The sequence below is a fragment of the Flavobacterium fluvii genome, from assembly GCF_900129545.1.
Classification (GTDB): Bacteria; Bacteroidota; Bacteroidia; order Flavobacteriales; family Flavobacteriaceae; genus Flavobacterium; species Flavobacterium fluvii.
In genome coordinates this window covers 1-57,671 of sequence record NZ_FQWB01000004.1, presented here as the reverse complement: position 1 = coordinate 57,671, position 57,671 = coordinate 1, and the positions used below count along the sequence as shown (strand labels likewise).

Sequence of the window (57,671 nt, the reverse complement as noted above, 5' to 3'; positions counted from 1 at the left end):
AGCGTGAAGGAAGGTCACGACATATCACATTTATTAAAAGATACTTTAAGAGCAGCAATACCTGAACTAGGTCACGTTTTAATTCATATTGAACCGACGAATTATTAGAATTTACTCCAAAATATTCAAGATTTTAAGTCCAAAAACGACTCCGTTTTCTTGTACCCCGTTTTGGAAAGAATGAACATAATCAAAACGAAATACCTTTAGTTTTCCAAAACCTAGGTTGTCCAGGCCAACTGTAACTTCTGTATATGGTTTTGTCTCAGGAACGGCAAGAGCATGAAATCCTAAAACCAAAGTAGAATTCAATTTGTTCAACAATGGAATTTTATTCATAATATAGCCTTTGTCGTTGTGCTCCAAATGGGCTTCGAAATACGAATCATTTGTGCTGTTGGAATAATAAGGCAGTAAGTTGAAAACGTTCAAATAACGGTCGGTGGTTCCAATGTGTGTCCTGTTTCCGTTGAAATGTTTGTAATCCACAAACGAGATGTTTTCGCCGTGAATGAAAGTTCCCGCTTTTAGGTTTATTCCCAATGTTCCCTTGTTTCCGGCATTAAAATCATACCTGATTTGACTTGTGATTAATTGGAATTGGTATTTGTTTTCATTGGAAGCAAAAGCATTTTCGTAGCCAAAATATAGTGTTGGATAGTCGTAGTTTCTGATATTTAATTTTCCGTCAGGTCTTGAAATGTATTTGGTTCCAAAATTTACTCTGGCAAGAACGGAAGCTTTTGTGAGGTGATGTTCCTCGAATGCCGGAGTCAAATTATCGTCGGGCAACAGCGGATTGTTGGAACTGTAAATGTCGTCGCTTTTGACAAAAACATGGTCTGTGGTATTGAACAAAGGTTTTCGTTGTTGGTATTCCAATTTTCCTTTCAGATTAAAATTATTGCCCAAGTCTTGAGCGTAAGTTGCGCCTGCAAATTCCTTGTTGTACAATTTCATGTAATTGTCAACAAAAAACAAGGAACTCACGGAGTTTATGAATTTTGTAATGGGTTCTTCTGGATTGAATTGGTTTACTTTGCTGCCTCCAGAAACTGTGAGTGTTGCATAATTTTGATTATTGAATCGATGGTAATAATTGGCCGTAAGGCGCAATCTATAATCCGAAAATCCATAATTGAACTTGGTGCTTATAGAAGTCGATTTTCCTTTTTCTTCTTCGGCTGCCCAATCCCGGAAAGAAAATCCAGAATCCAGGTTCCAGCCCTGAACCGTGTTGAAACTCAAAGAGGATAAATTGAGTAAACCATCGTAGTTGAACGATTTCTTTTGGCTGCTGTTTTTCCAATGATAGCCCGTTATTGGGCTAAGAATTTTGAATTTATTATTTTTTTTGTCAATTGAATCTAAATAAGTTTTGGAATTTCGAACTTTATGTACGCTGTCTTTTTTTACATAATCAGTGCTTTCTTCGAGAGTGAGAGGTATGGGTCTGTTTTTGTTCCAAAAAGTGGTGTCTTTTTTATTGGAATTGTCTTCAAAACTTACGATTTCATTGGTAAAAGTTTTTTTGGCAAACGCTTTTTCGAATTCGTAATTACTGTAAACATAAGAGAATTTACCGTTGAATTTTATTCCAAAAATACCGGCGGAAAATTCAAGACTTTGAGTGTTTTTTGCCCAAATCTTGTTGTTTTTGTTGTAGTTGAAATTTTGTTTTATCTTCATTACATCCACATATTCTTGGTGCATTCGATAACCTTTGATGTCTAAATCTACCGCATAAATTGCCCAAGAATCTTCGACGATATAAATGTATCCTTCAAAAACAGGTTCGGCATCCCGTTTTGCAATGACTTTTATTTTGTTGATCATCAAATTGTTGTCGTCCTGAAAAGTTCCTTCTAATTTATATTTGTAATAGTTGAAAGCATTGTCGGCAATGGGCGAAATCATTTTGCTGTTGAAATCCAAAGTGTTTTCATAAAAATCATAAATTGTTGAACGGGCAGTATTGTAGCTGAAGCCTTTGTTGTCTCCACTTATTTTGGAAGCAATAATTCGTTCTTTTAAATTGTCGGGTTTTTCAAAAATAATTTTCGAAACGGTTTCCGATAAATAAATAATTCCGGTTCCCGTTGAGTCAACCGCGCCGTCTAAATCGCCAATTTTTTGTCCCAATATTTTTTTGGGTAAATCTTTGACTTTAAAAATGCCTCGGGAATAGAAGTCGGCTTTGAAACGAGCCGTTTTTTCGGAGTTTTCTTTTTTGTTGGCAATGGCCTGCCTGATTACGGCATTGGCAGGATTGTCTTTGGAGTTGATTACAACTTCGGAAAGTGACAGGTTTTCTTCAACCAATTTTATATTTTGGATGAACGGGAATTTGTCAATTGAGACGGTTATTTTCTGGGTTTTGAATCCCAAATATTGAAAAACAATGGTGTGTTTTCCCGTTTTTTTGATGTTCAATTCATAATTTCCATGTTCGTTTGAGGAAGTCCCGTTATAGGTGTTTTCTTCTAAAATTGTTACAAGCGAAAGCGGAATTCCTTTGTTGTCAGTGATAGTTCCCCTAATTTGTGCAAAGGAGAAAAATGAAACTAAAAGAGACAAGAGCAAGTAGAATTTTTTCATACCGTAATTTTTTCCTACAAATATACAAGTAGGAATAAAATACAATCATAAAATTTTGTTATTTTAATGAAATGCTAAATGTCTGTAAATAATTGAGGAATTACAAAAAAGACAGGATGGCCAATTCATAGCTTTTCATTCCGAAACCAAGAATCACTCCTTTGGCATTGCCTGAAATATAGGATTGATGACGAAAGCTTTCTCTCGAAAAAGTATTAGAAATATGGACTTCAATCACGGGAGTTGTTATGGATTTTATGGCATCGCCAATGCCTATCGAGGTATGGGTGTAAGCACCGGCATTCAGGATAATGCCGTCATAAGAAAAACCAAATTCCTGGATTTTGCCAATCAATTCGCCTTCGATATTGCTTTGGTAATACGTAAATTCCACGTTTGGAAACTTGCTTTTCAAGATTTCCAGATAATCTTCAAAAGTTTGGGAACCATAAATTTCTGGTTCGCGTTTTCCTAATAAGTTGAGGTTTGGTCCGTTGATAATGCAAATTTTCATACGAAGATAATATTTGTTATTTTTTATTGGAATATGCAATTCGCATACGTAATTGATATTTGAATGACATCTCTGAAATGCTCATTTCATAAATCATATTTTGGTAAAAATAAAAAAACCGTTCCAATTACGAACGGTTTTGATTCACTTATATTTTTAATTTTGTTAAAACATAAGACCTGCCGAAAATTGAAGCACCGAGTTTTTTGTTTCTGCTGTTGTTGATACTTCCGTCAATCCTAAAACATATCGTCCTTGTAAAAAGATGTTTTTGGTAATTTTAAAACTCAATCCGGCATCAACTGCAAAATCAAATGTGTTTGAATTGTTGACATCAAAATCATTCTTTTCACTTAATAAAAATGAAGCTTGAGGTCCCAATTCCAGACTAAATGATTTGCTTAAATATATTTTAGCCAATACAGGTATGGCAATATATCCCAACTCATTTTTAAATTCTTGGCCAGCTCTATCATAACTCGCACCTTGAGTAGTGTACAATAACTCTGGCTGTATTGCAAATTTGTCCATAAGTTTAATTTCTGCAATCAATCCAGCGTGATAGCTTGTTATCGCGTCTGATTGTATTTCAGAGCCTGTAAAATTTGCGTAATTTAATCCAACTTTTGCACCAATTTGCAATAGCTGTGCTTGGGTGTTGAAAGACAGGACAAATAGTAAAGCGGTAATTAAAAATGTTTTATTCCTCATTTTTTTTAAGTTTTATAGATTAGGGTCTTATTCTAAAACTCCTTAAATGTTTAATTATTGTGTTTTTCTTGACAACCGATATTGTTTTGATTAATATTCAGTACAATTGTGTTTTTGATAATTAAAGCGTATGTAAATAGTTAATAATTTATTATTATCTCATTTTGTTATTAATTTTGTTGATAACTATAAATTTGTGACCAAAACCACTTTAGTTTTAATGCCTAATTTCGAGGTATTATAAATCAAAAACTAAACAAACATGAAAAAGATTCTTTTATCAGTAGTAGCAATTTTCGCATTTGGTTTTGCTAATGCACAAGAAGTTGCAAACAATGGTTTCTCTAAAGGAAATAAATTTGTAGAAGGTAGTTTCAGCTTTCGTTCAGGCGATGTTGAAGATAGCTGGTCATTTACACCAAAAATGGGAATAATGTTAGACGACAAATGGGCTGTTGGGGGATTTTTGGCTCTTGCAGGTCAAGACAATGGAACTGTTGAGAATAATACATTCGGCATTGGTGCTTTCGCTCGTTATTATTTCTTGTCATTGGGAGCAAGCAAAAGCTTTAATGCTTATGGTGAACTTGGTTTAGGATATTCTTCTATATCAACTCAGGTAAATAATGGCAACAAGAATACCAATAGTGCAATGAATGCCAATATCGATTTGGGAATGAATTATTTCTTCACTCCTCATTGGGCTGCCACCTTTGAATTGGCAAACATCTTGAGTTACAACAATGTGAATCCGGAATCTGGTTCAAATTCAAGTGATTTAAATGTAAACGTAAACTTGTTCAACAACATTTTTGCTCAACCACAGTTCGGGTTATTGTACAGATGGTAATCTGATTTTGGTTGGATTTTATAAAACCACGTCGTATGGCGTGGTTTTTTTATGTTCCAATGTAATTTTCCCAATACTTTTTAATACCATGTAATGTAGCTTTTTTATATGTAATTAAATTAGTTTGGTTTTTTTTTAGTATGAAAAATTGTTTACTTTTATACATTATTAAAAATAAACAACAAATGATGAAAAAATATATTTTATCGGCAATTGCCATTTTTACAATTGGTTTTGTAAGTGCACAGAATGCAAAGTTTGGAGTTAAAGGAGGCGGTGTTTTTGCATCGTCAAAAATTATGATAGGTGATTCTGATACTGGTTTTTATGTGGGTGGTTTTTCTGATGTTGCTGTTTCGGAAAAGTTCCATGTTCAGCCTGAAGTATTGTATGTGTATATTAAAGAATTAAGCCAAATTCAAGTGCCTATACTTGCTAAAGTTCCAGTTGTTGAGAATTTTAGTTTACTGGCAGGTCCAAATTTTGGATTTATTTTGAATACAGATTCCTACGTTAAGTCGTTTAATTTTGGTTTAGATTTTGGAGCGTCTGTTGATGTTAGCGAAGATTTTTCTTTGGATTTAAAATACAACTTGGGATTGACCGACTTGAATAAAGCTGGTAATAGTGATTCTTCTTTCAAAATTAACGCACTTTTATTTGGGCTTGGATACAAATTCTAATTTCTTTAGAATATAAAATTGTAAACCTTCCACAAAATGGGAGGTTTTTTTATGTCCAAAAATAGCGTTACTTTGCTTTCATGAATTGGAAAACGGATATCAAAAGTTATCAGTCTTATTTGAGGATCGAAAGAGGTTTGTCGAAAAACACCATCGATAATTATTCTTTTGACATCGAACGATTGTGTCTTTTTTTGGAAGAAAATGCCATTGCTGTTTCTCCAGTAAAAATAAGCGAAGAAATCATCCAACAATTTATTTATAGCGTTTCCAAAGAAGTGAATCCTCGCTCGCAGGCCAGAATAATTTCGGGATTAAAAAGTTTTTTCAGCTATTTAATCTTCGAAGACTACCGTCAAGACAATCCAATGGAATTGATTGAAACTCCTAAAACGGGCCGGAAACTTCCAGATACTTTGTCGGTGGAAGAAATAGACGCCTTGATTGCTGCCATAGATTTAAGTACCAACGAAGGTGAAAGAAACAGGGCGATGCTGGAAACGCTTTATGGTTGTGGACTTCGGGTTTCGGAATTGGTTTCCCTGAAAATTTCTGATTTATTTTTTGAAGAAGGTTTTATTAAAATTACTGGAAAAGGAAATAAGCAACGTTTTGTTCCCATTGGGAAATTGACCCAAAAATACATTCAAATTTACAAGGATGAAATGCGGACGCATCTGAACATAAAAAAAGGACACGAAGATACTTTGTTTTTGAATAGGAGGGGAAGCCAGTTGACAAGAGCGATGGTTTTTACGATAATCAAAGATTTGGCGACCAAAATAAATTTAAACAAAAGCATCAGTCCGCACACTTTGCGTCATTCTTTTGCCACGCATCTTCTGGAAAATGGTGCCGATTTGCGTTCCATTCAGTTAATGCTTGGTCACGAATCAATTACCACAACGGAAATTTATGTGCATTTGGACAGGAGGTTTTTGACCGAAGTGATTAATGCTTTCCATCCTAGAAAATAGTTGGCAGGTTTCAGTTAGCAGATGTCAAAAAAAAAAATGACTTGCTTTTCAACGAGTCATTTTTTTAAAATTATTTCTGTAATGAATTTATGCGGCATCTGAAATCTGCCACCTGCTATCTGAAATCTATTTCGCAATATTTACCGCTCTAGTTTCTCTAATAACTGTAACTTTCACCTGACCTGGATAAGTCATTTCGGTTTGTATTTTTTGTGAAATTTCAAAAGATAAAGTCGCTGCGTTTTCGTCAGAAACTTTTTCGCTTTCCACGATTACTCGAAGTTCTCTACCAGCTTGAATAGCGTATGCATTTTTCACGCCGCTGAATCCGTAAGCCACTTCTTCCAAATCTTTCAATCGTTGTATGTAAGAGTCTAAAACTTGTCTTCTTGCGCCTGGTCTAGCTCCTGATATTGCGTCACAAACCTGGATGATTGGCGACAACAATGATTTCATTTCTATTTCGTCGTGGTGCGCTCCAATGGCGTTGCAAACTTCTTCTTTTTCACCATATTTCTCTGCCCATTGCATTCCCAATAAAGCGTGAGGTAAATCACTTTCGGCGTCTGGAACTTTACCAATATCGTGCAATAAACCAGCTCTTTTGGCTAGTTTTACGTTCAATCCTAATTCGGCTGCCATAATTCCACAAAGCTTGGAAACTTCGCGAGAGTGTTGCAACAAGTTTTGTCCGTAAGAAGAACGATATTTCATTCTACCTACCACTTTTATCAACTCAGGGTGCAATCCGTGGATGCCTAAATCGATTACGGTACGTTTCCCGACTTCGATAATTTCGTCGTCGATTTGTTTGGTAGTTTTGGCAACCACTTCTTCAATACGGGCTGGGTGGATTCGTCCGTCAGTTACCAATTTGTGCAAAGCCAAACGTGCAATTTCTCTACGAACTGGGTCAAAACAGGAAAGTATGATGGCTTCCGGCGTATCGTCCACGATGATTTCTACTCCTGTTGCAGCTTCAATGGCTCTAATGTTTCTTCCTTCACGACCAATGATTCTACCTTTTACGTCATCGGATTCGATGTTGAATACAGAAACGCAGTTTTCTACCGCTTCTTCCGTTCCAACTCTCTGAATAGTGTTGATGATGATTTTTTTGGCTTCTTGTTGGGCTGTTAATTTAGCTTCCTCAATAGTGTCTTGGATGTGTGACATTGCCTCGGTTTTGGCTTCCGCTTTCAAGCCTTCAATCAATTGATTTTTGGCGTCTTCCGTGGATAAACCGGCAATAACTTCTAGTTGTTGCAAATGGCTTTTGTGAAGCTTGTCAACTTCAATTTGTTTCTTGTCTAAAGTCTCGATTTTAGAATTGTATTCCAATGTTTTTGCTTCATAATCATCGTTTACTTTCTTGGCTTTCGACAATTCATTTGAAACTTGGGATTCTTTGTCACGAATTCTTTTTTCAACTTCTGCCATCTTTTGATCGCGAGATAGGATTACTTGTTCGTGTTCTGATTTCAATTCGATAAACTTCTCTTTTGCTTGAAGAATTTTGTCTTTTTTGATGTTTTCGGCTTCAAGATTTGCATCTTTTAATATTGATGACGCTTCTTTTTTTGCGTTTTTGATCAAATTGGAAATATTGCTTTTCTCTATTACTTTAGCGATGACAAAACCACCAGCAATACCTACAATTCCAGAAATAATTATTGTTAAAATGTCCATAGTTTATTAAAATTTATATATAAAAAAAGCCTACATTAGATTGCTTGTATAAACTCTGAAATACAAGTTTTGAGCTAACTCGCTGTTCAAGCTTCCAAACTGAATTGGCTTGCTATAGTAACGATGATTTGCTCATTCTAAATTGTTAGTGTTGAGTTTACCAAATATGAACTAATGTAGGCAGTATCTTAGTTGTTGTAAAGAACGTGTTTATTTATCGAGATATTGATCTAAAACGGCATTGATTTTTTTAATTCTTTCAATAGTTTCGTCACCATTTATGGCGTTGTCAATTTGTTTTTGTTCTACTTGCGAGGCAAATTGCAAGGCACACATGGCCAATACATCTTGTTTGTCGCGAACGGCATAATTTTCTTCAAATTGCTTTATCATCACGTCAATTTTCTTGGAAGCACTTCTAAGTCCTTCTTCCTGGGAGAAATCCACCGTCAATGGATAGACCCTGTCTGCAATTGATATTTTAATTTTAAGCTTTTCGTCCATATCTTTTACTAATCTGATAGCTGTGCTATACAGTAATCAATTTCACGAATTAATGAATTTATTTTAAGCTTTGTATCTCTTTTATTATCTTCACTGCCCAATAATGCGTTGGCAATTTTTAGTGTTTCATACTGTGCTTTCAAGGCGTCAATCTCGCGAGATTGGTTTTGTATGGTATTTGCGGCTTTAGTCAATTCTATTTTCAAATCTTGATTGTTCTTCTCTAAACTATTTATCTTGGTAAAAAGTTTTCCAATCTTATTTTCAAGAGTATCAATTATTTCTGCAATTACACTCATAATTTATCCTACGTATTACATAATCTTACAAAGTTAGTATTCCTTTTTATTATTGCAATATTTTCTTTGTTTTTTTATATTAAAATGTTTAATTTATTGTGGTGCAGCCTGTTGTGATTTCGTATTTTTTTGTTTAGTACTTTTTTTTACCTTAGCAAAAATGTATTCCATGAAATTGCACCTATTTATCCTGTTATTTTCCAGTTTTCTTTTCGCACAGACAGAGTATCCAAAAGACTATTTCAGGTCTCCACTGGATATTCCGATGCAGTTGTCCGGTAATTTCGGGGAATTGAGACCCAATCATTTCCATGCCGGCTTTGATTTGAAGACAATGCAAAAAGAGGGATTGAATGTGTATGCTGTCGCCGACGGCTATGTGTCACGAATCAAGATTTCTACTTTTGGCAACGGCAAAACCCTTTATGTCACGCATGCCAACGGGTATACTTCTGTTTATGGGCATTTGCAAAGAGCTGTCGATTCCATCGAGAATTTTATCAAAAAAACGCATTACAAGGAGCAATCTTTCGAGATTGAAATGTATTTAAAGCCGGGTGAATTGGTGGTCAAGAAAGGCCAACTCATTGCGCTTTCAGGAAATACGGGAGCTTCCGAAGGGCCTCATTTGCATTTTGAATTTCGAGACAACATTACCGAATATATTATAAACCCAATGCTTTTCGGGTTTGACAAATTGATGAAAGACACAAAGAAACCTATGTTTTCTGGTATTTATGTTTACCCTTTGGATGAGGCAACGACCGTTAACCAATCCAAACGACCTTTGTTGCTCAACTTGGTATTGCAAAAAGACGGTACTTATACCGCGGATAAAGTGGTTGCCAACGGTAAAATTGGTTTTGGCATCAACACTTTCGATTATGACGATGTTTCGTTTAATAAAAACGGGGTTTATAAAGTGCAATCTTTTTACAACGGAACACCCAATTTTGGGTATCAATTTGATACTTATTCTTTTGACGAAATGCGATATGTAAATGCGTTAATCGATTATTCAAGATACAAGAAAACCCAACAAAGAGTCCAAAAGCTGTTCATGAAGAATCCTTTCAAATTGAGCATCATTAAAACGGGTAAAAGCAATGGAGTTCTTGTGGCCGAACCTAATTTGACAGCACTTTATCGCATTGAAGTTTCCGATTTTTACGGTAATAAAACCACGGTTTCCATTCCCGTGAAATATGATGTGTTGCCCGCAATTATTGCCCAAGAACCTGTTCTTTCGAAATACTTGGTCAAAGCAAGCAAAGATTGCAATTTCGAAAAGGAAAACATGTCGGTTTTCTTTCCTGCCGGAACTTTTTATGACGATTTCTATTTGAATTTTGACGTGACGAACGACACCTTGTTTCTCCATGACGACACGGTTCCCGCTCATTCTAATTTTACCATTTCAATTGATGATAAAAAATTTACCGAAGCCCAAAGAGAGAAATTGTTCATAGGTTCCGTTGGTGGCGGAAAAATAGGATATAATGCCACTTCCCGAAAAGGAAATGTTTTTACCACCAAAGTTAAAACCTTGGGGAAGTTTGCCTTGGTTCTAGACACTGTTCCGCCCGTTGTTTCCATTGCCAAACCTATTGAAGGAAAATGGATAAGCGACAAAAAAACGATCCAATTTACCATAAGCGATGGATTGTCGGGCATAAAATCCTATAACGGCTATTTGAACGGAAAATGGGCATTGTTCGAATATGACAACAAAACCAAAAAAATAACCCACAATTTCAGTGATGGTATTGTCGCAGAAGGTGTAAACGAATTAAAAATAATAGTCATGGATAATTTAGGTAATTCTACTATCTTTGAAACTCGTTTTTTTAGAAGTCAAAAACCATAAAATCAAATTCTTTGGGTTTAAATAAAATAATACTTGCTTTCTTTTTTTTCTGTTTCGGATTTTTGGCCTCTGCTCAATCTGCCCAAGTAAAAGGAGTTATTCTGGATAAAAACAATCGGCCTGTAGCCAATGTAAATGTATCTTGCCTAGGTATTGGAACCCAGTCAAATGCCAATGGTTATTATGTCTTGACCGTTCCAGCTAATCAAAAAGCCATCGTGGTTTTTTCACACGTTTCCCTAAAAAAAGTTACGGCAACAATTACTCTTAAATCGAATGAAGAGTATGAGTTTAACTTGGTCATGAGTGACCAAGACGAGCAAATGGGGGAAATCGTGATAACGTCAAACAACAAAAAAAGAGTTCAGGGAATCACGGCGATAGAACCCGAAATGATTCGAAAAATTCCTGGAGCCAATGCCGGTGTCGAAAATATTTTGAAATCCTTGCCTGGTGTCAATTCCAATAATGAATTGAGTACGCAATATGCGGTTCGAGGCGGCAATTACGACGAGAATTTGGTTTATGTAAACGAAGTCGAAGTCTATCGTCCGTTTTTGATTCGTTCCGGCCAGCAAGAAGGATTGAGTTTTACCAATACCGATTTGGTTCAAAATGTTGATTTTTCGGCTGGAGGTTTTCAAGCCAAATATGGCGATAAATTATCTTCCGTTTTGGATATCACGTATCGAAAACCAACCCAATTTGGAGCCGTTGCCGAAGCCAGTTTCTTGGGTGCAAGCGCAGCTGTTGATGCAGTTTCCAAAAACGGAAAATGGTCTGAAGTTACCGGAATTCGGTATCGCAACAATTCACTATTGGTAAACAGCCAAGAAACAGAAACCAATTATACGCCAACATTTGTCGATTTTCAAACGAATGTCAATTTCAAGCCTTCGGACAAATGGGAATTCAGTTTCTTGGGGAATGTTTCGCAAAACGATTACCAATACCAACCGTTGACCCGTCAAACCAATTTTGGAACCATCGATGAACCAATGGCGTTGTTGATTTATTATGAAGGTCAGGAAAAAGATAAATACACCACATATTTTGGAGCGGTAAAATCTACGTATACCGCATCGGAAAAGTCAACCTACAAATGGATTGTTTCTGCTTATCACACCCAAGAACAAGAGCATTTTGATATTTTGGCACAATATCGTTTGGGCGAAGTGGATTCTAATATTGGTTCGGATACTTTTGGCGATGTGGCTTTCACGAGAGGAATTGGCTCGCAACTCAATCACGCTCGCAACGATTTGGATGCCTTGATCATAAATACCGAATTAAAAGGGATTCATAATTTCAAAAAAAATCAATTGGAATGGGGAGCGAAATTCACCCGTGAATCCATTCGTGACAGAGTGATTGAATGGGAAGTGATCGATTCAGCTGGTTTTTCGATAAACCCGCCGATTGCCATTTTGCCTAAAAATGACCAGCCTTATTCCTCTTACACAGGTCCATTGGTTCCGTATAACAATGTGAGAGCGACAAATTTTGTTGACATCAACCGATTCTCGGGCTATGTGCAATGGAGCCGAAAAGGATATTTGGGAGGCAACGAACTTTGGATGAATGCTGGAGTACGTTCGCAAAATTGGAATGTTTCCGGCGATGGAATTACTAGTTCAACGCAAGTTACTTTTAGTCCAAGAGCACAAATTTCCTTGAAACCCAATTGGAACAAGGACATGTTTTTCCGACTTTCGGGAGGATTGTATCATCAGCCGCCGTCTTATCGGGAGTTGAGAGATGCCGATGGAGTAGTGCAACCCGACGTAAAAGCGCAGCAATCCATTCATGTTGTTTTGAGCAATGATTATAGTTTCAAGATGTGGAAACGCCCTTTCAAAATGGTTTCCGAAATTTATTATAAATCGTTGACGGTCGTCAATCCATATACTTTGGACAATGTTCGAATTCGTTATGAAGCTGCCAATAATGCCAAAGCATACGCCCAAGGATTTGATTTTAGACTGAATGGCGAATTTGTTCCGGGAACCGAATCTTGGTTCAGTTTTGGCTATTTAAAAACCGAAGAAAACATCGACAACAAAGGCTATATTTCAAGGCCAACGGATCAAAGATTGAAATTTGCACTTTTGTTCCAAGATTACATGCCCAATATTCCAAGCATCAAATTATACCTGAATTTGGTTTACAACACTGGATTACCGGGAGGTTCTCCTTCGTATTCTGATCCTTATTTGTACCAAAACCGTTTGAGGGATTACCGCCGTGCCGATGTGGGTTTCTCCAAAGTGTTGATTGATGCCCAAAACCCGTCCACCAAAAAATGGCTCAAAAGCTTCAAGGAATTGGCCATTGGATTGGAGATTTTCAACCTTTTCGACAATCAAAACGCGATTACCAATACTTGGGTTCGCGACGTGTATTCCAAAAATCAATACGCGATTCCCAATTACATGACCACACGAGTTTTTAATCTGAAGTTGAATATGAGGTTTTGATGGAAATCATCAAAAAACATAAAGGATTTTAATAAACTTTCGGGAATATCATATTTTACAATGCTTCACGGCATTTTTACCAACTATTTTTGACTATTAAATTTAGCTTGAACAAAAAAAAGGAAGAATATATTCCGTCAAACAGAATGCATTCTTCCTTGTAATCAATTATTGTTTGTTTTCGTTTCTTCAGAACCTAAAATCCTTTTTTTTAATCGGTTTAGGAAATGGAACGTTTCTTTATTTTGCCTTCTTGATTTTTGCCACATATTCTGTCAGCTGCTTTCCGTAAAGAGATTTGGCCACTTTTGGGGTCATCGACTTTTGGATGGTGTCCAAATATTTGATATTGATGTCATAGATGTCGGATAAGGCGATATAAGGCGAAACCTCGTAGTCTTTGTTGTTGATGGCAAAATTGGTGGCAAATAAATATTTGCGTTTGATATTGTTGTCCTGAATTGCATTTAAACTGTCCAACGCTTTTTGGTTGTTGTTTTTGGCAGCTTTAAATTTTGCCGCAATGATGTCAAGATTTGTATCTCTAAAACGGATGGTTATTTTCTTGTATTCTTCGTATTTATCATGATTTTTGGAACCTGTTATTTTTGCTCCAACAATATAGGAATCGAGATTGGTTTCGATGTTTATGTTCCCGGGTTCGGCAAAAAATGAAATGTTGTTGTCCAATGAATTGGTCACGCCTCTGTCCAAGAATAAATAAAGCATTTCTGGAGATGCTATATTCAAGTTACTTTCAAATTTGGAATCGCCATTCATGATTATGGTGTCCAATGCCAGAAGTTTATTGTCTTTGACTTTTTGTATATATAAAGTTCCTTTTTTTAATCCTTTTATGGTTCCTGTAAGGTGTAAATTTGTTGTTGATTCGTTCTTGTCGCAAGAAGACAAAATTAAAAGAGTAACAAATGCAATAATAGCTTTTTTCATTGGTGTTTATTTTTTTTGCAAAATAAAGAAAATTGTTTTGAAACTGGGAATATTGATTAAAGGATTTCAAAAAAAATCTAATCTATTGCTAAATTGGATTTTTGCTTGTTGCGGATTTGCATCAGCCTTTTAGCCAAGCTTCTTTCAGGGCCGATTTGGAATTGTCCGTAGCTTTAAAGCCTTCTTTATCTTCGTAGGGTAATTTGACGGTTCCCTTGATGATTTTTTCCACTCCATTGCGTTTTATTTTTAGGGTTATAGGGTCATTTTCTTTCCAGTTTTCACAATCATAAAGTATTTCATCCACTATGTCCGGCGTATAATTTTTATCATTCACGGCTATTATGATGTCGTCTCCCAGAAGTCCCAAATTTGTAAAAAAGTCATTTAATATCATGTCCGAATTCACTATTATTTCTCTTTTTTTGTCAGTTACGGCTATGTATTGCTTATTGCCTTTCTCAAAAATATAGGCTGGGGCTTTTAGCAAAACTTTAGTGACTCCCATTTTTGCAAGATAGATTTCATATGGAATGGGTGTTGGTCCCGAAACATGAGTTTCCAAAAAATCACCTACTTCGGGATAAGTCAATTGAGTGATTTTTGCAAAAAGGGCATCGTCGTTAAATGCTTTTGAAACTCCGTATTCGTTGGATAATTTTCGCATTAAATCAAGAACTCCTTTTGTGCCGTTGCTTTTCTCACGGATGATGATATCGATGCACATTCCTATGAGGGCACCTTTTTCATAAACGTTTAAATATTGGTCTTTGAATGGATTTGTCAGTACATTGGCACTCATGGTTGTAAACGCCATAGTGTCGTCCATTGTTTTGGAGTTCTCTATTTTTTCGGTAATGCGTTTGTAAAACTCTGTTTCGTCAATTAATCCTTGATTGATTTGGAAAAGATTCGAGAAATATTCGGTAATGCCTTCGTACATCCATAAGTGCTTGGACATTTTTGGGGCATTGTAATCAAAATTTTGAATTTCTTGGGAATGAATGGTCAAAGGAGTTATGGTGTGAAAAAACTCATGTGAAACTACATCTTTCATCAGCGTAATTAGCTGTTCTTTTGAAATTATCTCTGGAAATACGACAGTTGTTGCAGTGGGATGTTCCAATGCTCCAGAAGCAAGGGCGTCATTTTTTAAAGAGGAGAGATACAACAATATGCTGTATTTTTTCGTGCTGTTGATATTGCCCATAAAATGTTTTTGGGCCGTCATCAACGTTTTCATTTCCGGCGTTATACTTTCAGCGGTAAATTTTCCTGTGGGAGAATAGACTGCAATTAGAATCTCCATTTCATTGACCGTGAACGTGGTATAGTCTGGTTTGGCATACATAATCGGATTTTCGACTAATTCTGCATAATTAGAACTGATAAATACATCATTGGTTGCGGTCGAATCTTGGTCAATCATGGAAGTTGCTCCCCAAAGTTCAGCAGGATGCGAAACCGTTAATTGATAAGGAATGGACATAAAGTTCGTAAAATAACCCACAAAACAGTGGGTGTTGAGCATTACATTTTTACCCGCATCAATGTTTGAACCGGCTGGCGAAAAGATGTCTTCATCACCATTTTTTTCCCCAGTTTCAGTTTCGGTTTCAAAGGTGTCGTTTACCCAATAGGTTATTTTGTCCAAAGTTTTCGCTTTGGAAATTGACCAAGAATTCAGGTCTATTTTTTTCACTTCCAATGAATTTCCATTGGAGTCATACGCTTTTAAGTCGTCAATGTATCTGCCATAATTGTCTGTTGAATAGGTTCCTGGAACCGTTTTGGGGATTCGAAACGTGATGGTGTCGGTCAAAATGGATGGCGCATTTATGGTAACGAGAACTTTGTCGTTTTTGATGTCGGTCAGATTGATGTTGACAGCTACCTCTTCTTTTGATTTTGAGGAAACGGATGTTTGGGTATTGGCAGTTTTGCAACTCCAAAGAACCGTGGTAAAGACCAATGCCAAGAATATTTTTTTCATGTGCAATAATTGGTTTTATTCAAGCATTAGATTCTAAAGCCCCGTAATTGTTACAGTCTGTAGTGTTTAAGAAGTAAGTAAAGGTATAAAAAAAACTCCCTATAGGAGTTTAATAATAGTATTAATCGAGTTTGTTTTTAATGTAATATTTGCCGTCTAAATCTTCGTCAAAATCGTCTATTTTAAGAGGTTTCGGTTTAGGCTTACTGGCAGCAGCTTTCTTTTTCCACATTTCAAATTTTTCTGCGGGCATCTTCTTTTTCATAATTTCAAGAACTTCTTTTTCGGCTAAACCAAATTCTTTCTTTATGATTTCAAATGGGTTTCTTTCCTCCAAGGCAAACGTAACAAGTTTTTCTGTTTGCTCCCATGTTAATTCTTTGTGACTACTCTTTTTCATTAGGTGAAAATTAATTCAGGTATTATGTTGATGATTTATAAGTTTGATTTCAAATATATTCCCAATATTAATAAAAAAAATAATTACTTCTTGCCAAAAGGGATTTTTTTTTACTGTTTTTAATTGTTTTTGTGAGAACGGTATTTTTGGAACGGTATTTTTAATAAATTCTTCAATCTATTATGGTTTTCAGGCTCCATGCAAGTGTCTATTCCATAAACAATTTCTTCTTTTGGCAGGTACATGAATGTGCCAAACATTCGATCCCAAATCGAAAAAATATTCCCATAATTACTGTCTGTATAAGGCATTATGTAGTGATGATGAACTTTGTGCATGTCTGGGGAAACTATAAAATAACTCAAAAAAACATCCAGTTTTTTGGGCAGTGAAATATTGGCATGCGTAAATTGTGTCGAAACAACCGAAATGGTTTGATACATAAAAACCATCCACATTGGACTTCCAACAACCAGGATGCCCAGCGTGGTAAAGATAAACCTGATGACACTCTCGCCAGGATGATGCCTGTTGCCAGAAGTGGTGTCAACCCAAGTGTCGGTGTGGTGAATCAAGTGAAAGCGCCATAGGAAATGGACTTTATGTTCAATGAAATGCGCCAAATAAGCACCAATTAAATCCAGCAGCAGCAATCCAACCAACGCATAAAGCCATAACGGCATTTTGGGCAACCATTGCAGCACGCCAAAGTTATTAGCAATAGTCCAATTGGCAGTTTTCAAAAGAATGAAAGCCAAGCTAAAATTGATGATTATGGTGGTCAATGTCAGGAAAAAATTGATTCCGGCATGTTGCCACTTTTTATAATTGAACTTAAAGAGCGGAAAAGCATTTTCTATGAGCCAAAAAAAAGTAATTCCCCCAACAAGTATCAAACTTCTGTGTGAAGACGGAATGGTTGAAAAGTATGCGATAATCTGGTCCATGATCAATTTTTTTATTTCAAATCTAATGATTTTTCAATAATCTTAATTATTGGATAACACGAAATGTTAGATTTATTCTCTCTCCAATGGGTTTTGAAGTTTTAGGAATTTGATGCTTCCAGAAATGTTGGGTGGCTCCTTTCATTAGCAGCAAACTTCCGTGCTCGAGTAAAATATTTTGTTTGAGATTTGGAATCGAATTGTGTTTCAATTGAAAAACTCTTTCTGCTCCAAAACTAACGGATGCAATTATGGGATTGGCGCCCAATTCCTTTTCGTTGTCGGCGTGCCAACCGTTGCTGTCTTTTCCGTCGCGATACAGATTGAGTAATACAGTGGTGAAATTCGTGTCGGTAGCACTTTCGACGCTTGATTTTATTTTTTGCAAAAGCAGGTTCCATGGATGCGGCTGCATTTTGATGTTCGAATAGGAATATGGTTTTCCTTCGTTTCCGAATAAAGCAGTCAATCGAGGTTGTGGATGAATTTTTCCATAAACACGAATCTCGTCTTGCTGCCAAGGGATTTCATTTTTTAATTGGGCAAAAATAGCATCGGCCTCTTTTTGGTCAAAAAAATGGGGATAATAGATTATTGTTGCATCAGGCAGATGCAGTTCTATCGGTTCCGATTGAAAAATTGGATTCATGATACAAAAATAAAGAGAAAAACGAAGATTTTCATCTTTGCTTTTCTCTTTAAAATATAATTAACAAAAGGAATTAGGCCTCTGAATTGTCTTGTAGTAAATTTTTATAGATTAAACCAGCTACAATGGCACCCAATATTGGTGCCAGCCAGAACAACCATAATTGTGATATATGTTCTGTGCCTACAAATAAAGCTTGGGACAAAGAACGAGCAGGATTTACAGATGTATTGGTAATAGGGATACTGATTAAGTGAATTAAGGTTAATGCCAGTCCAATGGCAACTCCCGCGAATTTTCCGTTGGCAAATTTATCGGTTGCACCAAGGATTACAAGAAGAAAGAACATTGTCAATATAAATTCAGCTAAAAAAGCAGATTGCATCGAATAGCCACCTGGAGATAAAGCAGCAAAACCATTAGCAGCAAAGCCATTGGCAGCTTTGGCATCGTCAATGATGAAACTAGTCCTTCCAGAGGCAATTGTGAATAATGTTCCAGCAGCGGCAATGGCTCCAACGCATTGAGCAATGATGTAAGGCACTAATTCCTTGGCAGAAAAACGACCGCCAGCCCACAATCCGAAAGAAACTGCGGGATTAAAATGTCCACCAGAAATATGACCCACTGCATAAGCCATTGTCAAAACTGTTAAACCAAAAGCCAGAGAAACTCCAGCAAACCCTATTCCGTAATCAGGAAATCCGGCAGCAAAAATAGCACTACCACAACCGCCAAAAACCAACCAATACGTACCAAAAAATTCAGCCAATAATTTTCTCATAATGTAAAATTTAGATTGTTAATGTATACGAAGTTAAACTAAATGTGTTTTATAATCAAAAAATTCTGTTGAAATGTTTGATTCTTAGTTAATTATTGCTTGAAAAAGCGATTGAAATTTATGTTCATTATGATAATGGCAAGGATGATGAGCATGATTCCAAACCATTGGGTACCATTCACTTTTTCGTTCAAAATAAAATAAGCCATCAATACGGAAACGGGAAGTTCCAATGCAGAAACGATGCTTCCCAATCCAATTCCGGTAAGAGGAAAACCAATGTTGAACAACAATGGAGGAATAATGGTGCCAAAGAATGCCAAGACAATTCCCCATTTCAGGAAAACATCAAAATTGAAAGGAGTGGTTTGGGTCAAAAAAGCAAATGAAAGAACAACAAAAAATCCGCCAATAAGCATGTACAGACTGCGTTGACTGGAAGAAATTCCCAAAGCGACACGATTGGCGGTAATCATGGTTGCCGTAAAAGATGCCGCCGATAATAATCCGAAGAAAATACCCATCCAGTTTAATGTATTGGAACTTTTGATAAGATTTGTTGCAAAAACAGTTCCTGTCAACACGATGATGGCAGATAGTATTTTTTGCAGGGATGGTTTTTTCTTTTCCAAAAACATTTCAAAAACCACTCCCATCCAAACGGTCTGCATTAATAAAATAATGGCAATGGAAACGGGGACATAATGGAGGGTCATGTAATAAAAAACACTTGTAAACCCTATGGAAGTTCCTGCAGCTACCAAATGAAAAATGTTTTTGGCAGAAGCCTTGACAACTTCTTTACCCTTTTTTGCTTTTTGAAAAGCATTGACAATCAGCATTGCGATTATTCCAATGACAAGCTGGGAAACGGTGACTTCTGGTGTCGTGAATCCTTCGGAATACGCTATTTTTACAAAAGTGGCCAGCATGCCGTAACTGCTTGCACCAATTCCAACGAGAAAGACTCCTTTTAACACGCTATTTTTTGTCATTTTTTGAATTTTAAACGAACAAAGATAACGCTATTACCTTTTTAAAATAAACCTTCCAATGCTTTGTCTTGTATTCCAATTTTGGAGGAATCAAAATTCAATTTGTTTTTCAGGATGGAGGCATAAACACTCCTGAAATCAATCTGGTGTTTCAAATCGCCATTGTCCAAATCCGAAAGATTGGGATTGTTGCCAATGATTTTTCCGCGGTTATTTCCTCCAATGACAAACATAGGTGCGGCCGTTCCGTGGTCGGTTCCTCGTCCGTTGTCTTTTACTCGACGACCAAATTCAGAGAAAACCACAATGGTCACGTTTTGCAATTGTTGTGATTTTTTCAAATCTTCATAGAAACTATAAACGGCATCATTGAGTTCCGTCAATTTATTTTTGTGGATGGCCAATTGATTGTCGTGGGTGTCAAAACCGCCTAGTGATGTATAATACACTTTCGAATTCAGGTTTCCTTTTATCAATTTCGAAATCCATTCCAGATTTTTAGCCAAACCCGTTTTGGGATAAACCACGTCTGAAGCCGCTGATTTTACCAATGCTTTCTGGATTTCATCAGAACCTTCAACGATGGAATTGGCCACTTTTCGAACAAAATCCAGCTGTGGATTGTTGGATAATTGATCGTCGTTTTCAGCTTTGCTTTTGGTTTTGAATCGATTCGGATCTTTTACAGTAATCGAGTTGGGTTCTTCGCCTTTCAAGGCCAAGTTGTCAATGTTGTCAATGTTTATTCCTGCTGTGGGTTGGTGTTCCTTGCATTGCAAATCGAGATAACGACCCAGCCAGCCATCACTTAAATATTCCTGGTTTGTTGGAGCTGTTTGCCAAATTTCCTGACTTCGAAAATGGGAACGAACCGGATTGGGGTAGCCCACATTTTGTATCACCGACAAATCTCCGCTTTGTTGCATACTTGCAAACCCTTTCAAGGAGGGATGAAAAGCCATTCCTTTTGATGAATTCAGAATTTCGGTTTTTGAAAGAGCAATTTTTGGACGCAAGTCATAATAAAGTGCGTCTTCAAACGGGATAAAGGTGTTTAGTCCATCATTTCCACCATTCAATTGAACGAAAACGACGGATTGTTCGCCCAAAACCAAATTATTTTGGGAACCAAAAGAGTATAAAAAATCAGGCAATAGGAGTGAACCGCCTGTAAATGTTCCCGTGAGTGCTAAAAAATTTCTTCTGTTCATGATACTAGACTTAAATGATTTGGAATTCAGGAGTTTTTACCATAAAATTAAACAAACGCATTACGGCATTTTCGGAACCTGCAGTTTTGCTGTCGAAATCGTATTTCAAGATTTGCTCAAAATCCGCTTGGCTACTTTCGTCGGTTTGAAACAGTAATCGGTCTTTGAGTTCTGCAATGATTTGTTTGTTGTTCCCTTCTTTGTCCCAATTCAATTTTACGTTCAACAGTCGATTTGGGTTTTGGTTCATCATAGAATTTTCGTCCATTTCTTTTCTGCCCCGGTTTATATTCTTGCCGTTGCAAAGCAAATCGGCTGTATTGTTTCGTTGCAAAAAAACTTGTGAAGTGAGCCAGGAATTTCCGCCGTCCCAACCTTTCACATTGGGTTGATTGAACAAGTCCATTCCTTGTTCCTTGATAAAAAAAGTGATTAATTTGGTGTTGGGATTGGCAATATTCAGTTCCTCCATTAATTGTAAACTGTATTCCAACGGGTTTTTAATTTTGGAACCCGCATTGTTTTTGGCAAACTCTTCGGTGAAAATTTTGGTCAAGAGCGGTTGGATTTCAAAATCCATTTTCTTGAAATAATCACCATAATAACGCACCAATTCTTCCTTTGGATTGTCGTAAATAAACCATTTCAATATTTTTCGAGTAATTAAATATGGAATATTGGGCTGATCGAAAATGATGTCGATCATTTTATCCACTTTGAAATTGCCTTTTTTTCCAAAATAAACAAAGGGTTCATTGTCCTCGAAATTTTTTCTGTAAATCGCGCTTTCTTCGCCAATGCCCAATCCAGCTAGACCTTTCGACCCATTTTTAATATCGTCTTCCGTGTAATTTCCGATGCCAAGAGTGAAAAGTTCGAGCAATTCCCGACTCAAGTTTTCGTTGAGTTTGCCTTTTCGGTTGTCGGTATTGTCGAGATAACGCACCATCGCATTGCTTTGAATGATTTGCTTGGTCAAGGTTTTGAAATTGCCAAAAGCATTCTCCCGTAGAATTTGATTGTGCTGAAAAACCCAATAATTTATCTTTACTTTTTGGAAAGTGGAAACATAATGATTGTGCCAAAAACAAGCCATTTTTTCACGAAGCGGAAATTCGTCCTTGATCATTTTGTCAATCCACCACCCTTTCATTGCTGCGGAAGTCTGTATTTCTTTTTTTTGCATTTCCTTTTTGGCTTCTGGATTTGCAGCAATTAATGTTTTTCGAAGTTCCTTGTATTCGTTGAATGTTTTTGGACTGTCTTCCAGAAAATCAGGAATTTTTGAATCCAGTTTTGTGGCATAAGATTGTTCCAAGAACTTTTTCAAGCCTATTTTTTCGATAGTTTTTGCCTGTTTTGCCGAATATCCGAGTCGCAAGGACCAAAGCGTGTGTTTGTTCATGATCTAAAGGGCTATAAAAGTTGGACTTGGATTTTGTAAAAGGGTTTAATCGGGTTGTGAATTCTTTTTTATTTTCGAAAAAAGGTTTATTTCACTTCTTTTTTCTCTGTCAAATCGCTCAAATGCAAACGAAGTGCATCAACTGAAATGTTGATTTCCCAAAACGACAAGCCCAATGAAATAAGCAAACTCAGCAAGCTCAACCCAAAAAGATAAACGCCTAATTCTTGCTGGTCCAAGAACAAAAGCAACATCGTGAATACCGACAGGAATAAACTCAAGACTCCGGCCATTTGCATGTAACGAATGAGCGTCAATCGCAAGTTGAGGTTTTTGATTTCCAATAAAACCATGCTGTTTTCTTTTTCTTTGTAAGCTTTTTTTAGTCCTCTAATGATGGTGGCAATGGTAAGAAATCGATTGGTATAAGCGAGTAATATCAATGAAGTGGCGGAGAAAAGTAGGGCAGGAGTTTCAATGTGTACAACCATTTTTTTTTGATTTTTAAAATTTCACTTTCAAAGTTCGTGATTCTTTTTTCAACTTGCAGTTTTTTAAAACAAAAAACCTGCAAATTTTCAATTGCAGGTTTTGATGATTAATTCTATTTTTTTTGACACTTATTTTTTCAAAAGTTTGTCAATTGTTGCTTTTAAATCTTCGAATTCCTCCATGGTAAATCCTGTCGAGGCATAAACCACTTTTCCATTTTTGTCAATCAAATAATTTCTGGGGATGTATTGTTTGGCAAAAAGTGAGTAAACGATTTTACCTTTATCGGCATAAATTGGAAAGGTAAATTTCTTTTGCGCAATGAATTTGTCTATTTCTGCCTGAGAATGATCTCTGCCAAGACTAAGGAGAACAAAATTAGGATTGTCTTTGAGTTTGTTCCATATTTCATTTTCTATCAGCGGCATTTCTTGCATACAAGGACCGCACCAAGTAGCGAAGAAATTAATCAAGATAACCTTGCCTTTGTAATCTGACAAGTTTGCTGTTTTGCCGTCGCTGGTGGTAAACGAAAATTCGGGAGCGGTTTGCTTGAGTTGCACCACGCTCGTTTTCATAAAATCTTCATTGGAATCTTGGCAAAAGCCATAATTGCAGGAAATCGCAAGAATAAACAAAAACAATTTTTTCATGGTCGAGATTTTTGATTTGAAATCCAAATATAGGAATTTTTTCTCAAAAAAAAGACCTGCAAATTTTCACTTGCAGGTTTTGAATTTTCTATTTTCGAAAAGATTCCGAACCAAGTTCGGAATAAGCGATTCACAGCTAGTGCGAGCGTCCCGCTCGTACCCATTTCAATTTGTAATTTCTTTATTTTTATTTTGTTTGTGTGCACGAGCGGGACGCTCGCGCCAGCGGGGGAAGTAGTGGCAAGTTAAAGAAAAATGTAAAAAGAAATTATTAAGCCCAGAGTGTTTTTCAAGAAAGACAAAACAAGCTATTTTGCCAAACGGCCGTTAGGCGACGTTTAGTCTTTCAATAAGTTGTTGAATTTCAATAGCAAAAAGACTTTGTTTAATTTGGACGTCTTCTGGATATCCGATTGACATTAATCCAACTATCTGATTTGTAATTCTGTCAATAAGTGGACCTCCTGACATTCCTTGAATTCCACCATAAGAAGTTTCAATTCCTAGCACATTTTCCATTTTAATATCAGCAGCATTTACAGTCATAACTTTTATTGATTTTACAAAACCTTCACCTAATGCTTTTGTATTATTATAATAGCAACCAGTAATTACGAGTTTTTCATCATTCCAGTTAGCCATTATTCTCGGCATTTGACCGCCAATAAAACCTTCATTAAAACAATATTTACCCACTTCAATTGATGTATTTGAAATAGTTCTAACTGGAATTTGGTATTTCTCTTCCAATTTTATTATTGTTGAATCAATATCTGGGAATTCAATAAGTTTTTCGAGGCTAACTTCAATTACAATGTTCGGTTCGATAAGTAACCAAAATTGACAGTATTTGAATCCTTCATTGGGCGTGAAATCTTTTTTGTTTAGAACATGATTTGCTGTTACCACGATATTATTTTCTATAAAAAAGAAGCTACCAGTTATTCCACCAATAACCGGAGTTTCTCCAATATTATTATATGATAATTTTAATACTAGTCCTGTCATAATGCATATGTTTAAATGTCACCAAACGGCTGTTAATAGCTGTTTTTTTACCAATCTTGTGATTCAAAAAGCGAATCATTTTCACGGTTTTTTTCTTTTTTATAATTATTATTGTAATCAAAAATATCTTCAAGTTTAATATCTAAATGTAATAAATCATTATAAACGTTATGTATCATCCTATAATCTGTAAAAAAATTATTATTATTATCTTGCCATTGTTTGCCAAAACCAGAATACCAATTGTAAAATAGTAAAGCTTGTTCTAAGTTAGAGAGTTGAGCACGTAAAATCCTCAATAAATTTCTTTTTTCTTCATAATTAACTTTTTTTTCTGGTTGTGAAACCACAAATTTCACCGTTTGATATAAGTGTCGATAGTAATGTGCAAGTTGAGATGAATATCCATTAAAAATTGAATAATCAATTCTTTGTGCCAATGAAACAGTAACAACTCCAGTTATATTAGTTAAAGATTTATTGAATTCTTCATAGTCGAGATTGTAAATGTTTGATTGAAGTTTTTTTAAATTTTGATAAAAGACGTGCTTATTTATGTCAAAACTATGTAAACCATGAAACAAAACACCATATGCCTCATTTATAATTTTTTGGTTATCCAAATTTTCATCTTTGAAACTTGCTAATGCTACAATTAATATTAATTCAAATTCATTGATTATATACTCAAAAACTCTTCGGCCAGAAACGATGTTTTCTACAATTTCACGATTAGTATTAGGGTGAATAATTATTTTTTTAGTTGTTAATGACATTTCATTTACATTCTCTTTATGTAACCTAAGCATTTCATAAAATTGATTTTCAAATTTGTCTTTTTCATATTTATTTTGAGTGTCATCCCATTGATGCTTGAATAGGTTAATTTGAAATTTATTAAAAGAAAATTGGATATAGAAGGCTAAAAATGTTACAAGTATTCCAGCTATTGCTACGAATGGATTCATTAAACCTCCAATAGTGTCTCCAATATTTCCAGTTTTAGTAAAATCTAAATCTTGATTTTTTGCCACTTTTACAAAAAAAGATGGTGCAACGCACGAAAATATTAATATAATTAATGCGAGAATTAAAAATATCCAAATAATTGAATCGTTAGATGGTTTAAATTTTTTGTCGTTTTTATCCATGTTATTTCTCCGTTTTTTTTAAAATAGCTACTAACTATTTTATATACACATAAAATTGCCAGTTTTTGTTCTAAATGGTTATGTAATGCGAATGTTTTAGGTTGTGTTTATGCGTAGTATTATTTTATCAAATATATAAATATTTATTTACAAATAATTAAATGAGTTTTTAACTTAAAAAGAAATTGTACTTTGAAAAACTCTATTTGATGGGTGATTATGGTCTATTGGTAAACATTCGTTCTTCGCCAAAATAAAAAGACCTGCAAATTTTCACTTGCAGGTCTTGATTTCCTATTTTCGAAAAGATTCCGAACCAAGTTCGGAATAAGCGATTCATTCCATTTTATTGCATAAAATGGGTTCTCTGCTTATTTAATCAAGTCAAAACTTCTCTTCACGAAAGCCGTAAGCTCTTCGCCTTTCAACAGGTTTTGGGATAATTTGGCCAAGTCCAAAGCTTGTTTTACCAAACCTTCCTGGGTTGTTTTGTCTTCAGTGTTCAAGATATTGGAAGCCAAATCGGAGTTGGTGTTTACCACCAAGTTGTACATTTCCGGCATATTCCCCATTCCGAACATTCCGCCACCACCAGATTGGCTCATTTCTTTCATACGACGCATAAATTCTGGTTGCGTGATGATAAAAGGCGCTGCATTGCTGTCTAAAGCTTCTAGTTGTACAGAATATGCTTTAGGAATATAGGTTTCCAATGAAGCTTTCAAACTTTCTTTTTCGGTATCAGACAATTTAGAAATGGTAGTTTCCTCTTTCTTGATCAAATTATCGATGTGGTCTGAATCCACGCGAACGAAAGTCAACTCTTTATTGTCGCCTTCGATTTTTTGGATCAAATGCGAGATAATTGGCGAGTCTAAAAGCAATACTTCGTATCCTTTTTCTTTGGCAATTTCGATATAAGAGTGCTGCGCTTCTTTGTTTCCAGCGTATAAAACCACCAATTTTCCGTCTTTGTCGGTTTGGTTTTCCTTCAAGTTTTCTTTCAATTCTTCCAAAGTGAAGTATTTGTCATCCACGGTTGGATACAAAACGAAAGCACCCGCTTTTTCGTAGAATTTATCTTCGGAAAGCATTCCGTATTCCAAAACGATTTTGATGTCGTTCCATTTTTGTTCAAAATCTTCACGATTTTCGGTGAACAATGATTTCAATTTATCGGCTACTTTACGGGTAATGTAGTTCGAGATTTTCTTCACGGCGCCATCGGCTTGCAATCCAGAACGGGAAACATTCAATGGAATGTCCGGTGAATCAATCACACCTTTCAACATTGTCAAGAATTCGGGCACGATTCCTTCCACGTTGTCCGTAACGTAAACTTGGTTTTGGTACAATTGAATTTTGTCTTTCTGGATTTGTAAATCAGAACCCAATTTTGGGAAATACAAAATTCCGGTCAAGTTAAACGGATAATCCACGTTCAAATGGATGTGAAACAACGGTTCTTCGAATTGCATTGGATACAATTCGTGGTAGAAGCTTTTATAATCTTCGTCGGTCAATTCCGTTGGTTGTTTGGTCCAAGCCGGATTCGGGTTGTTGATGATGTTGTCTACTTCCACTTCAGTGAAAATTTCGTCTTTGTTTTCTGATTCAACAAATTCACCTTTCTTTTGTTCGATTTTCTCGATTCTGGTTCCAAATTTAATTGGAACAGGCATAAACTTGTTATAGCGATTCAACAATTCCTTGATTTTAAATTCTTCCAAGAATTCCAATGAATCTTCGGCGATGTGCAAAATGATTTCGGTTCCACGACTGGTTTTGTCGGCTGGTTCCAAAGTAAATTCTGGACTTCCGTCGCAAATCCAGTGTGCTGCCGGCTCGTCTTTGTATGATTTGGTGATGATTTCCACTTTGGATGCCACCATAAATGCAGAATAGAATCCAAGACCAAAGTGACCAATAATTCCAGAATCTTTGGCAGAATCCTTGTATTTTTCCAAAAATTCTTCGGCGCCAGAGAAAGCGATTTGGTTGATGTATTTCTCCACTTCATCGGCAGTCATTCCCAAACCTTGGTCAATAATGTGCAGTTTCTTGCCTTCTTTGTCGATTTTTACTTCCAGAATTGGGTTGCCGTATTCTACTTTGGCTTCGCCAATGCTGGTTAAATGTTTTAATTTTAAGGTAGCATCTGTTCCATTGGAAATCAATTCACGCAAAAATATTTCGTGATCGCTGTACAAGAATTTCTTGATCAAGGGGAAGATGTTCTCTACCGAAACGTTAATTTGTCCAGTTGCCATATTTTGAATTTTTATAGTTTTATAATTGTTTACTGCTTACTCAAATAAGATACCAATTTCGACCAAAGTGACAAATTGTCGGAACTGTTAATTTTGATACAAAAAGCTTTTATTTTGAAACATTTTTTGGGTGCTTCATTGTACCTTTGTAACAAGTTTAATCTTATAAAGACTATGAAAATGAAAAAAATAATTACATTGATGATGGTGGTTTTGGTGCTTTTTGCTTGCAAAAGTAAATCCGCAGCAACAAGCGCACCAGTAAAAAGCGCACCGGTTGCCAGCACGAAGTTGGACAAAAGTTCCCAAGTGTTCATCAAAGGAGATTGGGAAATCACCAGCGTGACTTATCCGGGTTCCGATTATATTAAAGTAAGTTCATTTCAAATCGCCGATTCTAAATGTTTCGTTGGAAGTACTTGGCATTTTATTTCGAACAACAACAAAGGGAACATGAGTTTGACAAAGACAGGTTGTCCCGCTTTCAGTTCGCCAATTGTTTGGAGTGTCAACAAGGAAGGTGTTTTTGTACTGAAAATTGTTGAGGCTGGAGTGAAATCAAAAACCGTTACCCAAGGATATTTATTGCGAGTGGCCAATCAAACAGAGACTTCATTTCAATTGATAGACAATATTAATGTTGGTGGTCAAAATAAAGACGTTACTTATCAATTCGAAAAAATCAATTCTACTAAAAACTAAATAATCATGAAAAAAATAACAATTCTAGGAATAAGCGGCTTGTTTTTGTTGGCAACTCTATTTACAAGTTGTGAAGCCACAAAAAATGCCAATAATACTCAAAAAGGGGCAGGGATTGGTGCTGCTGCTGGAGCTCTTATTGGAGGGATTATAGGGAACAATTCAAAAATTGGAACAGCAGGTGGAGCACTTATTGGTGCTGCAGTTGGTGGAGGAACAGGAGCTTTGATTGGTAATAAAATGGACAAGCAAGCCAGAGAAATAGACCAAGCATTGCCGGGTGCAGATGTGGAGAGAGTAGGCGAAGGAATTCGTTTGGTTTTAAATGAAAATGCGGTTCGTTTTGATACGGGTAAAGCGACATTGACCACGACTGCAAAAGCTAATTTGGATAAATTGGTTCCAGTATTTAAAGAATATGCCGATACCAACATCGAAATTTATGGTTATACCGACAGTACGGGAAGTCCAGAATTCAATCTTACTCTTTCTCAAAAAAGAGCCGAATCTGTCAAAAATTATTTGGCTTCGAAAGGATTGGTTAGCAGTCGATTTAAAACAACTGGATTAGGAATTGCCGATCCAATTGCAGCAAACGACACTGCCGAAGGAAGAACTCAAAACCGTCGTGTTGAATTTGCTATTTTGGCAAATGACAAGATGGTGGAAGATGCCAAAAAAGAAGCAGGTCAATAAAAACTTCATTTATAAAATTACTGGAAAGCTGTTTCGTTTTGAAGCAGCTTTTTTTTGTTTTGGAATTATTACGTACATTTGAGTTTTAAAATTCTTTCACGATGGAAAATCCAAAGAAACATTCGATTGATAAAAAACAGGATTCTGTTCAGGAGCCAGCAACGGATTATAAATCCATTTTTAAAGAAAAGCTAGATCCAAACAATACCGATGAACAAGAAGTTTTGTTACGGAAATTATTGGAATTAGGTTTGGAACAAAGCGAAATGGGGTTGGGAATTTCAAGTGAAGAAATGAAAAGGAGAACCAAATTAAAATATCCTTTTCTGAAATGATTTATAGAATTGAATGGAAATCAATTGCAACTTATAGTTATTTTGACGAGATAGATTTCATTTTGTTAAAATGGAATGAAGTCGAAGTTCAGAAATTTGAAGATTTAGTTTACGATTTTCTGGCAACATTATCTAAAACTCCAAAACTCGGAATTTATAAGTCCGAAAAAGATTGTTATTCATTGGTAATCTCAAAACAGACTACTTTGTATTATAAAATCATTGAAGAGAAGTCTCAAATAGACTTGATTTTATTTTGGAACAACTCAAAAAATCCTGACGGCTTAACCAAGTTGCTTTAATAATTCTTGAAAATGCAACTATCCGTCATCATCCTCAATTACAACGTGCGATACTTCTTGGAGCTTTGCGTTCTAAGTGTTCAAAAAGCCATACTAAACATCGATGCCGAAATTATTGTCATCGACAACAATTCCCAGGATGACAGTTGCGAGATGATGAAAAATCGTTTTCCGAACGTGAAACTCATCGAGAACAAGGAAAATTCGGGTTTCCCGAAAGGAAACAACATTGGCGTAAGTCAAGCCCAAGGAGAATATGTTTGCATCCTCAATCCTGATACGGTTGTTGCCGAAGATACTTTTACAAAGGTATTGGCTTTCGCCAAAAAACAAAAAGATTTGGGAATTGTGGGCGTGAAACTCATCGACGGAACGGGAAATTTCCTGCCCGAAAGCAAACGGGGAACTCCAACACCGTTTGTGGCTTTTACCAAAATCACAGGCTTGTATAAAGTTTTTCCAAATACATTCGGGAAATATTATGCCCAACATTTATCCGAAAACGTAACTGGAAAAGTCGAGATTCTCGTGGGCGCTTTTATGCTGATGAAACGGGAATTGTACAATGACATTGGTGGTTTCGACGAGAATTGTTTCATGTATTCCGACGATATTGATTTGTCGTATATGGCGTTGAAGAAAGGAAAATCAAACTATTATTTCCACGAAACTTCCGTTATACATTACAAAGGGGAAAGCACCGTAAAAGATGGAACTTATATGAAAAGATTCCGCGAAGCGATGAATTTTTTCTATAAAAAACATTTTCGGGTGTCCATTTTATTTTCTGTTTTTATGGAAATGGGAATCGTGTTTTTTTCTTTCGTGAAAATGTTTCAAGGAAAATCAAAAACAAAGTTGTCTCCAAAAAAATATATTTTGGTTTCTGACAATGAAATTCTGGGAGAGAAATTAGAAAAACAATTCGAACAAAAGATGGAACTTCAAAAAACAGTGGATTCCTTTTCTGATAAGGGTGCTGCGGAAATCATTTTTGACCAAAATTATCTCGATTTAAAAAACATTATTAAAGCTTTCGAAACCAATAATGGCAACGGTTTTACCTTTAAAATTTTACCTAAAGATTCAGGTTTTATGATTGGAAGCAACAGCAGTTTTGATAGAGGAGAAATTGTGAAAATTTAGATTTTAGATTTAGGTTTTTAGTTTTAAAAATTTTCCGACATTACTACTTTTTGGCAATATTTAAAGTTCGAGTAAATTTGTATAATTCGTGGCTAAAACTAAAATTAATCACTAATTTTGTGCTCATAAAATTACAATTACCCTTTTAGGAAACAATATGGCAAGATTTGAATTAAAGCTTCCAAAAATGGGAGAAAGCGTTGCGGAAGCAACCATTACAAATTGGTTGAAACAAGTGGGCGACAAGATTGAAGCCGATGAAGTTGTGCTTGAAATCGCCACCGACAAAGTCGATAGCGAAGTGCCAAGCGAGGTTTCGGGTGTTTTGGTTGAGCAATTGTTTGCAAAAGACGATATGGTTCAAGTAGGACAAACCATTGCTATTATTGAAACTGAAGCCGATTCTGTTTCGGAAATGGCGAGCGAGGCTGTTGTTGTGCCAGTTGAAGTTGCTGCCATTGAAAAAAGTATGGAAGTGGCCAAAGAAATCGTTGCCGTGCCAACCAATTTTTCGGATTCTGATAAATTTTTCTCACCATTAGTCAAAAATATTGCCAAAGAAGAAGGTATTTCTCTTGCTGAATTGGAAAGTATTTCTGGGTCGGGAAAAGATGGCAGGGTTACCAAAGAAGATGTTTTAAATTATATTAAAAATAGAGGTGCTGAAACGACTGGTTCAGTTGAGGTGCCAAAAACAATTGCCCAATCACACACGAGCGACAGCGAACTGGCGAAGCAAACTATCATCAACAAACCGCAAACCGCAATGCCAGTTTCTGTAAATGGAGGTGACGAAATCATCGAAATGGACAGAATGCGCAAGCTTATTTCTGGTTATATGATGGCATCGGTGCAGACTTCGGCTCATGTACAGTCGTTTATCGAAGTCGATGTGACCAATATTGTAAAATGGAGAGAAAAAGTAAAAACCGCTTTCGAAAAAAGAGAAGGAGAGAAGTTGACTTATACGCCCATTTTTATGGAGGCCGTTGCCAAAGCCTTGAAAGATTTTCCAATGATGAATATTGCCGTCGATGGTGATTTTATTATCAAAAGGAAAAATATAAATTTGGGAATGGCAGCATCATTGCCTAATGGAAACCTGATTGTTCCAGTAATCAAAAATGCGGATCAACTCAATTTGGTTGGTATGGCAAGAGCCGTGAACGATCTTGGTCATCGTGCCAAAACCGGAAAACTAAAACCGGACGACACTCAAGGTGGAACTTATACGGTAACAAATGTGGGGACTTTTGGCAGTGTTTTTGGAACGCCAATCATCAACCAGCCGCAAGTGGGAATCCTTGCTCTTGGAGCCATCCGAAAAGTGCCGGCCGTTATAGAAACTCCAGAGGGTGATTTTATAGGCATTCGCCAAAAAATGTTCCTTTCCCACAGTTACGATCATAGAGTAGTTGATGGTGCGTTGGGAGGAAGTTTTGTGAAGCGTGTCGCCGAGTATCTGGAAGCATTTGATTTAGATAGTGATTTTTACGTTTAACGTAAAATTTTAATATATGACCCGACCGTTTTTCAAATGGTTGGGGTATTGGTTTTTGTCCAAAACTTTTTTAAATAATCGACGAACGGTACGTTCAAAAAGATATATTTGTCATTCTAAAATTTATAAATGGAGCTCAAGCTTAACAAACCAATTTGTTTTTTCGACCTAGAAACCACAGGAATTGATGTCGCCAAAGATCGAATTGTTGAAATAGCAATCTTTAAAGTTTTTCCCAACGGAAATAAAGAAAGTAAAACATGGTTGGTCAATCCAACTATTCCAATTCCACCTCAATCTACCGCCATTCACGGAATCAGCAACGAAAAAGTAGCCAATGAGCCAACTTTCAAGGAGTTGTCTTCCCAGGTGTACAACATGATCAAGGATTCGGATTTGGCTGGATACAATTCAGACCGTTTTGATATTCCGTTATTGGCAGAAGAAATGCTTCGTGCCGGAGTGGATTTTGACATGAAAAATCGAGTTTCAGTTGATGTCCAGACTATTTTTCACAAAATGGAAGAAAGAACATTGAGTGCTGCTTTGAAGTTTTATTGTGGTCAAAGTCTCGAAAATGCGCATTCTGCGGAAGCGGATACTATGGCAACTTACGAAATAATGAAAGCCCAATTAGACCGTTATCCAGAATTGGAAAACGACATGAAATCACTTTCGGAATTCACGACCAGAAAGAAAATTGCTGATTTTGCGGGAATGATTGCTTTTGACAAGGATGATAATGAGATTTTTACGTTTGGAAAACACAAAGGAGCCAAGGTTGAAGCTATACTGGAGTCTGAACCGGGATATTTCAGTTGGATTCAAAATGCTGATTTTCCTTTATACACCAAGAAAGTGTTGACGGCAATAAAATTGAGAAAATTGAACACAAAATAAGTTTTCAGTCGCAGTTTACAGTTTACAGTTGTGAGCTGAAAGCAGCGACTAAAAACTGTGACTGAAAACCAAAAGAAATGAAAATCATCTGCATCGGTAGGAATTATGTCAAGCATATTGAGGAATTAAATAGCGAAAGACCATCGGAACCCGTTATTTTTATGAAGCCCGATTCGGCTATTTTATTGAAACAACATCCGTTCGTGATTCCTGAATTTTCAAATGACATTCACCACGAAATAGAGTTGATTGTTAAAATAAACAAGGTTGGGAAATATATCGATGCCAAGTTTGCCCATAAATATTACGACGAGATAAGTGTGGGAATAGACTTTACGGCTCGGGATTTACAAAGTGAATTAAAAGCAAAAGGATTGCCGTGGGAAAAAGCAAAAGCGTTTGACGGTTCGGCTGTAATTGGTGAATTTTTGCCCAAAAGTCAATTTAATTCATTGGAAAATATTACATTTGAATTGACCAATAATAATAAAACGGTTCAAAAAGGGAATGCCAGTCATATGTTGTGGAAAATAGATGAGCTAATTTCTTTCGTTTCCCAGTATTTTACTTTGAAAATTGGCGATATTATTTTTACTGGAACTCCAGAGGGGGTTGCAGCGGTGAAGTCGGAAGATGTTTTGGAAGGATTTTTAGAAGGAAATAAACTATTTAGCATACAAATAAAATAATGGCACTACATTACAACCTAGCAAAAGTGTACGCACTTTCAGATAACGACCCAGAATTTGTCCTGCAAATTGTGAACTTGTTTGTTACTGAAGTTCCTGATGATTTGGCTCAAATAAAGGAAGGAATCAAGAAGAAAGACCATAAGCATGCTTATGCTTATGCCCATAAAATTAAACCAACACTCGATTTACTCGGTTTAAAAGTGGCTTTTGAAGAAATTCTTCAAGTTGAAGCTTGGACAAAAGCCGAAGGTGAAAAAAAAGAAATCAAAGAGACTTTCAAGAGTATCAAGAATCAAGTGGAAGATGCCGTGAAAGAGTTGAAAAAAGATTTTGATTTATAGATAAGTCTTCACGGTGCAATCTAAATTCTGCAATCTCCAATCTAAAATATAAAAATGAAAGCAGCCATAGTTACTATAGGCGACGAAATTCTCATTGGGCAAATTGTTGACACGAATTCCGCTTTTATAGCAAAATCATTAGATAGAATTGGTGTCGAAACATACGAAATGGCTTCTATCAGTGATGATAAACAGCATATTTTGGATACCTTCCTGAAATTTCAAAACAAGGTCGATTTAGTCATAATCACTGGAGGTCTTGGACCTACCAAAGATGATGTGACCAAAAAAACTTTCTGTGATTATTTTGACGATGAATTGATTGTTGATGAAGCTGTCCTTGTTCACGTTACCCAATTAATAGAAGGTTTTTACAAGAGAACCATCACGCAAATCAACAAAGATCAAGCCCTTGTTCCTTCAAAATGTACAGTGCTGCACAACCAAGTGGGGACGGCACCGGGAATGTGGATGAAAAAAGAAAACACCGTCTTTATTTCGCTTCCGGGAGTTCCTTTTGAAATGAAATACTTGGTCGAAAACGAAATTATTCCCAAAGTAGTTCGAGAATACGAACGACCTTACATTCTGCACAAAACCATTATGACTTACGGTCGAGGAGAAAGTGCTGTGGCTGAGCAAATTGAAGTTTGGGAGAATAATTTGCCCGAATTCATAAAATTAGCCTATTTGCCTGCGCCGGGAAGAGTGCGATTGCGACTTTCTGCAAGAGGAACCAATAAAGAATTTCTGGAGAAGTCCATCGAGGAAAACGTGGTTTCTTTGACCAAAATAATTGGCGACATCATCGTGGGTTTTGAAGATGATGAAACCTTGGAAACCGTTGTGGGAAGACTTTTAACCCAGCAAAAGAAAACCATTTCCACTGCCGAAAGTTGCACGGGAGGCCATATCGCCCAGCTGTTGACTTCCGTTTCTGGAGCGTCCAACTATTTTAAAGGCAGTGTGGTATCTTATGCAACGGAAACCAAAATATCGGTTTTGGGTATTTCGGAAGAATTAATCAATAAATATTCTGTTGTAAGTGCCCAAGTGGCAAAACAAATGGCAATCAACGTCAAAAACATAATGAAAACGGATTATGCCATTGCAACAACCGGGAATGCCGGACCCACAAAAGGAGACTCAAATGCTGAAGTTGGATCCGTTTTTATAGCATTGGCAACACCAAACGAAGTAATTGTCGAAGAATTTAATTTTGGCCAACCCCGTGAAAAAGTGATAGATAGAGCCGTGAACAAGAGCATCGAAATACTGCGAAAAGAAATTTTGAAAAATGTCTCATAATTTTTTGCTTCATCCGTTTATTTTCCTTTTCTTTGCACCCTGATTTTGAATAACGATAAAAATAAGAATAATGTCTAGAGTTTGTGACCTTACAGGTAAAAGAGCGATGGTAGGAAATAACGTTTCTCACGCTATGAATAAAACTAAGAGAAAGTTTTCTGTAAACTTAGTTAAAAAGCGTTTTTATCTTCCAGAAGAAGATAGATGGATTACTCTAAGAGTAGCTGCATCGACGGTAAAAACAATTAACAAAAATGGAATTGCTGCAGTTTTGAAAAAAGCACAGTCAGAAGGATTTATTAAATAATCCACTCCTAAATATATATCAAGATGGCAAAGAAAAGCAAAGGAAATAGAATCCAGGTAATTTTAGAATGTACTGAACACAAAACATCAGGTGTTGCAGGAACTTCAAGATACATAACAACAAAGAACAAAAAAAATACTCCAGACAGATTAGAGATTAAAAAATTTAATCCAATCTTGAAGAAAGTAACTGTTCACAAAGAAATTAAATAATTAGAGATTTTAATAAAATCTCAAATGCTTGCATTAGAGATTGATTAAAATATAAAAAACATTTGAATCATGGCAAAGAAAACCGTAGCATCGTTACAAACATCTTCTAAGAGATTATCAAAAGCCATCAAAATGGTGAAATCTCCTAAAACTGGTGCATATACATTCGTAGAATCTATTATGGCTCCTGAAGCAGTTGATGAATTCTTGAAAAAGAAATAATCCAAATAGCATTATATAGAAAAGCTACTTTCATTCGGAAGTAGCTTTTTTATTTTCTATATTTGTCTATCAAATTTTTCAGGAGCTGTTTCCTGCTGTACGCTATATCTTTTGTGGCGAACCCCGCCACAAAAGGATGTCGCTTCCATCAGGGCTAGGTCATTAAACAAAACGATATAAAATCTAAAATCGTTAATCCTCAATCAATAATCCGATGAGTTTTTTTAAAAAAATATTTTCTTCAGAAAAAAAAGAATCTTTGGACAAAGGTCTGGAGAAATCAAAAACATCTTTCTTTTCCAAATTAACCAAAGCCGTTGCCGGAAAATCAAAGGTGGACGATGAGGTGTTGGACAACTTGGAAGAAATTTTGGTGTCTTCAGATGTTGGAGTCAATACAACCCTAAAAATCATCACCCGAATTGAAGCTCGTGTTGCCGAAGATAAATTCCTTGGAACCGACGAACTCAACCAAATCCTTCGAGAAGAAATTGCAGGTTTACTTTCTGAAATCGATGCTGGTGAAGCCACCGAATTTGTAATTCCAATCAACACAAAACCCTATGTTTTGATGGTTGTGGGAGTAAATGGTGTTGGAAAAACGACTACCATTGGGAAACTAGCCTACCAATTCAAAAAAGCAGGCCATAAAGTGGTTCTTGGTGCCGCCGATACTTTTCGTGCCGCGGCCATCGACCAATTGCAAGTTTGGGCAGATAGAGTGGGTGTTCCCATCGTGAGACAAAATATGGGAAGCGATCCTGCTTCCGTGGCTTTCGATACTTTGCAATCTGCAGTGGCTCAAAACGCCGACATTGTAATTATTGACACAGCTGGTCGTTTGCACAACAAAATCAATTTGATGAACGAATTGACCAAAGTAAAACGCGTGATGCAAAAAGTTGTTGCCGATGCACCGCACGATGTAATGTTGGTTATCGATGGTTCTACAGGACAAAATGCTTTTGAGCAAGCCAAACAATTTACCGCAGCTACCGAAGTGACTTCACTTGCGGTTACCAAACTCGACGGAACTGCCAAAGGTGGTGTGGTTATCGGGATTTCAGACCAATTCCAGATTCCCGTGAAATACATAGGAGTAGGAGAAGGAATCGAGGATTTACAGGTTTTTAATAAATACGAGTTTGTAGATAGTTTCTTTAAATAATAGATAATGAATTTTTCTTTTTTCAAAAATATATCTCCTATTTATTTCTATTTAGTGAGTGTTGTATGCTTTGTTTTATCCAATGTTGTAAGAGACAAAAACATCCCGTTGTATTATATTTTACTTTTTTTGGGTGCCATTTTCTTTATTCTTGGTTTTTTTAAAAGAATGAAAAACAGATAATATTTATTGTTGCAAAGCACTAATTTTTATTTTCTTTACCTTTATAAGGTTAACTTTGTCAAAGAGATGAAATGTCTTTTTCATCCATAGCATCTAGCAAGGAGTAGCTCCAAAATATAAAACTTATATGAAAAATACCTTTATCCTTTTATTCTTGTTGTTTCTTTTTGTCTCTTGCCAGCAAAAGATAAAACCCGAAGACATAGCTAAAATTAACGGCTATTGGGAAATCGAAAAAGTGGTTTTTGATCAAGGAAAAGAAAAGGACTACGGGGTCAACGAAAGTTATGATTATTTCCAGATTGACAATAAAAACAAGGGTTTCCGGAAGAAAGTGATGCCGCAATTGGACGGTACTTTTATGGTAAATGATACGCAAGAAGATGTAAAAGTACGATTCAAGGACGACAAAGTGTTTTTTGATTATGCCACTCCTTATGCCAAATGGAGCGAGGAATTAATTGCTATTTCTGACAAAGAATTGGTTTTTGAAAATGCGGATAAAAAAGAATACCATTACAAGAAAGCGGAACCACTAAATATATCGGACGATGGCAAAAAGACTAAATAATCAGAGTACGGTTGGTGATGTTTTAAAGCAGATTATCCAAGTCAACAAGCTCCAACCCGGAATGGATCAAATTGACGTGAAAGAGGCCTGGAAAAACTTGATGGGCAATGGCGTGAATCATTACACAAAGAACGTGGTCTTGAAAGGAAGCACTTTGTATGTCGAACTTTCTTCGGCGGTTTTGAGGGAAGAATTGAGTCACGGAAAATCAAAAATTGTGGCAATGATTAACGAAGAATTGCGTCGTGACGTGGTGAAGGATGTTGTTTTAAGATGATAATTTCAGATTGAAGATTAACGATTTTGGATTTCAGATTTTTGTGATTGTAAATAAAAAAATCCCGTTTCAAAAATTTGAAACGGGATTTTCTGTTTTGATGATTTTTAATCTTAATTCAAAAATCGTTAATCTTTAATCAAGAATCTAGAATTGCTCTCTTCCTGCAAAGTGGAAAGCACCTTCGATAGCTGCATTTTCATCGCTGTCTGAACCGTGAACCGCGTTTTCTCCGATTGAAGTTGCATATGCTTTACGGATAGTTCCTTCGGCGGCTTCGGCTGGGTTTGTGGCTCCAATCAAAGTTCTGAAATCTTCAACAGCATTTTCTTTTTCCAAGATGGCAGCAACGATTGGTCCTCTTGACATAAATTCCACCAATTCTCCGTAGAAAGGTCTTGCAGCGTGAACAGCATAAAATGCTTGCGCATCAGCAACAGTTAATTGTGTTAATTTCAATGAAACGATTTTGAAACCACCGTTTGTGATCATTGCCAATATATTTCCGATGTGTCCGTTAGCAACTGCATCCGGTTTGATCATTGTAAAAGTTCTATTTGTAGCCATTTTGTTTTTGGATTTTTTAAATTTGGTGCAAAAGTAGAACTTTTTTATGAATTGATTTTAATAAATGAGCAATTAAAAAGGATAAAAATGGTAAATCTAAAACACAATGACTTCAAATTTAGTATTCAAAGGTTTTAGTTGGTCTATTAATTTTTGAATCAAATCATTTCCGTTTTCCAAATAAAATTCAGAAAAATTGGTTTGGCGTTCCTGTAAACTTTTGTTGGGAAACAATTCGTTTTGCAAGTCCGTGATTCGTTCCAATTCTTCGAAATGTTTCCTTTTTTGAGCTTTTAATAGCCGTTTTTCCAAATTTTCCAGCCCTTTTATTTGTTTGGTTTCTTGTGCTTTTACTGCTCCAAGAAATGATTTGTCTGTTTTTTGCGCCAAACTGTGTAGATAATGAAACTGGTTTTTTAGAAAATCTTTTTGAATGGACAAGTCAATTGAAAAATCATCCAATACTTTTGTTTTTTCATTAACCAAATCATCTTTTTTTGAAAACAAATCACTCCAGGATAATCCTAGTTTGTCTGCTTTTTTGGCTTGCTTTTCGGTGGCCAACAAGACTGAATTTCGAAGTAATAGTATTGGAAAGCTAATATTTACTGCATTGAAAAAAGATTTTAATTCCAGCCAATAAGCGATTTCTCCACCTCCGCCAATGTAGCATAAATTGGGCAGAATCACTTCTTGGTACAACGGACGCATTATCACGTTTGGACTGAATTTTTCGGGATGATTTTCCAACTCAGCAAGAATTTCGCTTTCCGAAAATTCTATTTTAGTATTGTTTATTGTATACATACCGTTTTCGTAAATAATACGTTCCCGCAAATTATCTTCCATATAGAACAAATTAATCTCGCGTGGATTAACTTGAATGGTATAGCTTTTTAGTTTCTCGATAGTTTCAAGGACTTTTTTGTGGGAAGTCTGAAGCGTTAATTCCTCTTTTATATAAGGTATAAAGGTTCGTTTTAAATCTGGATTGTCAGCATCGAGAATAACCAATCCGTATTCGCCAAAAAGTGCATTGGCCAGGAAACGGGTAGCGTCGGCCAAATTGGAATGGTTCAAATAGGATTCCTTAAAAATTTTTTTGATGGCTTCGGCATTTTTTCCAGAACCCAATTCGAGAGAATAAACTTCAAAAAAATCGTCCAGTCCTTCCGTGGATAATCGTCCAACGGGACCCAAGCTTTCCTTGTTCCAGCGAAACTTTCGGCCTTTGAAATTGAAATAATTAATTTCGTCAAAATCGTGGTCTTCGGTTGCCATCCAATAAATGGGTACAAAATTTTGTGATGGATATTTTGCTTTTAATTCCTTCGTTAGGTTGATGGTCGAAATAATTTTATACAAGAAATACAATGGACCGGAAAACAAATTCAGTTGATGACCTGTGGTAACGGTAAAAGTATTGTCATTGGTCAAAGTATCAATATTTCGTTGGGTCAAACCAGAAACGGAGATTTTGGAATATTGCTTTTGCAAAGCCGAAACTAAAACAGCTCTGTTTTCATTGGTATAGTTGGTTTTCTTTTCCTTTATTTGTGCTTCGAAATTTTCAAGATTTGGAAACCGATTGTAAAACGACTGTGTAGGTTCTTTTTGGTCTAAATAATCATTCATCAAAGAAGAAAAATATCCAGAGTTTTGGTAGCTGATACAGTCGGTTGGCATAGTAAATTTATTTGAAGCTAAATTACCAAAATATTAGAATTGAATCTTTTTTATTTTCGAAAATTAACATCATTTTATATAATTCATTTTTATGACTAATAATTCCAATCCAACTAAAACCAATTCATTAAAACACGTTCTTTTCGGCAGCTTAATAGGTACTACAATTGAATTTTTTGATTTTTATATTTATGCCAATGCCGCAGTATTGGTTTTTCCACAATTGTTTTTTCCGAGTTCAAATCCGACTATGGCAACCTTGCAATCGTTGGCTACTTTTTCGATAGCCTTTATATCACGTCCATTGGGTTCTGCTTTTTTTGGACATTATGGCGATAAAATAGGACGTAAATTTACCTTGGTTGCTGCTTTGTTGACTATGGGAGTTTCTACAGTTGCCATTGGTTTTTTACCTAGTTATGCCAGTATTGGTGTTGCTGCTCCTTTATTATTGATGCTTTGCCGATTTGGACAGGGTGTTGGATTAGGAGGTGAATGGGGAGGAGCTGTTCTGCTGGCAATCGAAAATGCGCCTCCGCATAAACGAGCTTGGTATGGTATGTTTCCACAATTGGGCGCACCAATTGGTTTGTTGCTTTCAGGAGGGACTTTTTTGTTGTTAACGGATTCGATGAGCAGTCAGGATTTTATGGATTACGGTTGGAGAATTCCTTTTATTACCAGTTCACTTTTGGTAGTAGTAGGTTTTTATATCCGAACAAAAATCTCCGAAACACCTTCTTTTGAAAATTCAAAAAAAGAACACGAAGAAGTAAAAATTCCATTTTTGACTTTGGTTAAATCGTATAAGAACCAATTGATTTTTGGAACATTGGCTGCCATTACCACTTTCTTGGTATTTTATCTAATGACGGTATTCACATTGAGTTGGGCTACTTCCGATTTAGGTTTTGTAAAAAGGGATGCGTTGTTAATCCAGTTGTTTTCAGTGTTGTTTTTTGCCTTGTTTATTCCGGTTTCTGCGATAGTTGCCGATAAAATTGGCCGCCGTAAAATGCTGATTATAGCTACGATTGCCATTGCTGTTTTTGGTTTTTTCTTCTCCTATTTCCTAAATTCAGGAAGTACGGTTTTAGTTACTGCTTTTATATGTATGGGAATGGCTTTGATGGGATTTACTTATGGACCTCTAGGAACATTCTTGTCCGAATTGTTTCCTACCACGGTTCGTTATTCAGGAGCTTCATTAACTTTTAACATGGCCGGAATTCTTGGAGCGGCTTTTGCTCCGATGATTGCTATTTGGTTGGCATCAACTTATAGCTTGACCTATGTCGGGTTTTATTTGACGATGGCCGCTTGTATTTCTTTGTTCTCATTATTGTTAATTAGTAAAGACGAGCATAAGTTTTAAAAATTAAGTTGTATAAAAAAAGGTCTTTTAAATTTGTTTAAAAGACCTTTTTTGTTTTTATCGTTTTAGACTGAAATGACCTTTGTATTCAGTACCGTTGGCTCTTGTCACGATAAACCAATAATCGGTGGCAGGAAGTTCGGCTCCGTGGAAGGTTCCGTTCCAGCTGTCGGTATTGGTAAATAAAGTTTTGATCAGTTTTCCATGACGGTCATAAATTCGGACTGTTAAACCCACTTCCATATCTGAAAATTTGACCTTCCAAGTGTCGTTGTTTCCATCGCCGTTTGGAGTGAAATATCGGGGGTACATCAGTAAATGAACTTCTTTTGTAGTGGTGCCGCAACCAAATTTATCCCTGACATAAACCGTATATTCACCATCGGGCAAATTGGTAAATGTATTGTTGTCTTGATAGGTTCTGTTGTCCAAGGAATATTCATAATCACCCAAGCCGGATTGATAAACGCTGATTACATTTTCTCCATCGGTCCAGTCTTCTGTGGAGATACTTGTTATTGTTGCCGGGCTTGACATAAAAACATTGAATTTTTTTGTTGAATCACAAATTAACGTGCCGTGTTTTTCGGTAACGGTTACCCAATAATCACCCGGTTTCGACAAGTTTATGATTTGCGTTTTTTCGCCATTGGACCAAAGGTAACTGTGGTAGCCCATTCCGGCATTTATGTAAACGCTTTTGTCCACACACAGCGGAAATTTGTCTTCCATGTTTATTTTTGGAGAATCCAGGAATATAAATTTTAAGGCAACAATTGAACTACAACCGTATTGCGAAATTACTTTTACATACACCGTATTGATACTATTACTCAATTTACGTGTTTGATAATCCGATATCATCGTGTTTCGGTCATTGTTTGTGGCACCCAACAAAGAGGTGTAGTATTCAAACCTATTGGATGTCGGGTTTGGTGTCAAGTTTGAATTATAGGCAGTCAAGTCTATTATTTCCGAACCATCGTTCAGGTCGTCACAAAGGGTAACTTCATAATCATTGGCAACAGGCAGTGGACGGAAGTAGTTGAATATCCCGACAGATTGTGTTCTAGAATTACAAGTTCCTCCTTTTTGAACCATTAGCTGTACATTGGCACCACCATTCAAGTTTTTCAAAATTGGATTAGTCGTCCAATGGGCTCCATTGTCAAAACTATACAAATCGCCAAGAGTTTTTATTTCGATGCTGCCATAAGAATTGCAACCGGCTTCGATTTTTTCGTATTCTGGATAACTGCTTTCTAAACTATTTAGATAAACATAAGCCAGGCTGGAGGTACAGCCTTTGTCATTTTTTATGCTAACGACATAACTTCCAATTTTTAAATTAGTCATTGTATTGGATGTTTGCCAAACAGTTCCTCCGTCAAAACTGTAGAAAGCGGCAGGAGTCGTTATGATAATGCTTCCCAAATTGGAACAATATGGATTTGACATAATAAATTTTGGATCCGGAAGAAACTGTGAATTGAGTTCTACATTGTTATAATTTGAAATACAGCCAAGAGCATCTTTTACCCTTATACGGTAACTGCCCGATGGAAGATCCGTCATCGTGTTGTTGGTTCCCCAAGTCAAACCATCATCAAAACTATAGCTGGAAGATGGGGTTGTAATGGTTATGCTACCAATGTCTCCACAGAATTTTGGGTCAATTTTGGAGTAAGTGGGAAAAGAACTCAAGAATGGAACAAGGTTAATTTTGGTGTTATAAGATTCGCATCCGCTGGCAGTTCTAATTTTTACATAATAAGTTCCTATGGGTAAATTTTTAATTTCCGGATTAGTTCCCCAAGTTTTTCCATCATCAAAACTATATTCCGATGCTGGCGAGGTAACTTCTATTGAACCTGTGAATACAGAGCAGCTGGGTTGGGTAATTTTAATTGTGGGTTGGGCAGCAACCTGGTTTGGTATTATGGTTACCGTTCCAACAGCCTTGCAACCCGAGGCGTCTGTTACCGTCACGGAATACAATCCGGTATGGGTTGCACTAATACTTTGGGTTGTCTCGCCATTGGACCACAAATAACTTACTCCTTTTGTGGCAGTCAACAAGGTGCTTCCGCTACAAACATTCAAGACTCCCGTTATGTTTGCTGTCGGGTTTCTTACAATGAGTTTTACGGCTATTATTTTGTAACAGTCTGGATCCATTGTTGCCCTCACAAATAAGGTTGTGCTAAAGCTATCGTAATTTTTGAAATTTACAATTGGATTTTTATCGGTAGTGGCATCCTCCAGTTTTGTGAAATAGGAAAATGTTATTCCTGTTTGATTCACGGCAACAAGAGGCTCCAGATTAGTCAGGTCAAAAAACTCTTTTCCGTTTTTGTTGTCATCACACAAGCTTAAACTTGCCGTTTCTAGTTTTAATGTACATTTTGGGTCGCAATTCAAGAACGTGATATCCCAACCAGAATTGGCATCGTCGTCTGTCACTTCATTGAAACTAGTTCCGCTGCAAGCCGTTGGATCCATTTCAATATTATAATTGATGGAAGCACTTACATTGTAACTTTCGGTAGTTGTGTTTGGTAATGTGGTCAAGTCTAAATCAAAGCAAAATCTTTTTTTATCCAAATCCAGACTTGTAGTGGTTGTGGTCGTATGGATTAATTTATTGGAAGAATCATAAATTTTTAATTCAATCGATTTTACCGTTGCCTTGATGTCGCCTGAATTTGGAATTGTAAATCCGCCACAGATCGATACCGGTGATTTTGGACAAGATTGAAATAAAGGGTCTAATTCAATGCTGCCTTGCAGGCTTTCGTTAGAATGCGACATACAAATATCGTCGATGTAAGAGTAGCCAAAGTGACCTCCAAGACCACATCGGGTAGTCATGAATTCTACCGTGAAGTTTTCATTATTTGGTATCGAAGAAATGTCCAGTTCTCCAGATTGCCAGTTTTTGGTGTATAAAACAATATTTCCATTTTGCAGGACTGGAGCTTGGGTATAAATACAATTTTGCGGGTCTCCAGTTAAACAAAATTCGCTTACCACTTTGCCATTTTTATCGACAATCCTTGCTTTGAAAAAGGGCTGTTCATTGAGATGGCCACTGCCGGAAACACTTTGTAAAACCGCTTTATAGTTAAATTTTAATACAGTTTCATTGTCTGTTTTGAATCTTTGGGCTTGAACCAAAGCCATTGTCGGTTGGGATTCTTTATAATTTAGTTTTAGAGAATATTGATCGAAAGCATCAATGTTTCCAATATAGTCATCCAGAAAATTGGATGGAACGGTAGTGACCATTAAGCCAATGTCATTCGGATTGTATTGTTTGATGCTCAAATTGGCAGTTTGTGTGGCAGATCTACATTGTATGGGTTTTAAGGGATTTTCTACTGTATATTGAAAGTTTTTTAGAACATTTACTCCATTTTCGTTGACAAATTCTTCAAAACCACCATTAGAACATAATTGGCTTGGAACTTGGCTTGCTGCTTTACTTGTATTGTTTTTAACATATATTTCGGTTGTTTTTTGACGCTTTGCCAAGTATTCTTCTTGCTCTGAAGGATTAGTAATCAGGTTTCCATTTTTATCTTCAAATAAAAAGTTGTTGGATAAATTTGGACTTGTTTCTTGAGAAAAAACAAAAAGACATTGGTGAAATATGATAAATAGAAGTAAAAATTTAAGCCTCATTGTGGGAATTTTGTACACAAATGTAAATAAAAAAATCAATGCTTTGATGTTAAAGCAATTAATTTTGTATGAATTTTATATTTAAAAAAGCAAGGGTAAAAAGTGCTTTTCGAAGAATTTTACATGATTTGTAATCCAATGAAATACTGGATTAGAACAAATAATTAGGAATTATTTCTTTTGTCGAAAAACAATAAATATACATTATTTTTGCACAAAACATTTCTTTTGAAAACCCAAGTATTTCTCATCACGCCACCCTTTACCCAACTGAATACGCCGTATCCGGCAACGGCTTACATCAAAGGGTTTCTGAATACCAAAAACATTTCGGCAACACAAGCGGATATGGGTATTGAAGTGATTTTGAAATTATTTTCGAAAGAAGGATTAATTGATTTGTTTCAATCGAACAACCACCACCCAAAGACTGACAACTGCAAACGAATTTTTGCTTTGCAAGACGAATACATCAAAACCATTGATTCGGTTATTGCGTTTTTACAAGGGAAAAATCCAACATTGGCACTCCAAATTTGTCAGGAAGATTATTTGCCGGAAGCTTCCCGTTTTGCACAATTGGAAGAATTGGATTGGGCTTTTGGAACAATGGGAACGCAGGACAAAGCCAAGCATTTGGCAACTTTATATCTTGAAGATATTTCCGATTTTATCGTGGAATGTGTCGATGCCAATTTTGGTTTCAGTCGCTATGCGGAACGTTTGGGCCGAAGTGCCAATTCGTTTGATGAATTATATTTAGCTCTTCAAGAAGAACCAACTTATATAGACGAAGTTTTATTCTCGCTTTTGAAGAAAAAAATCGAAACCATTCAGCCCGAATTGTTCTTGATTTCTGTTCCTTTTCCAGGGAATTTATACTCGGCTTTTCGTTCCGCGCAGTGGGTTCGAAAAAACTATCCGAATATCAAGATTTCAATGGGAGGCGGTTTTCCCAATACCGAATTGCGTTCGCTTTCGGATGCTCGCGTTTTTGAATTTTTCGATTACATCACTTTGGATGATGGAGAATTACCAGTGGAATTATTAGTGGAGGCTGTTTGTAAACCGGAATCTTTCGAAGGACAATTCAAAAGAACTTTTCTATTAGAAAACGAAAAAGTAGTTTACAAAAACAATTCATTGAAACCAGATTACAAACAATCCGATGTAGGTACACCAGATTACTCCGATTTGTTTTTGGATAAATACATTTCGGTTATCGAAATCGTGAATCCAATGCATCGAATGTGGAGCGACGGACGATGGAATAAACTCACTATGGCGCACGGTTGCTATTGGGGAAAATGTACTTTTTGTGATATTTCATTGGATTATATAAAATTGTACGAACCCATCGCCGCCAATTTATTGTGCGATCGAATGGAGGAAATGATAACGCAAACCGGTCAAAACGGTTTTCATTATGTAGATGAAGCTGCGCCACCCGCCCTGATGAGAGCTTTGGCACTTGAAATTCTTCGCAGAAAATTATCGGTTACTTGGTGGACAAATATTCGATTTGAAAAAAGTTTCACGGGAGATTTGTGTTTGTTGCTGAAAGCTTCTGGATGTATTGCCGTTTCTGGCGGACTCGAAGTAGCTTCGGACCGATTATTAAAATTGATTGACAAAGGCGTAACGGTAGAACAAGTGGCAAAAGTCACCCGAAATTTTACAGAAGCCGGAATTATGGTACACGCTTATTTGATGTACGGTTATCCAACGCAAACGGTTCAGGAGACGGTGGACAGTCTGGAAATGGTGCGACAATTGTTTGAAGTGGGTGTTTTGCAATCGGGATTTTGGCATCAGTTTGCGATGACGGCACACAGCCCGGTGGGAATGTATCCAGAGAAATTTGGCGTTGTCAAGGAAACGGAAACCATTGGAACTTTCGCCAACAACGATATTAATTATGTGGACAAAACAGGAATCGACCACGATAAATTCAGTTTTGGATTAAAAAAATCCTTGTTCAATTTTATGCACGGCATTTGCTTTGATTATGAATTGCAAGAGTGGTTCGATTTCAAAATCCCGAAAACAAAAATCCATCCCGATTTTATTACCAATGCTTTAGAAGAAACGGAAGATTTCAATATAAAACCGACTGCCAAAATCGTTTGGCTAGGAGGGAAGCCACTTGTGGAATATTTCACGAAAACCAAAAAAGGAAATAGTTGGGAAATGATGACTTTGACTTTTCATGACAAAAAGGAAAGTTTTAGCATTCAAACAGGAAAAAATGAAGGAGAATGGCTGGTGCAAATTCTTGATAAAATTTCATCATCTAACTCCAAAATCTATTCATTTAAAGAAATAAAATCCGATTTTGAAACTCATTTGGAGGATTTTGAATTGTTTTGGTATTCCAAACCAGTCAATACTTTGAGGGAATTTGGATTATTGGTATTATAAAAAAGACACATATGAAAAGTAAGTATTTGGTTTTAGTTTTTTTGGTTTTTGCGATTCCCCTTTTTTCACAATCTAAAACGAAAGAAGGATTGAAAACGAAAGTGATTTATTCCGACAATTTCGATTTGGATTTGTCCAATTGGAACGTTGAATTTGAAAAACCAGAAACATCAAGCCTAAAAATTATTGATGGTAAATTGGATGTTTCGACTTCCATTGGAGCGACCATTTGGTTTAAAACCCAATTGTCCGGAAATATAATGATTACTTACGATGTAAAAGTGATGGATGAAGGCGGTGCTTTTGACCGAGTTTCTGATTTGAATGCTTTTTGGATGGCAACCGATCCATTAAGTCCCAATTCTATAAAACGGGATGGAAAATTTGCTTCCTATGACAACTTGAATCTTTATTATGCCGGTGTTGGCGGGCATTACAATAAATTTACCCGATTTAGAAAATACAACGGGATTGAGGATAAATCTATTTTAAAGGAATATACCGACAAGGAGCATCTTTTGGTTGGAAACAAATTATATTCGGTAAAAATAATTGTCAATAATGGTCATATACAATATTTCTTGAATGGAGAATTGTATTGGAATTTTCAAGACGACAAGCCTTATAAGCAAGGATTTTTTGGATTCAGAACTTCTAAAAGTCACCAGCAGTTTGATAATTTTAAAGTTTTTAAATTAGATTAATAAGTCAGCTGTTCTAAAAAGAATTCGTCTTTTCGAGTGATTTTGAATAGTAATGCGATAGCTTTACTATTCAAAATTGTATCGAGAAGCTTTGTTTGTATTCATTTCTTCTTCATATAAAACAAAAATCCCAACCTTTCGATTGGGATTTGAATTGAAAATTTAGTCAATTGGCATTTCTGTGGCAATGGCAATTCGATTCCAGGCATTGATTGTGGTAATCATCATAATGATTTCTGCGATATATTTCTCGTCAAACAATTTTCGGGCATTGTCATAAGTTACTTTTGACAAGTGATTCTGGATTAAAGTAACTTCTTCAGTCATGGCAAGAATCGCTTGCTCTTCTTCAGTGTAAAGGGTCGTTTCTCTCCAAGCATTCAAAAGGTAAATTCGTTGTTCGGTTTCTCCCATTTTTCTGGCATCTCTGGTGTGCATATTGATGCAGAAAGCACAGCCATTAATTTGGGAAGCCCTAATCTTGATTAGCTCTTTGTGGGTTGGTGTTAATGAAGTGGCAGCGATGTATTTTTCTAATCCCATCATTGCTTTGTATGCTTCTGGTTGTGTTTGCAAAATGTTTACTCTAGTTTCCATTTTTAATGTGTTTTTAAATTCATTACAAAGGTCTGCAAGTGAATCTTCAAAAAACTTGAACTACTTCAAGAAAACAAATTAGACTTTCCCAGCGCGAATTTTACTCATAAATTCAGGTGAAAAATCCAAATAAGAAGCAAGCATGTATTGTGGAACTCGCTGAATAAATTCAGGAAACATATTATTCATGTGATGAAATCGCTCTTCGGCAGACATCGTGAACAAGTAGTGGATTCGAACTTGCGAAGCTCCAAAAGACTTCTGGATGACCAATCGAAAGTATTTTTCGAGTTTTGGAAATCGTTCCAATAATTCTTCGAATGATGTTCTGTCTATCGAAAGTGTTTCCAATTTTTCAATGGCTTGAATGTTGAAGTGGGATGGCGTTTGATATTGAAAACTCAAATAATCGGTAATCCACCAGTTTTCAATCCCAAATTGAAGCGTTTGTTCAATTCCTTTGGTATTGTTGATATAAAAACGGACACATCCTTTTATGATAAAATACTGTTTGTTGCAGGTTTGATTTTCTTGCAAAAGGAGTTGTTTCTTTTTGAAGGTTTCGGTTTTAAAATAAGACAACACGATTTCGGCTTCGTCATTATTTAAAGAAATAAACTTTTGTATGTGTTTAATTATCTCGTCCATTGGACAAATGTAAATGATGTAAAACAAGAAACCCAATCTTTCGACTGGGTTTTTATGGAAAAATATTGGATTATTTCTGGAATCATTAGTAATTGAAAATTTCTTCCAAAGAAACTTCTTCAATGGTTCCTAATTTTTTAAGAGCTTCAAAGTCTAAAGTTTCTTTCTTGCCAATGATGGCCGTGTTGTATTTTTTAGTTTTGACCTCCTTGTTAAAAAAGTCATTCGTGGCATCTAAAGTAAGATTCTGGATGTTTTTGTAGATGTCTTTTCTGATGTCATAATCGAAACCTAATTTTTTCAAGCTCATTTGATTGAAGAAAATATTTGTCTTTATGATTCTGGAGGAAGCAATTTGTTTCAGGCTCGAATCTTTGGCGTTGTTGAATTGCTTTTCAATTTTTGGCATTTCGTTTAATAATGCTGAAATGGCGTCAACAGCTTGAGGCAATTTGTTGGCTTGTGTTCCAATGTTAACTTGCATGTAATCGGACAGGTTTTTTTCATTGGCAATGCCATAGACTGCTCGGGCAGAATAAGCCAAAGATTTTGATTCCCTGATTTCTTGGAAAACGATGGACGATAATCCAGCTCCAAAATAAGAATTAAACACGTTGACAGTTCCAGTTATGTCTGAATTGTATTTTTCGCCTTTTGCAATTCGGGTCATTTCTGCTTGAACCATGTCGTAGTTGGCAAAATAGACTTTGTTTGTAGTTTCTGGTTCAGGATAAATTTTCGGACTTGGAATGGCTTTATTGGCATTTAGATTGTGATTTTTTTCCAAAGCGGCAACAATCGGATTCAAATCGTTTCCATAAAAGAAAATTTGGTGTTCATAATCAGTAAGGCCTTTTAGCAAATTGGTGAGTTCTGAAACGTTCATTTCCTTCAATTCCTTTTCGGAAAGAATGTCTCTAAAACGGGAATTTTTTCCATATTTTGCATAACTGGTCAATGCAATCATGATGTTTTCTTTACGTTTTTTTGAATTGGCTCTCGTGTTTAAAATGGTGGTCACCGTGGTGTTGTACACTTCTTGGTCTGGTTTTACATTTTTCAACAAGTCTTCCAATAAAGCAATTCCCTTAGGCAAGTTGCTTTCTAAACCGGAAAGAGAAATATAGCTCAAATCACTTCCTGTACTGACGGAATAGGCAACTCCAATTTTATAAAACTCTTTTTTGACATCTTCGGCACTCATTTTGTCTGTACCTAAAAAGTCCAACATTCCCATTGCCAAGGACAGTTTTTTGTTGTGATCCGACCCCATATTGAAAATATAATACAGATTTGAAATGGTGTTGGTATTATTTTTTGTAAAACTGAAAGTGGTGTTTTTTACCTTTTTGGTTTGTATTTCTTTTTTAAAATCAACGTAAACCGGAGTCAAGTCGGTAGAAGTTAACTTGGAAAAGTTTTTGTAAAATTCCGATTGTGAATCTCGGTTCAATTGGACAGGAGTAATGCCGGGGTTGGATACACGAACCAGTTTATCGTTAACTCCTTTTCTTTTATAAACAATTACATAGTTGTCTTTGCAAAAGTTGTTGGCAAATTTCACAATATCTGCTTTGGAAATTTTTGATAATTCATTGATTTCAGATAATGTTTCAGTCCAACTTCTACCTTGAATAAACGTACGGTATAATGATGTTGCCAAACCGTCACCGGATTCGTAATTTTTCATTCGATCCAGTTTCATGTTGTTGATTACTGCCTGAATCATCCATTCGTCAAATGCTCCTTTTTTAATTTTGTCAATTTCTGCAAGCATTAATTTTTTGCCTTCCTCCAAAGTCTGTCCTTCCTTGACAGATATAACCAATCCTAGGTAACCATAATCATTGAAGGTTGTTGAATAGGCACCGGCACCCAATGCCAATTGTTTTTGATTGATGTCGATGTCAATTAAACCAACATCGCCAGGGTTGGATAATATACTGGATGTGATATCTGCCAATAATGCTTCTTTAGTTCCTACTCCAGAGGTTCTCCAAGCCATGGTCAACCTCTCTGCGGTTGGACTTTTTACTTCTCTTTCTACTATGGAAGTCATTGGTTTTTCAACAACTTGCTTTTTCATCGGTAGTTCTTTGTAAGCAAATGTTCCAAAATATTTATCCACCATTTTTATGGTTTTGTCAAAATCGAGATCTCCAACCAAAACTACTGCCATATTGTTTGGTACATAATAGGTGTTGAAATAGTTATGAATGGCAACCATGGAAGGGTTTTTCAAATGCTCCGGTTTGCCAATGGTAGTTTGCTGTCCGTAAGGAGTAGTGGGGAATAAAGCGCTCATTAATTCATAGTTCACGATGCGTCCATCATTGTCTTGGGCACGATTGTATTCTTCATAAACGGCCTCTAATTCGGTATGGAAAAGTCGCAAAACCAATTCAGAGAAACGTTCCTTTTCGACAATCATCCATTTTTCCAACTCGTTTGCCGGAATGTTGTTTTTGTAAACAGTCTCGTTTAAAGAAGTGTGGGCATTTGTTCCTTTTGCACCTAATGAAGAAATGAGCTTGTCATATTCATTGGCCACCGAATATTTTGAGGCTTCTTGGGAAACTTCATCGATGCGTTTGTATAGGGCTTTCTTTTTTTCAGGATAGGTTTCTGCTTTATGTTGTTCGTACAAATCAGAAATTTGTGTAATCAATTTTTTTTCCGTCTCCCAGTTCTGGGTTCCCATTTTGCTGGTTCCTTTGAAAACCATATGTTCAAGATAATGTGCCAAACCGGTATTGTCGGACGGGTCATTGTTGGAACCCGTTCTTACAGGGATGTAGGTTTGTATTCTTGGTTCGTCGGTATTTTTTGCCAAATAGACTTTCAAACCATTTTTCAATGTATAAACTCTAACTCCTGTTTTATCATTCTTTACCGTTTCATAAGAATATCCTTGAGAGTCATTCTTTTTTTCGGTTGAAAAAGTTTGTGATGTTACACTTGTTAGTGAAAGGAATAAACAACTTAAGAGTAGTACTTTTTTCATATTAATTTAGTTTTTTCAAAAGTAGGGTAATTTGTATATTAGGGTATGAAAAATTTGTTAAAATATCAAGGTAACTTTAAAATATACCCATAAAAAAACCCAATCTTTCGACTGGGTTTCCATATAAGTAAGTAATCTTAAATTGAGTTGATAAAACGTTTATTTTACTTTATTAAGTATTGCTTTGAAAGCTGTTGGGTGATTCATGGCTAAATCGGCAAGAACTTTACGGTTCAATTCGATGTTGTTAGCTTTACATTTCCCGATGAATTGTGAATAAGACATTCCTTCTAATCTAGCTCCAGCGTTGATACGTTGAATCCACAAAGCGCGGAAATTTCTTTTATTCACTTTTCTGTCACGGTAAGCGTAGCACATTGCTTTCTCAACCGCATTTTTTGCAACTGTCCAAACGTTTTTACGTCTACCAAAGAAACCTTTGGCTTGCTTCATTATCTTTTTTCTTCTTGCTCTTTTAGCAACTGAATTTACTGATCTTGGCATAATTTTTCTGTTTTTTTTGTAGCAGGCGTCCCGAATTTAATCAAGGGAACTTAAGGCCATACTCCAAGGTTATTTTAAATTGTTTTAACCTAAAGAATTATTTTTTCATAATTGACAATTGATAATTGTCGATTAGATAATTCTTAATTGTTGTTTGATGCTTTTCTCATCTGTTTTGTGAACTAGCGCTGAGTGAGTCAAAGCTAATTTACGTTTTTTAGATTTCTTGGTCAAGATGTGACTTTTGAAAGCATGTTTTCTTTTGATCTTTCCAGAACCAGTAACTTTAAAACGTTTCTTGGCGCTAGATTTGGTTTTCATTTTAGGCATTTTTTCCTAGTGTTTTAATTTATTCTTACTTACTTATCTTTTAGTTTTTAGTCTCGGTTTTTAGTTTGCAGTCTGAAAACTGAAAACTGCGACTGTCAACTGCTTATTTCTTTTTCTTCGGAGCAATGAACATAATCATTCTCTTTCCTTCGAGAACTGGCATTGCTTCCACTTTTCCAAATTCTTCAAGATCGGTGGCTAATCTCAACAACAAGATTTGTCCTTGGTCTTTATAAATGATCGAACGTCCTTTAAAGAAAACAAACGCTTTCAATTTGGAACCTTCTTTCAGGAATTTTTCTGCATTCTTTCTTTTAAACTCATAATCGTGTTCATCCGTTTGAGGACCAAAACGAATTTCTTTCACTACAATTTGAGTAGATTTTGCTTTAAGCTCTTTCTCACGTTTCTTTTGCATGTAAACGAACTTTTTATAGTCCATTATTTTGCAAACAGGCGGTTCTGCATTAGGCGAAATCTCAACTAAATCAAGTTCAAATTCGTCGGCCAATCTTAATGCCTCAGAAAGTTTAAAAACTCCAGGCTCAATATTTTCACCTACAAGCCTTACTTCTTGTACACCACGAATATGATTGTTTATTCTGTGGGCATCTTTTTTTTCTACTCGAGGTTGGTAACCTCTATTACTTCTTATTGCTATGACTTTATAATTTAAGTTAAACTGTAAATACTTTTAGTGTTTTGCTTATTTCTTCGTTTACAATTGCAGCAAATTCTTCAATTGTAACGGTAATGTTTCCTTTTCCTTCTTGTCCATGACGACGTATGGATATAGTGCCGTTTTTCTCTTCTTCCTCGCCTACAATCAGCATAAACGGGGTTTTCTGCATTTCGGCATCCCTAATTTTCTTTCCGATTGTCTCGTTTCGGTTGTCTATAAGGGCGCGAATTTCGTGATTTTCTAGCAGACTTAAAACTTTTTTCGCATATATTTCATATTTCTCGCTCAAAGACAATATAATAGCCTGTTCCGGCATCAACCAAAGCGGGAATTTTCCTGCTGTGTGTTCTATTAAAATTGCGATAAAACGTTCCATCGATCCAAAAGGTGCCCTGTGAATCATCACGGGAGTATGTAATTGATCGTCAGAACCTTTGTAGGTCAATTCAAAACGCTCCGGCAAGTTGTAATCTACCTGGATGGTTCCCAATTGCCATTGTCTTCCAAGGGCATCTTTTACCATAAAATCCAATTTCGGACCATAGAAAGCGGCTTCGCCATAAGCTACAACTGTTTTCAATCCTTTGTCGGCAGCGGCATTGATGATGGCATTTTCTGCTTTTTCCCAATTTTCGTCGCTACCTATATATTTGTCCTTGTTTTCTTGATCGCGCAACGAAATCTGAGCCGTGAAGTTTTCGAATCCTAATGAACCAAAAACATACAAAACCAAATCAATCACGTTTTTGAACTCTTGATCCAATTGGTCTGGAGTACAAAAAATATGCGCGTCATCTTGGGTAAATCCACGAACACGAGTCAAACCGTGCAATTCACCACTTTGTTCGTAACGATAAACAGTTCCAAATTCAGCGTAACGCTTTGGTAAATCTTTGTACGACCAAGGTCTTACATTATAGATTTCACAGTGATGAGGACAGTTCATCGGTTTCAACAAAAACTCTTCACCTTCAGCTGGAGTGTTTATCGGTTGAAAACTATCGGCACCGTATTTGGCATAATGACCAGAAGTCACGTATAATTCTTTTTGTCCAATATGAGGGGTTACCACTTGTTCGTAGCCTGCTTTTTTCTGTGCTTTCTTCAAAAATTGCTCTAATCTGTCACGCAAAGCGGCACCTTTAGGCAACCACAAAGGCAAACCTTGACCCACTTTGGACGAAAATGCGAACAATTCCAATTCTTTTCCCAGTTTTCTGTGGTCTCTGCGTTTGGCTTCTTCCAACAATTCCAGATATTCTGTCAAGTCTTTTTGCTTTGGAAACGAAACACCATAAACACGGGTAAGCTGTTTGTTCTTTTCATCACCACGCCAATAAGCACCTGCAACACTCATAATTTTCATTGCCTTGATGATTCCAGTATTCGGAATATGGCCACCACGACACAAATCAGTGAAAGTAGAATGATCGCAAAAAGTAATGGTTCCGTCTTCTAGATTCGAAATCAATTCGGTTTTATAAACATTGTCTTTGTAGATTTCCAAAGCTTCCGCTTTAGATACAGGACGCAATTTGAATTCGTGTTTCTCTCTTGAAATTTCCAAAACTCGATCCTCAATTTTTTTGAAATCGGCATCCGTGATTTTTTGGTCTTCAAAATCCACGTCATAGTAAAACCCGTTAGAGATTGCTGGTCCAAGAGTTAATTTGATTCCTGGATACATTTCTTCAAGAGCTTGCGCCATTACGTGTGAAGTCGAATGCCAAAAAGCTTTCTTGCCGCCTTCGTCATTCCAAGTATATAATGTAAGACTGCCGTCCGTCGTCAAAGGAGTCGTGGTTTCTACAATTGTACCATTGAAAGAAGCCGAAATCACGTTTCTGGCAAATCCCTCACTAATGCTTTTAGCAACCTCCATCGGCGTTACGCCTGAATCAAACTCTCTAACTGACCCGTCGGGCAAAGTAATCTTAATCATTGTTTTTAATTTTGTGATTGCAAATATAGGGCATTACTAAAATACATACAATATATAAGTACAAGTTTATACATTATATATAGGGCTGGTTTTTCTAGAAGCTATTTCCCGCTATCCGTTGCAATCTTTTGTGCCGAACGCCGGCACAAAAGGATTTTCACTGCTATCGGGGCTAGGGCAATTGATTTTCATAAAGACGTTTCTCTTTATATATAAGTAGGTTTTCAAAAAGGGACATCCTTGTTTTGGGGGACAATCGAGGGCATTATCCTTTGAAATTCTGTAAAAGAGCGTTTTCAGGAGCGTTTTTGGTTTAAAAATCCGTTTTGATGGCTGATTTGCCTTGGTGAATTTGTCTTTGTCGGCGTTTGAATTGGGTCCAACCGCCCCAAAACGGTTAAGATTTCCAAAACTTCTTGTTGCAAATCCAGAAACATCCAAAAAAGAGTTGTTGTAAAACCCGAAAAACCAGAGGGTTAAAAAATACTTTCAAAAAAGATTGGAAAAGGTATTGTTTAATCGAAAAGAGTGACTACTTTTGCACCCGCAATGACGCAGAAGTTCTTATAAACACTGGCAAACTGAT

At 36.3% G+C, this 57,671-nt stretch carries 55 protein-coding genes (1 of these 55 running past the window's edge); 25 read left to right on the top strand and 30 right to left on the bottom strand.

Annotated elements, in window-relative coordinates; genetic code table 11:
* Positions 1-108, top strand: partial view of a cation diffusion facilitator family transporter gene (locus BUC16_RS10195; RefSeq protein WP_073370340.1) — the end only. It extends 765 nt beyond the left edge of the window; only the last 108 of its 873 coding nucleotides appear in the window; the start codon falls outside the window, past its left edge; its stop codon occupies positions 106-108.
* A gap of 3 nt (positions 109-111) precedes the next feature.
* On the opposite strand, the gene BUC16_RS10190 is transcribed toward BUC16_RS10195, so the two are convergent.
* The 3 genes from BUC16_RS10190 to BUC16_RS10180 form a co-directional block, all read right to left on the bottom strand.
* A complete protein-coding gene (locus BUC16_RS10190; RefSeq protein WP_073370339.1) occupies positions 112-2,598 on the bottom strand; it encodes a DUF5686 and carboxypeptidase regulatory-like domain-containing protein in 2,487 nt (828 codons plus the stop codon).
* 100 nt (positions 2,599-2,698) lie between these two features.
* Positions 2,699-3,112, bottom strand: coding sequence for a type II 3-dehydroquinate dehydratase (gene aroQ / locus BUC16_RS10185; protein ID WP_073370337.1), 414 nt, complete (start codon positions 3,110-3,112; stop codon positions 2,699-2,701).
* Between the two features lie 165 nt (positions 3,113-3,277).
* Positions 3,278-3,823 carry a porin family protein gene (locus tag BUC16_RS10180; protein ID WP_073370336.1) on the bottom strand — a complete coding sequence of 182 codons (546 nt, stop codon included), beginning with the start codon at positions 3,821-3,823 and terminating at the stop codon, positions 3,278-3,280.
* A 262-nt stretch (positions 3,824-4,085) separates the two neighbouring features.
* Here BUC16_RS10180 and BUC16_RS10175 point away from each other — a divergent pair, with 262 nt between their 5' ends.
* From BUC16_RS10175 to xerD, 3 genes are all read left to right on the top strand, one after another.
* A complete protein-coding gene (locus tag BUC16_RS10175; protein WP_073370334.1) occupies positions 4,086-4,673 on the top strand; it encodes an outer membrane beta-barrel protein in 588 nt (195 codons plus the stop codon).
* A gap of 140 nt (positions 4,674-4,813) precedes the next feature.
* Positions 4,814-5,356, top strand: a complete 543-nt coding sequence (locus BUC16_RS10170; RefSeq protein WP_073370332.1) for a porin family protein — start codon at positions 4,814-4,816, stop codon at positions 5,354-5,356.
* A gap of 80 nt (positions 5,357-5,436) precedes the next feature.
* A complete protein-coding gene (gene xerD / locus BUC16_RS10165; protein ID WP_073370331.1) occupies positions 5,437-6,333 on the top strand; it encodes a site-specific tyrosine recombinase XerD in 897 nt (298 codons plus the stop codon).
* Positions 6,334-6,459: 126 nt separating this feature from the next.
* On the opposite strand, the gene rny is transcribed toward xerD, so the two are convergent.
* The 3 genes from rny to BUC16_RS10145 all read right to left on the bottom strand — a co-directional run bounded on the left by rny (position 6,460) and on the right by BUC16_RS10145 (position 8,825).
* A complete protein-coding gene (gene rny / locus BUC16_RS10160) occupies positions 6,460-8,022 on the bottom strand; it encodes a ribonuclease Y (RefSeq protein ID WP_073370329.1) in 1,563 nt (520 codons plus the stop codon).
* Between the two features lie 210 nt (positions 8,023-8,232).
* Positions 8,233-8,526 (bottom strand): cell division protein ZapA, encoded by a 294-nt coding sequence (locus tag BUC16_RS10150; protein WP_073370328.1) that lies wholly within the window; start codon positions 8,524-8,526, stop codon positions 8,233-8,235.
* Between the two features lie 8 nt (positions 8,527-8,534).
* Complete coding sequence (locus BUC16_RS10145) at positions 8,535-8,825, bottom strand: coiled-coil domain-containing protein (RefSeq protein ID WP_073370326.1); 291 nt, start codon at positions 8,823-8,825, stop codon at positions 8,535-8,537.
* 169 nt (positions 8,826-8,994) lie between these two features.
* Here BUC16_RS10145 and BUC16_RS10140 point away from each other — a divergent pair, with 169 nt between their 5' ends.
* Complete coding sequence (locus BUC16_RS10140) at positions 8,995-10,692, top strand: M23 family metallopeptidase (RefSeq protein WP_073370755.1); 1,698 nt, start codon at positions 8,995-8,997, stop codon at positions 10,690-10,692.
* An 11-nt stretch (positions 10,693-10,703) separates the two neighbouring features.
* Positions 10,704-13,169, top strand: coding sequence for a TonB-dependent receptor (locus BUC16_RS10135; RefSeq protein WP_073370325.1), 2,466 nt, complete (start codon positions 10,704-10,706; stop codon positions 13,167-13,169).
* Positions 13,170-13,409: 240 nt separating this feature from the next.
* On the opposite strand, the gene BUC16_RS10130 is transcribed toward BUC16_RS10135, so the two are convergent.
* From BUC16_RS10130 to htpG, 14 genes are all read right to left on the bottom strand, one after another.
* The gene (locus BUC16_RS10130) at positions 13,410-14,120 is read right to left on the bottom strand and encodes a DUF4369 domain-containing protein (protein WP_073370323.1); all 711 of its coding nucleotides are present in this window, start codon (positions 14,118-14,120) and stop codon (positions 13,410-13,412) included.
* Between the two features lie 121 nt (positions 14,121-14,241).
* Positions 14,242-16,113, bottom strand: a complete 1,872-nt coding sequence (locus BUC16_RS10120) for a M61 family metallopeptidase (protein ID WP_073370320.1) — start codon at positions 16,111-16,113, stop codon at positions 14,242-14,244.
* A gap of 121 nt (positions 16,114-16,234) precedes the next feature.
* Positions 16,235-16,513, bottom strand: coding sequence for a DUF2805 domain-containing protein (locus tag BUC16_RS10115; RefSeq protein WP_073370319.1), 279 nt, complete (start codon positions 16,511-16,513; stop codon positions 16,235-16,237).
* Positions 16,514-16,632: 119 nt separating this feature from the next.
* Positions 16,633-17,460, bottom strand: coding sequence for a sterol desaturase family protein (locus BUC16_RS10110; protein ID WP_073370317.1), 828 nt, complete (start codon positions 17,458-17,460; stop codon positions 16,633-16,635).
* Between the two features lie 46 nt (positions 17,461-17,506).
* A complete protein-coding gene (locus tag BUC16_RS10105) occupies positions 17,507-18,109 on the bottom strand; it encodes an alpha-ketoglutarate-dependent dioxygenase AlkB family protein (protein WP_073370316.1) in 603 nt (200 codons plus the stop codon).
* Between the two features lie 73 nt (positions 18,110-18,182).
* Entirely contained in the window at positions 18,183-18,893 is a 711-nt protein-coding gene (gene aqpZ, locus BUC16_RS10100) for an aquaporin Z (RefSeq protein WP_073370314.1), read from the bottom strand.
* A 92-nt stretch (positions 18,894-18,985) separates the two neighbouring features.
* On the bottom strand, positions 18,986-19,888 hold the full coding sequence (locus BUC16_RS10095; RefSeq protein WP_073370312.1) for an EamA family transporter: 903 nt from the start codon (positions 19,886-19,888) through the stop codon (positions 18,986-18,988).
* A gap of 41 nt (positions 19,889-19,929) precedes the next feature.
* Positions 19,930-21,099 carry a DUF1501 domain-containing protein gene (locus BUC16_RS10090; protein WP_073370311.1) on the bottom strand — a complete coding sequence of 390 codons (1,170 nt, stop codon included), beginning with the start codon at positions 21,097-21,099 and terminating at the stop codon, positions 19,930-19,932.
* A gap of 10 nt (positions 21,100-21,109) precedes the next feature.
* Positions 21,110-22,504: a DUF1800 domain-containing protein gene (locus tag BUC16_RS10085; protein WP_073370309.1), complete on the bottom strand. Its 1,395-nt coding sequence runs from the start codon at positions 22,502-22,504 to the stop codon at positions 21,110-21,112.
* Positions 22,505-22,590: 86 nt separating this feature from the next.
* Positions 22,591-22,995: a DUF2721 domain-containing protein gene (locus BUC16_RS10080; RefSeq protein WP_073370308.1), complete on the bottom strand. Its 405-nt coding sequence runs from the start codon at positions 22,993-22,995 to the stop codon at positions 22,591-22,593.
* A 129-nt stretch (positions 22,996-23,124) separates the two neighbouring features.
* Positions 23,125-23,649, bottom strand: coding sequence for a TlpA family protein disulfide reductase (locus BUC16_RS10075; RefSeq protein ID WP_073370753.1), 525 nt, complete (start codon positions 23,647-23,649; stop codon positions 23,125-23,127).
* 327 nt (positions 23,650-23,976) lie between these two features.
* Positions 23,977-24,657 carry a trypsin-like peptidase domain-containing protein gene (locus BUC16_RS10070; RefSeq protein ID WP_073370306.1) on the bottom strand — a complete coding sequence of 227 codons (681 nt, stop codon included), beginning with the start codon at positions 24,655-24,657 and terminating at the stop codon, positions 23,977-23,979.
* 47 nt (positions 24,658-24,704) lie between these two features.
* Positions 24,705-25,808 carry a putative phage abortive infection protein gene (locus tag BUC16_RS10065; RefSeq protein WP_073370305.1) on the bottom strand — a complete coding sequence of 368 codons (1,104 nt, stop codon included), beginning with the start codon at positions 25,806-25,808 and terminating at the stop codon, positions 24,705-24,707.
* Between the two features lie 371 nt (positions 25,809-26,179).
* Positions 26,180-28,078 carry a molecular chaperone HtpG gene (htpG, locus tag BUC16_RS10060; protein ID WP_073370303.1) on the bottom strand — a complete coding sequence of 633 codons (1,899 nt, stop codon included), beginning with the start codon at positions 28,076-28,078 and terminating at the stop codon, positions 26,180-26,182.
* Positions 28,079-28,258: 180 nt separating this feature from the next.
* Between htpG and BUC16_RS17595 the strand changes: the two genes are divergently transcribed.
* The 16 genes from BUC16_RS17595 (at position 28,259) to BUC16_RS09980 (ending at position 38,941) form a co-directional block, all read left to right on the top strand.
* Complete coding sequence (locus tag BUC16_RS17595; RefSeq protein ID WP_073370752.1) at positions 28,259-28,780, top strand: lipocalin family protein; 522 nt, start codon at positions 28,259-28,261, stop codon at positions 28,778-28,780.
* A 6-nt stretch (positions 28,781-28,786) separates the two neighbouring features.
* The gene (locus BUC16_RS17590; protein WP_073370302.1) at positions 28,787-29,476 is read left to right on the top strand and encodes a YiaD family glycine zipper/OmpA-like lipoprotein; all 690 of its coding nucleotides are present in this window, start codon (positions 28,787-28,789) and stop codon (positions 29,474-29,476) included.
* Between the two features lie 101 nt (positions 29,477-29,577).
* Positions 29,578-29,811 (top strand): hypothetical protein, encoded by a 234-nt coding sequence (locus BUC16_RS10045; RefSeq protein WP_073370300.1) that lies wholly within the window; start codon positions 29,578-29,580, stop codon positions 29,809-29,811.
* A complete protein-coding gene (locus BUC16_RS10040) occupies positions 29,808-30,113 on the top strand; it encodes a hypothetical protein (protein ID WP_073370298.1) in 306 nt (101 codons plus the stop codon). The genes BUC16_RS10045 and BUC16_RS10040 overlap by 4 nt, the downstream gene beginning before the upstream one ends.
* Before the next feature lie 12 nt (positions 30,114-30,125).
* Positions 30,126-31,259 carry a glycosyltransferase family 2 protein gene (locus BUC16_RS10035; RefSeq protein WP_073370297.1) on the top strand — a complete coding sequence of 378 codons (1,134 nt, stop codon included), beginning with the start codon at positions 30,126-30,128 and terminating at the stop codon, positions 31,257-31,259.
* A 157-nt stretch (positions 31,260-31,416) separates the two neighbouring features.
* Entirely contained in the window at positions 31,417-32,760 is a 1,344-nt protein-coding gene (locus BUC16_RS10030) for a dihydrolipoamide acetyltransferase family protein (RefSeq protein WP_073370295.1), read from the top strand.
* A gap of 129 nt (positions 32,761-32,889) precedes the next feature.
* Complete coding sequence (locus BUC16_RS10025) at positions 32,890-33,660, top strand: 3'-5' exonuclease (protein ID WP_073370294.1); 771 nt, start codon at positions 32,890-32,892, stop codon at positions 33,658-33,660.
* Between the two features lie 77 nt (positions 33,661-33,737).
* Entirely contained in the window at positions 33,738-34,349 is a 612-nt protein-coding gene (locus tag BUC16_RS10020; protein WP_073370292.1) for a fumarylacetoacetate hydrolase family protein, read from the top strand.
* A complete protein-coding gene (locus tag BUC16_RS10015) occupies positions 34,349-34,693 on the top strand; it encodes an Hpt domain-containing protein (protein ID WP_073370291.1) in 345 nt (114 codons plus the stop codon). Before BUC16_RS10020 ends, BUC16_RS10015 begins: the two co-directional genes overlap by 1 nt.
* A gap of 54 nt (positions 34,694-34,747) precedes the next feature.
* Positions 34,748-36,001, top strand: coding sequence for a competence/damage-inducible protein A (locus BUC16_RS10010; RefSeq protein ID WP_073370289.1), 1,254 nt, complete (start codon positions 34,748-34,750; stop codon positions 35,999-36,001).
* A gap of 70 nt (positions 36,002-36,071) precedes the next feature.
* Complete coding sequence (rpmB, locus tag BUC16_RS10005; RefSeq protein ID WP_073370288.1) at positions 36,072-36,308, top strand: 50S ribosomal protein L28; 237 nt, start codon at positions 36,072-36,074, stop codon at positions 36,306-36,308.
* Between the two features lie 23 nt (positions 36,309-36,331).
* Complete coding sequence (gene rpmG, locus BUC16_RS10000; RefSeq protein ID WP_073370286.1) at positions 36,332-36,520, top strand: 50S ribosomal protein L33; 189 nt, start codon at positions 36,332-36,334, stop codon at positions 36,518-36,520.
* A gap of 69 nt (positions 36,521-36,589) precedes the next feature.
* Positions 36,590-36,742: a DUF4295 domain-containing protein gene (locus tag BUC16_RS09995; protein ID WP_073370281.1), complete on the top strand. Its 153-nt coding sequence runs from the start codon at positions 36,590-36,592 to the stop codon at positions 36,740-36,742.
* 214 nt (positions 36,743-36,956) lie between these two features.
* The gene (gene ftsY / locus BUC16_RS09990; RefSeq protein WP_073370279.1) at positions 36,957-37,910 is read left to right on the top strand and encodes a signal recognition particle-docking protein FtsY; all 954 of its coding nucleotides are present in this window, start codon (positions 36,957-36,959) and stop codon (positions 37,908-37,910) included.
* Between the two features lie 310 nt (positions 37,911-38,220).
* On the top strand, positions 38,221-38,664 hold the full coding sequence (locus tag BUC16_RS09985) for a lipocalin family protein (protein WP_073370278.1): 444 nt from the start codon (positions 38,221-38,223) through the stop codon (positions 38,662-38,664).
* The gene (locus BUC16_RS09980; protein ID WP_073370276.1) at positions 38,645-38,941 is read left to right on the top strand and encodes a DciA family protein; all 297 of its coding nucleotides are present in this window, start codon (positions 38,645-38,647) and stop codon (positions 38,939-38,941) included. The genes BUC16_RS09985 and BUC16_RS09980 overlap by 20 nt, the downstream gene beginning before the upstream one ends.
* Positions 38,942-39,088: 147 nt before the next feature.
* Here BUC16_RS09980 and BUC16_RS09975 read toward each other — a convergent pair whose 3' ends face one another.
* Complete coding sequence (locus tag BUC16_RS09975; protein WP_073370275.1) at positions 39,089-39,508, bottom strand: nucleoside-diphosphate kinase; 420 nt, start codon at positions 39,506-39,508, stop codon at positions 39,089-39,091.
* A 96-nt stretch (positions 39,509-39,604) separates the two neighbouring features.
* Positions 39,605-41,194: a bacillithiol biosynthesis cysteine-adding enzyme BshC gene (gene bshC / locus BUC16_RS09970; protein ID WP_073370273.1), complete on the bottom strand. Its 1,590-nt coding sequence runs from the start codon at positions 41,192-41,194 to the stop codon at positions 39,605-39,607.
* A gap of 91 nt (positions 41,195-41,285) precedes the next feature.
* Here bshC and BUC16_RS09965 point away from each other — a divergent pair, with 91 nt between their 5' ends.
* Positions 41,286-42,569, top strand: coding sequence for an MFS transporter (locus tag BUC16_RS09965; RefSeq protein WP_073370272.1), 1,284 nt, complete (start codon positions 41,286-41,288; stop codon positions 42,567-42,569).
* A 57-nt stretch (positions 42,570-42,626) separates the two neighbouring features.
* Here the strand turns inward: BUC16_RS09965 and BUC16_RS09960 are convergent, their stop codons facing one another.
* Positions 42,627-46,253, bottom strand: a complete 3,627-nt coding sequence (locus tag BUC16_RS09960; RefSeq protein WP_073370270.1) for a T9SS type B sorting domain-containing protein — start codon at positions 46,251-46,253, stop codon at positions 42,627-42,629.
* A 228-nt stretch (positions 46,254-46,481) separates the two neighbouring features.
* Between BUC16_RS09960 and BUC16_RS09955 the strand changes: the two genes are divergently transcribed.
* Together BUC16_RS09955 and BUC16_RS09950 are read left to right on the top strand one after the other, a co-directional pair.
* Positions 46,482-48,674: a B12-binding domain-containing radical SAM protein gene (locus BUC16_RS09955; protein ID WP_073370750.1), complete on the top strand. Its 2,193-nt coding sequence runs from the start codon at positions 46,482-46,484 to the stop codon at positions 48,672-48,674.
* Positions 48,675-48,685: 11 nt separating this feature from the next.
* Positions 48,686-49,378: a DUF6250 domain-containing protein gene (locus BUC16_RS09950; protein ID WP_073370268.1), complete on the top strand. Its 693-nt coding sequence runs from the start codon at positions 48,686-48,688 to the stop codon at positions 49,376-49,378.
* Between the two features lie 162 nt (positions 49,379-49,540).
* On the opposite strand, the gene BUC16_RS09945 is transcribed toward BUC16_RS09950, so the two are convergent.
* From BUC16_RS09945 to thrS, 7 genes are all read right to left on the bottom strand, one after another.
* Complete coding sequence (locus BUC16_RS09945; RefSeq protein WP_073370267.1) at positions 49,541-49,975, bottom strand: carboxymuconolactone decarboxylase family protein; 435 nt, start codon at positions 49,973-49,975, stop codon at positions 49,541-49,543.
* 78 nt (positions 49,976-50,053) lie between these two features.
* A complete protein-coding gene (locus BUC16_RS09940; RefSeq protein ID WP_073370749.1) occupies positions 50,054-50,623 on the bottom strand; it encodes a Crp/Fnr family transcriptional regulator in 570 nt (189 codons plus the stop codon).
* Positions 50,624-50,708: 85 nt separating this feature from the next.
* On the bottom strand, positions 50,709-53,627 hold the full coding sequence (locus BUC16_RS09935) for a M16 family metallopeptidase (RefSeq protein ID WP_073370265.1): 2,919 nt from the start codon (positions 53,625-53,627) through the stop codon (positions 50,709-50,711).
* Positions 53,628-53,786: 159 nt separating this feature from the next.
* Complete coding sequence (rplT, locus tag BUC16_RS09930; RefSeq protein WP_073370264.1) at positions 53,787-54,131, bottom strand: 50S ribosomal protein L20; 345 nt, start codon at positions 54,129-54,131, stop codon at positions 53,787-53,789.
* Positions 54,132-54,263: 132 nt separating this feature from the next.
* Positions 54,264-54,461: a 50S ribosomal protein L35 gene (gene rpmI, locus BUC16_RS09925; protein ID WP_011921545.1), complete on the bottom strand. Its 198-nt coding sequence runs from the start codon at positions 54,459-54,461 to the stop codon at positions 54,264-54,266.
* Between the two features lie 103 nt (positions 54,462-54,564).
* The gene (gene infC, locus BUC16_RS09920) at positions 54,565-55,122 is read right to left on the bottom strand and encodes a translation initiation factor IF-3 (protein ID WP_394338020.1); all 558 of its coding nucleotides are present in this window, start codon (positions 55,120-55,122) and stop codon (positions 54,565-54,567) included.
* 16 nt (positions 55,123-55,138) lie between these two features.
* Entirely contained in the window at positions 55,139-57,085 is a 1,947-nt protein-coding gene (thrS, locus tag BUC16_RS09915) for a threonine--tRNA ligase (RefSeq protein ID WP_073370260.1), read from the bottom strand.
* Positions 57,086-57,671 lie beyond the last annotated feature (586 nt).

Bases quoted from the DNA above. Each gene is read 5' to 3' on its own strand.
- BUC16_RS10190 (WP_073370339.1), bottom strand. From the start codon at position 2,598: ATGAAAAAATTCTACTTGCTCTTGTCTCTTTTAGTTTCATTTTTCTCC.
- aroQ (WP_073370337.1), bottom strand. From the start codon at position 3,112: ATGAAAATTTGCATTATCAACGGACCAAACCTCAACTTATTAGGAAAA.
- BUC16_RS10180 (WP_073370336.1), bottom strand. From the start codon at position 3,823: ATGAGGAATAAAACATTTTTAATTACCGCTTTACTATTTGTCCTGTCT.
- BUC16_RS10175 (WP_073370334.1), top strand. From the start codon at position 4,086: ATGAAAAAGATTCTTTTATCAGTAGTAGCAATTTTCGCATTTGGTTTT.
- BUC16_RS10170 (WP_073370332.1), top strand. From the start codon at position 4,814: ATGAAAAATTGTTTACTTTTATACATTATTAAAAATAAACAACAAATG.
- xerD (WP_073370331.1), top strand. From the start codon at position 5,437: ATGAATTGGAAAACGGATATCAAAAGTTATCAGTCTTATTTGAGGATC.
- rny (WP_073370329.1), bottom strand. From the start codon at position 8,022: ATGGACATTTTAACAATAATTATTTCTGGAATTGTAGGTATTGCTGGT.
- BUC16_RS10150 (WP_073370328.1), bottom strand. From the start codon at position 8,526: ATGGACGAAAAGCTTAAAATTAAAATATCAATTGCAGACAGGGTCTAT.
- BUC16_RS10145 (WP_073370326.1), bottom strand. From the start codon at position 8,825: ATGAGTGTAATTGCAGAAATAATTGATACTCTTGAAAATAAGATTGGA.
- BUC16_RS10140 (WP_073370755.1), top strand. From the start codon at position 8,995: ATGAAATTGCACCTATTTATCCTGTTATTTTCCAGTTTTCTTTTCGCA.
- BUC16_RS10130 (WP_073370323.1), bottom strand. From the start codon at position 14,120: ATGAAAAAAGCTATTATTGCATTTGTTACTCTTTTAATTTTGTCTTCT.
- BUC16_RS10120 (WP_073370320.1), bottom strand. From the start codon at position 16,113: ATGAAAAAAATATTCTTGGCATTGGTCTTTACCACGGTTCTTTGGAGT.
- BUC16_RS10115 (WP_073370319.1), bottom strand. From the start codon at position 16,513: ATGAAAAAGAGTAGTCACAAAGAATTAACATGGGAGCAAACAGAAAAA.
- BUC16_RS10110 (WP_073370317.1), bottom strand. From the start codon at position 17,460: ATGGACCAGATTATCGCATACTTTTCAACCATTCCGTCTTCACACAGA.
- BUC16_RS10105 (WP_073370316.1), bottom strand. From the start codon at position 18,109: ATGAATCCAATTTTTCAATCGGAACCGATAGAACTGCATCTGCCTGAT.
- aqpZ (WP_073370314.1), bottom strand. From the start codon at position 18,893: ATGAGAAAATTATTGGCTGAATTTTTTGGTACGTATTGGTTGGTTTTT.
- BUC16_RS10095 (WP_073370312.1), bottom strand. From the start codon at position 19,888: ATGACAAAAAATAGCGTGTTAAAAGGAGTCTTTCTCGTTGGAATTGGT.
- BUC16_RS10090 (WP_073370311.1), bottom strand. From the start codon at position 21,099: ATGAACAGAAGAAATTTTTTAGCACTCACGGGAACATTTACAGGCGGT.
- BUC16_RS10085 (WP_073370309.1), bottom strand. From the start codon at position 22,504: ATGAACAAACACACGCTTTGGTCCTTGCGACTCGGATATTCGGCAAAA.
- BUC16_RS10080 (WP_073370308.1), bottom strand. From the start codon at position 22,995: ATGGTTGTACACATTGAAACTCCTGCCCTACTTTTCTCCGCCACTTCA.
- BUC16_RS10075 (WP_073370753.1), bottom strand. From the start codon at position 23,649: ATGAAAAAATTGTTTTTGTTTATTCTTGCGATTTCCTGCAATTATGGC.
- BUC16_RS10070 (WP_073370306.1), bottom strand. From the start codon at position 24,657: ATGACAGGACTAGTATTAAAATTATCATATAATAATATTGGAGAAACT.
- BUC16_RS10065 (WP_073370305.1), bottom strand. From the start codon at position 25,808: ATGGATAAAAACGACAAAAAATTTAAACCATCTAACGATTCAATTATT.
- htpG (WP_073370303.1), bottom strand. From the start codon at position 28,078: ATGGCAACTGGACAAATTAACGTTTCGGTAGAGAACATCTTCCCCTTG.
- BUC16_RS17595 (WP_073370752.1), top strand. From the start codon at position 28,259: ATGAAAAAAATAATTACATTGATGATGGTGGTTTTGGTGCTTTTTGCT.
- BUC16_RS17590 (WP_073370302.1), top strand. From the start codon at position 28,787: ATGAAAAAAATAACAATTCTAGGAATAAGCGGCTTGTTTTTGTTGGCA.
- BUC16_RS10045 (WP_073370300.1), top strand. From the start codon at position 29,578: ATGGAAAATCCAAAGAAACATTCGATTGATAAAAAACAGGATTCTGTT.
- BUC16_RS10040 (WP_073370298.1), top strand. From the start codon at position 29,808: ATGATTTATAGAATTGAATGGAAATCAATTGCAACTTATAGTTATTTT.
- BUC16_RS10035 (WP_073370297.1), top strand. From the start codon at position 30,126: ATGCAACTATCCGTCATCATCCTCAATTACAACGTGCGATACTTCTTG.
- BUC16_RS10030 (WP_073370295.1), top strand. From the start codon at position 31,417: ATGGCAAGATTTGAATTAAAGCTTCCAAAAATGGGAGAAAGCGTTGCG.
- BUC16_RS10025 (WP_073370294.1), top strand. From the start codon at position 32,890: ATGGAGCTCAAGCTTAACAAACCAATTTGTTTTTTCGACCTAGAAACC.
- BUC16_RS10020 (WP_073370292.1), top strand. From the start codon at position 33,738: ATGAAAATCATCTGCATCGGTAGGAATTATGTCAAGCATATTGAGGAA.
- BUC16_RS10015 (WP_073370291.1), top strand. From the start codon at position 34,349: ATGGCACTACATTACAACCTAGCAAAAGTGTACGCACTTTCAGATAAC.
- BUC16_RS10010 (WP_073370289.1), top strand. From the start codon at position 34,748: ATGAAAGCAGCCATAGTTACTATAGGCGACGAAATTCTCATTGGGCAA.
- rpmB (WP_073370288.1), top strand. From the start codon at position 36,072: ATGTCTAGAGTTTGTGACCTTACAGGTAAAAGAGCGATGGTAGGAAAT.
- rpmG (WP_073370286.1), top strand. From the start codon at position 36,332: ATGGCAAAGAAAAGCAAAGGAAATAGAATCCAGGTAATTTTAGAATGT.
- BUC16_RS09995 (WP_073370281.1), top strand. From the start codon at position 36,590: ATGGCAAAGAAAACCGTAGCATCGTTACAAACATCTTCTAAGAGATTA.
- ftsY (WP_073370279.1), top strand. From the start codon at position 36,957: ATGAGTTTTTTTAAAAAAATATTTTCTTCAGAAAAAAAAGAATCTTTG.
- BUC16_RS09985 (WP_073370278.1), top strand. From the start codon at position 38,221: ATGAAAAATACCTTTATCCTTTTATTCTTGTTGTTTCTTTTTGTCTCT.
- BUC16_RS09980 (WP_073370276.1), top strand. From the start codon at position 38,645: ATGGCAAAAAGACTAAATAATCAGAGTACGGTTGGTGATGTTTTAAAG.
- BUC16_RS09975 (WP_073370275.1), bottom strand. From the start codon at position 39,508: ATGGCTACAAATAGAACTTTTACAATGATCAAACCGGATGCAGTTGCT.
- bshC (WP_073370273.1), bottom strand. From the start codon at position 41,194: ATGCCAACCGACTGTATCAGCTACCAAAACTCTGGATATTTTTCTTCT.
- BUC16_RS09965 (WP_073370272.1), top strand. From the start codon at position 41,286: ATGACTAATAATTCCAATCCAACTAAAACCAATTCATTAAAACACGTT.
- BUC16_RS09960 (WP_073370270.1), bottom strand. From the start codon at position 46,253: ATGAGGCTTAAATTTTTACTTCTATTTATCATATTTCACCAATGTCTT.
- BUC16_RS09950 (WP_073370268.1), top strand. From the start codon at position 48,686: ATGAAAAGTAAGTATTTGGTTTTAGTTTTTTTGGTTTTTGCGATTCCC.
- BUC16_RS09945 (WP_073370267.1), bottom strand. From the start codon at position 49,975: ATGGAAACTAGAGTAAACATTTTGCAAACACAACCAGAAGCATACAAA.
- BUC16_RS09940 (WP_073370749.1), bottom strand. From the start codon at position 50,623: ATGGACGAGATAATTAAACACATACAAAAGTTTATTTCTTTAAATAAT.
- BUC16_RS09935 (WP_073370265.1), bottom strand. From the start codon at position 53,627: ATGAAAAAAGTACTACTCTTAAGTTGTTTATTCCTTTCACTAACAAGT.
- rplT (WP_073370264.1), bottom strand. From the start codon at position 54,131: ATGCCAAGATCAGTAAATTCAGTTGCTAAAAGAGCAAGAAGAAAAAAG.
- rpmI (WP_011921545.1), bottom strand. From the start codon at position 54,461: ATGCCTAAAATGAAAACCAAATCTAGCGCCAAGAAACGTTTTAAAGTT.
- thrS (WP_073370260.1), bottom strand. From the start codon at position 57,085: ATGATTAAGATTACTTTGCCCGACGGGTCAGTTAGAGAGTTTGATTCA.